Source organism: Xanthomonas sp. F4 (assembly GCF_011761895.1).
Genome location: NZ_JAASQX010000002.1, coordinates 969,894 through 1,011,237 on the forward strand (window position 1 = coordinate 969,894; position 41,344 = coordinate 1,011,237).

The 41,344-nt window shown below is 69.1% G+C and carries 35 protein-coding genes and 1 other RNA gene (1 of these 36 running past the window's edge); 22 read left to right on the forward strand and 14 right to left on the reverse strand.

Annotated elements, in window-relative coordinates; all coding sequences use genetic code 11:
- The 13 genes from lptB to FHR66_RS12215 all read left to right on the forward strand — a co-directional run.
- A protein-coding gene (gene lptB / locus FHR66_RS12155) for an LPS export ABC transporter ATP-binding protein (RefSeq protein ID WP_160970880.1) crosses the window boundary here: on the forward strand, positions 1-555 show its 3' portion. It extends 165 nt beyond the left edge of the window; the window shows 555 of its 720 coding nt (coding positions 166-720); its start codon lies beyond the left edge, outside the window; the stop codon is at positions 553-555.
- Positions 556-640: 85 nt separating this feature from the next.
- Entirely contained in the window at positions 641-2,044 is a 1,404-nt protein-coding gene (locus FHR66_RS12160) for an RNA polymerase factor sigma-54 (RefSeq protein WP_456361757.1), read from the forward strand.
- 48 nt (positions 2,045-2,092) lie between these two features.
- Positions 2,093-2,410, forward strand: coding sequence for a ribosome hibernation-promoting factor, HPF/YfiA family (hpf, locus tag FHR66_RS12165; protein ID WP_010344105.1), 318 nt, complete (start codon positions 2,093-2,095; stop codon positions 2,408-2,410).
- Between the two features lie 21 nt (positions 2,411-2,431).
- A complete protein-coding gene (locus tag FHR66_RS12170) occupies positions 2,432-2,884 on the forward strand; it encodes a PTS sugar transporter subunit IIA (protein WP_160970884.1) in 453 nt (150 codons plus the stop codon).
- On the forward strand, positions 2,881-3,831 hold the full coding sequence (gene hprK / locus FHR66_RS12175) for an HPr(Ser) kinase/phosphatase (RefSeq protein WP_160970886.1): 951 nt from the start codon (positions 2,881-2,883) through the stop codon (positions 3,829-3,831). Before FHR66_RS12170 ends, hprK begins: the two co-directional genes overlap by 4 nt.
- Positions 3,828-4,706, forward strand: a complete 879-nt coding sequence (gene rapZ, locus FHR66_RS12180) for an RNase adapter RapZ (RefSeq protein WP_160970888.1) — start codon at positions 3,828-3,830, stop codon at positions 4,704-4,706. Before hprK ends, rapZ begins: the two co-directional genes overlap by 4 nt.
- 147 nt (positions 4,707-4,853) lie before the next feature.
- Positions 4,854-5,246 carry a PTS sugar transporter subunit IIA gene (locus tag FHR66_RS12185; RefSeq protein WP_160970890.1) on the forward strand — a complete coding sequence of 131 codons (393 nt, stop codon included), beginning with the start codon at positions 4,854-4,856 and terminating at the stop codon, positions 5,244-5,246.
- Positions 5,239-5,508: an HPr family phosphocarrier protein gene (locus tag FHR66_RS12190; RefSeq protein WP_010344110.1), complete on the forward strand. Its 270-nt coding sequence runs from the start codon at positions 5,239-5,241 to the stop codon at positions 5,506-5,508. The genes FHR66_RS12185 and FHR66_RS12190 overlap by 8 nt, the downstream gene beginning before the upstream one ends.
- Before the next feature lie 58 nt (positions 5,509-5,566).
- Positions 5,567-7,273, forward strand: coding sequence for a phosphoenolpyruvate--protein phosphotransferase (gene ptsP / locus FHR66_RS12195; RefSeq protein WP_160970892.1), 1,707 nt, complete (start codon positions 5,567-5,569; stop codon positions 7,271-7,273).
- Positions 7,274-7,648: 375 nt separating this feature from the next.
- The gene (mgtE, locus tag FHR66_RS12200; protein ID WP_160970894.1) at positions 7,649-9,007 is read left to right on the forward strand and encodes a magnesium transporter; all 1,359 of its coding nucleotides are present in this window, start codon (positions 7,649-7,651) and stop codon (positions 9,005-9,007) included.
- 223 nt (positions 9,008-9,230) lie between these two features.
- Positions 9,231-10,049 carry a carboxylesterase family protein gene (locus tag FHR66_RS12205; protein WP_160970896.1) on the forward strand — a complete coding sequence of 273 codons (819 nt, stop codon included), beginning with the start codon at positions 9,231-9,233 and terminating at the stop codon, positions 10,047-10,049.
- A 216-nt stretch (positions 10,050-10,265) separates the two neighbouring features.
- Entirely contained in the window at positions 10,266-10,715 is a 450-nt protein-coding gene (locus tag FHR66_RS12210) for a hypothetical protein (RefSeq protein WP_160970898.1), read from the forward strand.
- Positions 10,716-11,154: 439 nt separating this feature from the next.
- Positions 11,155-12,423 carry an arsenic transporter gene (locus FHR66_RS12215; protein ID WP_160970774.1) on the forward strand — a complete coding sequence of 423 codons (1,269 nt, stop codon included), beginning with the start codon at positions 11,155-11,157 and terminating at the stop codon, positions 12,421-12,423.
- A gap of 370 nt (positions 12,424-12,793) precedes the next feature.
- Here FHR66_RS12215 and FHR66_RS12220 read toward each other — a convergent pair whose 3' ends face one another.
- Complete coding sequence (locus tag FHR66_RS12220) at positions 12,794-14,170, reverse strand: amino acid permease (protein ID WP_160970776.1); 1,377 nt, start codon at positions 14,168-14,170, stop codon at positions 12,794-12,796.
- Positions 14,171-14,689: 519 nt separating this feature from the next.
- Between FHR66_RS12220 and FHR66_RS12225 the strand changes: the two genes are divergently transcribed.
- Positions 14,690-15,172 carry a hypothetical protein gene (locus FHR66_RS12225; protein ID WP_160970778.1) on the forward strand — a complete coding sequence of 161 codons (483 nt, stop codon included), beginning with the start codon at positions 14,690-14,692 and terminating at the stop codon, positions 15,170-15,172.
- A gap of 192 nt (positions 15,173-15,364) precedes the next feature.
- Here the strand turns inward: FHR66_RS12225 and FHR66_RS12230 are convergent, their stop codons facing one another.
- The 7 genes from FHR66_RS12230 to FHR66_RS12260 form a co-directional block, all read right to left on the reverse strand.
- Entirely contained in the window at positions 15,365-17,623 is a 2,259-nt protein-coding gene (locus FHR66_RS12230) for a methyl-accepting chemotaxis protein (RefSeq protein WP_160970780.1), read from the reverse strand.
- An 801-nt stretch (positions 17,624-18,424) separates the two neighbouring features.
- On the reverse strand, positions 18,425-20,689 hold the full coding sequence (locus FHR66_RS12235) for a methyl-accepting chemotaxis protein (RefSeq protein WP_160970782.1): 2,265 nt from the start codon (positions 20,687-20,689) through the stop codon (positions 18,425-18,427).
- 455 nt (positions 20,690-21,144) lie between these two features.
- Positions 21,145-22,209 (reverse strand): pectate lyase family protein, encoded by a 1,065-nt coding sequence (locus FHR66_RS12240; RefSeq protein WP_160970784.1) that lies wholly within the window; start codon positions 22,207-22,209, stop codon positions 21,145-21,147.
- Positions 22,210-22,629: 420 nt separating this feature from the next.
- Positions 22,630-24,630: a M1 family metallopeptidase gene (locus tag FHR66_RS12245; protein ID WP_160970786.1), complete on the reverse strand. Its 2,001-nt coding sequence runs from the start codon at positions 24,628-24,630 to the stop codon at positions 22,630-22,632.
- Between the two features lie 196 nt (positions 24,631-24,826).
- Entirely contained in the window at positions 24,827-25,774 is a 948-nt protein-coding gene (locus FHR66_RS12250) for an aspartate carbamoyltransferase catalytic subunit (RefSeq protein WP_160970788.1), read from the reverse strand.
- Between the two features lie 19 nt (positions 25,775-25,793).
- On the reverse strand, positions 25,794-26,291 hold the full coding sequence (gene ruvX / locus FHR66_RS12255) for a Holliday junction resolvase RuvX (RefSeq protein ID WP_160970798.1): 498 nt from the start codon (positions 26,289-26,291) through the stop codon (positions 25,794-25,796).
- A gap of 7 nt (positions 26,292-26,298) precedes the next feature.
- Positions 26,299-26,865, reverse strand: a complete 567-nt coding sequence (locus FHR66_RS12260) for a YqgE/AlgH family protein (protein WP_160970790.1) — start codon at positions 26,863-26,865, stop codon at positions 26,299-26,301.
- A gap of 106 nt (positions 26,866-26,971) precedes the next feature.
- On the opposite strand from FHR66_RS12260, the gene FHR66_RS12265 reads away from it, so the two are divergent.
- From FHR66_RS12265 to FHR66_RS12275, 3 genes are all read left to right on the forward strand, one after another.
- Positions 26,972-28,765: a DUF4153 domain-containing protein gene (locus FHR66_RS12265; protein ID WP_160970792.1), complete on the forward strand. Its 1,794-nt coding sequence runs from the start codon at positions 26,972-26,974 to the stop codon at positions 28,763-28,765.
- Between the two features lie 14 nt (positions 28,766-28,779).
- Positions 28,780-29,319, forward strand: coding sequence for a DNA-3-methyladenine glycosylase I (locus FHR66_RS12270; protein WP_160970794.1), 540 nt, complete (start codon positions 28,780-28,782; stop codon positions 29,317-29,319).
- An 85-nt stretch (positions 29,320-29,404) separates the two neighbouring features.
- Positions 29,405-30,307, forward strand: a complete 903-nt coding sequence (locus tag FHR66_RS12275) for a DUF72 domain-containing protein (RefSeq protein WP_160970796.1) — start codon at positions 29,405-29,407, stop codon at positions 30,305-30,307.
- An 82-nt stretch (positions 30,308-30,389) separates the two neighbouring features.
- On the opposite strand, the gene FHR66_RS12280 is transcribed toward FHR66_RS12275, so the two are convergent.
- The 6 genes from FHR66_RS12280 to FHR66_RS12305 form a co-directional block, all read right to left on the reverse strand.
- Positions 30,390-31,067 carry a YitT family protein gene (locus FHR66_RS12280; RefSeq protein ID WP_160970800.1) on the reverse strand — a complete coding sequence of 226 codons (678 nt, stop codon included), beginning with the start codon at positions 31,065-31,067 and terminating at the stop codon, positions 30,390-30,392.
- 175 nt (positions 31,068-31,242) lie between these two features.
- Positions 31,243-31,782 carry an MFS transporter permease gene (locus FHR66_RS12285; RefSeq protein WP_237475476.1) on the reverse strand — a complete coding sequence of 180 codons (540 nt, stop codon included), beginning with the start codon at positions 31,780-31,782 and terminating at the stop codon, positions 31,243-31,245.
- A 365-nt stretch (positions 31,783-32,147) separates the two neighbouring features.
- Positions 32,148-33,647, reverse strand: coding sequence for a GGDEF domain-containing protein (locus FHR66_RS12290; RefSeq protein WP_160971013.1), 1,500 nt, complete (start codon positions 33,645-33,647; stop codon positions 32,148-32,150).
- Positions 33,644-34,927, reverse strand: a complete 1,284-nt coding sequence (locus FHR66_RS12295) for a WD40 repeat domain-containing protein (RefSeq protein ID WP_160971015.1) — start codon at positions 34,925-34,927, stop codon at positions 33,644-33,646. The genes FHR66_RS12290 and FHR66_RS12295 overlap by 4 nt, the downstream gene beginning before the upstream one ends.
- Before the next feature lie 157 nt (positions 34,928-35,084).
- The gene (locus FHR66_RS12300; RefSeq protein WP_160971017.1) at positions 35,085-36,215 is read right to left on the reverse strand and encodes a PilT/PilU family type 4a pilus ATPase; all 1,131 of its coding nucleotides are present in this window, start codon (positions 36,213-36,215) and stop codon (positions 35,085-35,087) included.
- Between the two features lie 118 nt (positions 36,216-36,333).
- Positions 36,334-37,371, reverse strand: a complete 1,038-nt coding sequence (locus tag FHR66_RS12305; RefSeq protein ID WP_160971019.1) for a type IV pilus twitching motility protein PilT — start codon at positions 37,369-37,371, stop codon at positions 36,334-36,336.
- A gap of 121 nt (positions 37,372-37,492) precedes the next feature.
- Here FHR66_RS12305 and FHR66_RS12310 point away from each other — a divergent pair, with 121 nt between their 5' ends.
- From FHR66_RS12310 to FHR66_RS12330, 5 genes are all read left to right on the forward strand, one after another.
- Positions 37,493-38,143, forward strand: coding sequence for a YggS family pyridoxal phosphate-dependent enzyme (locus FHR66_RS12310; RefSeq protein WP_160971025.1), 651 nt, complete (start codon positions 37,493-37,495; stop codon positions 38,141-38,143).
- A 316-nt stretch (positions 38,144-38,459) separates the two neighbouring features.
- The gene (locus FHR66_RS12315; RefSeq protein WP_160971027.1) at positions 38,460-39,488 is read left to right on the forward strand and encodes a hypothetical protein; all 1,029 of its coding nucleotides are present in this window, start codon (positions 38,460-38,462) and stop codon (positions 39,486-39,488) included.
- Between the two features lie 131 nt (positions 39,489-39,619).
- The gene (proC, locus tag FHR66_RS12320) at positions 39,620-40,465 is read left to right on the forward strand and encodes a pyrroline-5-carboxylate reductase (RefSeq protein ID WP_160971021.1); all 846 of its coding nucleotides are present in this window, start codon (positions 39,620-39,622) and stop codon (positions 40,463-40,465) included.
- Between the two features lie 43 nt (positions 40,466-40,508).
- A non-coding RNA gene (locus FHR66_RS12325) (sX9 sRNA) lies at positions 40,509-40,584 on the forward strand.
- A 21-nt stretch (positions 40,585-40,605) separates the two neighbouring features.
- On the forward strand, positions 40,606-41,058 hold the full coding sequence (locus tag FHR66_RS12330; protein WP_160971023.1) for a DUF4426 domain-containing protein: 453 nt from the start codon (positions 40,606-40,608) through the stop codon (positions 41,056-41,058).
- The last annotated feature ends 286 nt before the right edge of the window (positions 41,059-41,344 follow it).

The following is a 41,344-nucleotide window of genomic DNA, read 5'->3' on the forward strand; positions in this document are numbered from 1 at the left end:
GGGCGCATCGTGCTTGACGGCAACGACATCACCGCGCTGCCGATGTACAAGCGCGCCAAGCTCGGCGTTGGCTACCTGCCGCAGGAACCGTCGGTGTTCCGCAAGCTCAGCGTCGCCGACAACATCCGCCTGGTGCTTGAACTGCGCGAGGATCTGGACAACGCCGGACAGGAACGCGAACTGGCGGCGCTGCTGGACGAACTGCAGATCAGCCATGTCGCCGACCAGCTCGGCGCCAGCCTCTCCGGCGGCGAGCGCCGCCGCTGCGAGATCGCCCGCGCGCTGGCGGCCAAGCCGCGACTGATGCTGCTCGACGAACCCTTTGCCGGCGTCGACCCGATCTCGGTCGGCGAAATCCAGCGCATCGTCACCCACCTCAAGCAGCGCGGCATCGGCGTGTTGATCACCGATCACAACGTGCGCGAAACCTTGGGAATCTGCGACCGGGCGTATATCCTCAACGAGGGCAGCGTGTTGGCGCAGGGGGCGCCGGAAGCGCTGCTGGCCAACAGCGACGTGCGCCGCGTCTACCTCGGGGAAACCTTCAGGCTCTGACCGCGCACGCGCCGGCTACGCTCCTTCCGCGCTCGGTACAGGCATGAAAGCACGGCTGCAGACATCGCTGGGACAGCACCTGGTCATGACGCCGCAGTTGCGGCAGGCGATCAAGCTGTTGCAGATGTCCAGCGCCGAGCTGGAGGTGGAGATCGCCGAGGCGGTGGAAAGCAATCCGCTGCTGGAATGGTCCGAGGACGCCGCGCCCACCCTGGATGTGACCAGCCACGGCAGCGCCGAGGGCGAGGTCGAGGTCACGCCGCCGGCCGGCGACACCCTGGACGACGTTCCGCAGCACAACGGCGACGAATGGTCCACTGCCGAATCGGCCTGGAGCGGCGGCAGCGGCGGGTCGTTCGATGACGACGACCTGGGCAGCGCGGCCGAACGCGTGGCCGAACCGGACACCTTGATCGATCACCTGCTGTGGCAGTTGCACCTGTCGCCGCTGTCCGCGCGCGACCGCAGCATCGGCGCGGCGCTGATCGACGCGCTCGACGACGATGGTTACCTGCGCGAGCCGCTGACCGCGATCGCCGAGACCCTGCGCCCGGATATCGCCGCCGAGGAGGACGAGATCCTGACCGTGCTGCACCAGATCCAGCGCTTCGACCCGGCCGGCATCGCCGCGCGCAGCCTGGGCGAGTGCCTGACCCTGCAGCTGGACACCCTGCCCCAAGACACGCCGGGGCTGGCCCTGGCACGCACCATCGCCAACGGACCGCTGGAACGGCTGCCGCGCAGCGGCGTGGCCGGCCTGGCGCACGAACTCAAGCGCCCGACGGCGGAGGTCGACACCGCGGTCGCGCTGCTGCGCTCACTGGACCCGCGTCCGGGCAAGCAGATCGGCGAGTTGGGCAGCGATACCTACGTGGTGCCGGACTGCGTGGTCTGGCGCCAGCGCGGGGTGTGGCATGCGGCGCTGTCCGCGCACGCCCAGCCCAAGGTCACCATCCACCGCGGCTACGAGCGGCTGATCCGCCAGTGCGGCGAAAGCGACGCCGGCTATTTGCGCGGGCAACTGCAGGAAGCGCGCTGGCTGCTGAAGAGCCTGGAGGCGCGCGGCGAGACCCTGCTCAAGGTGACCCGCTGCCTGCTGAAGCAGCAGGCCGGTTTCCTGGAGTTCGGCGAACAGGCGCTGCGGCCGCTGACCCTGCGCGAGATCGCCGGCGAACTGGGCCTGCACGAGAGCACCATCTCCCGCGCCATCGCCCGCAAATACGTGCGCACCCCGCGCGGCACCATCCCGCTGCGCGCCTTCTTCGCCTCCGGCATCGACACCGACAGCGGCGGCGAAGCCTCCAGCACCGCGATCCAGGCGATGATCCGCCGGCTGATCGACGCGGAGAATCCGCGCAAGCCGCTTTCTGACGCCAAGCTGGCCGACCTGCTGAAAAGTGCCGGCGTCCCTGTAGCGCGCCGCACCGTGGCGAAGTATCGTGAGGCCATGAACATTTCCGCCTCCCACGAACGCGTCCGGATCGGCTAGCGGCGGCGGCAATGGTTCATAGGTGAAACCCGAACCAAGGAGTATCCGATGCGTATCGAGACCTACGGCCAGCAGATCGAAGTCACCCCCGCCCTGCGCGAGTATGTGGAGACCAAGCTGCAACGGCTGAAGCGGCACTACGAGGAAACCATCGAGGTCCGCGCCCAACTGGCGCTGCGCAAGCCCGACCATCACGTCGAGGCCACGGTCAACGTCCCCGGCCGCACCCTGCACGCCGACGCCAGCGCACAGACCATGTACGCGGCGATCGACCTGCTCGCCGACAAGCTGGACCGGCTGATCATCAAGCACAAGGAAAAGAAGCACGACCACCATGCGGCCGAGGTGCGCGACAATCTCGCGTGATCCTCCCCACGTTGCGCCACCATGCCCTTGACCGATCTGATGGCGGCCGTCAGCACCCAGGTGCTCCCGGCCGCCGATCGCGACACCCTGCTGCACACCGCCGCCGGTCTGCTGGCCTGCCAGCAGGCCGGCGCCGATGAACTCTTCGCCAGCCTGCGCGAGCGCGAACAGCTCGGCAGCACCGCCATCGGCCACGGCATCGCCATCCCGCACGGCCGCGCGCCGGACCTGGACGCCCCACGCGGCGCGCTCCTGCGCCTGCACCAGCCGATCGATTTCGACGGCCAGGGCACCCAGGTCGACCTGATCTTCGCCATGGCCGTCCCGGCGCACTACACCCACCAACACCTGATGCTGCTGTCCGAACTGGCCGAGCAGTTCTCCATCGAGGAATTCCGCGACGCCCTGCGCAACGCGCCGGACGCCGCCGCGCTGTATGCGCTGCTCGGCGGCGCGCCACGGGCCGCCGCATGAACACCAGCATCGACGCACGCGAACTGTTCGACCAGCAACGCGACCGCCTGAGCCTGCGCTGGATTGCCGGGCACAAGGGCGAACACCGGGTGCTGGAGGCCGGCAATGCGGTCTCGCGGCGCCCGTCGCTGGCCGGGTATCTCAACACCATCTACCCCAACAAGGTGCAGATCCTCGGCACCGAGGAACTGGCCTGGCTGGACTCGCTGGACGCGCGCCAGCGCTGGGAGACCATCGAGAAGATCGTGCAGGTGCGGCCGCTGGCGCTGGTGGTCACCAAGAACCAGTCGTGCCCGGAAGACCTGCGCGCGGCCGCCGACGAATCCGACACGCCGCTGTGGATCTCGCCCAAGCGCGGCCACGAACTGCTCAATCACCTGTCCTACCACCTGGCACGCACGCTGGCGCCGCGGGTGATCCTGCATGGCGTGTTCATGGAGATCTACTCGATCGGCGTGCTGATCACCGGCGAGGCCGGCTCGGGCAAGAGCGAGCTGGCGCTGGAACTGCTCAGCCGCGGCCACCGCCTGGTCGCCGACGACGCCCCCGAATTCACCCAGATCGCCCCCGACGTGCTCGACGGCACCTGCCCGGAACTGCTGCAGGACCTGCTGGAAGTGCGCGGGCTGGGCGTGCTCAACGTGCGCGAGATGTTCGGCGACACGGCTGTAAAGAAGAACAAGTACCTTCGGCTCATCGTGCACCTGACCCGGCCCATGACCGAGCCCACGCCCCACGGCTACGAACGCCTCACCGGCGATTCCGGTACCCGCCACGTGCTGGACCTGGACGTGCCGCTGATCACCCTGCCGGTGATGCCGGGCCGCAACCTGGCGGTGCTGACCGAGGCCGCCACGCGCCTGCACATCCTGCGCACCAAGGGCATCGACCCGGCGGCGATGTTCATCGCCCGCCACAGCAACCTGCTGGAGCGGCGCAGCCCATGACCACCGGCGCCAACACCTCCACGCTGGTCATCGTCAGTGGCCTGTCCGGCTCCGGCAAGTCGGTGGCGCTGAAGACCTTCGAGGACCTGGACTACTACTGCGTCGACAACCTGCCGGTGGAACTGCTGCCGGCCTTCGTCAAGAGCCTGGTGCACGAGGATGCCGGCCCCAGCAAGCTGGCGGTGGGCATCGACGTGCGCAGCCGCCACAGCGACCTGACCCAACTCTCGCGCTGGCGCGAGGCGGTGGCGCAGTTCGGCCTGGACGCACGGCTATTGTTCTTCGACGCCAACGACGAGGCGCTGATCAAGCGCTACGCCGACACCCGCCGGCGCCATCCGCTGTCGCGCCAGGGCCTGTCGCTGCCCGAGGCGATCGAGCGCGAGCGCGCCCTGACCGAACCGCTGCGCGAAGCGGCCGATGCGGTGATCGACACCAGCGCGCTCAACGTGCACCAGCTGCGCCGGCGGGTCACCACCGAGTTCGCGCTGTCCGCCGAGAACACGCTGTCGCTGCTGTTCGAGTCCTTCGCCTACAAGCGCGGCGTCCCGGCCGAAGCGGATTTCGTGTTCGACGCGCGGGTGCTGCCGAATCCGCACTGGGACCCGGAGCTGCGCCCGATGACCGGCCGCGACAGCGGCGTGCGCGAGTATCTGGACGCGCAACCGGACGTGCAGCGCTACACCGCGCAACTGATCGATTTTCTCGACACCTGGCTGCCGCGGCTGCGCAACGACACCCGCAGCTACGTGACCATCGCCTTCGGCTGCACCGGCGGCAAGCACCGCTCGGTGTACCTGGCCGAACGCCTGGCCCGCCACGCCCGCGAACAGGGCTGGCCGGAAGTGGCGACCTTCCATCGCGAGCAGGATTGATCGAAACGCCGGGATTCGGGATTGGGGATTCGGGATTGGCAAACGCGGGGCATTGCTCTGGCTCTTGCGAATCCCCAATCCCAAATTCCCAATCCCCGCTCCCCACAGCCATTCCCTGCGCCCTGCCTGACCTGTTAACGTTCTCCCATGGCCTGTGGCATTCTCCTCATCACTCATCCCGGGATCGGCGCGGCGCTGCTGAGCGTGGCGACCCGGATGTTGCGGCAATTGCCGCTGAAGACCGAAGCGTTCGAAGTGCCGTTCGATGCTGATCTGGAGGCGCTGCTGCCGCAGGCGTCGGCGGCATTGCGGCGGGTGGACGACGGCGATGGCGTGCTGGTGGTGACGGATCTGTACGGAGCCAGCCCGAGCAACCTCGCCGCACGGCTGGCACGCCTGGGCACGCCGGTGCGGCGCGTTTCGGCGTTGAGTCTGCCGATGCTGCTGCGGATCATGAATTATCCCGAACAAGGACTGGAGCAGTTGCCCGCGACCGCGGCAGCCGGCTCGCGCAACGGCGTGGTGATCGACGATGCTTGAACGCGAACTGCTGGTCTCCAATCGCCTCGGCCTGCACGCCCGCGCCACTGCCAAGCTGGTGCAGACGCTGTCCTCGTTCCGCTGCAACGCCACGTTGGCGGCCAAGGGCCGCGAGGTCAACGCCAAGAGCATCATGGGCGTGATGCTGCTGGCCGCCGCACAGGGCACGCCGGTGACGGTGCGGGTGGACGGCGCCGACGAAGCCGAGGCACTCAAGGCCGTGGTCGACCTGTTCGAGCGGCGCTTCGACGAGGACAGCTGAGCATGCGTCGCCGGCGGCCGCAGGCAGGGACGCGGTGCCGCCGCACGGGGCACGCGCGGTGAGCGTGCGCATCGCCGGCCATGGCGCCTCGCGCGGCAATGCCCTGGGCCGCGCGCGGGTGCGCCTGCCGCATGCGCTGGAGGTGGCCGAGCAACGCATCGCCGCCGCGCAGATTCCCGAAGAACTCGATCGCCTGCACCGTGCGGTGGGCGCCGCGCGCGAGGAGATGCACGGCCTGCGCCAGCGCCTGCACGGCGCCCTGGCCAAGGAGGTCGGCGAATTCCTCGACCTGCACGCGCTGCTGCTCGACGACCCGGAACTGCTGCATGGCCTGGACGAACTGATCCGCACCGGCCGCTACAGCGCCGACTACGCGCTGCGCCTGCAGCGCGACCGCCTGGCGACCGTGTTCGACGACATGGAAGACGCCTACCTGAAGAGCCGCATGGACGATCTGGACCATGTGATCGGGCGGATCCATGCGTTCCTGCAGAAGCGTCAGCCGGACAGCGAAGGCCTGGCCGGCGAGATCCTGGTGTGCGAGAACGTGGCGCCGTCGGAACTGGCGCAACTGCAGGCGCAGGGCGTGGTCGGCATCGTCACCAGCGCCGGCAGCACGCTGTCGCACAGCGCGATCCTGGCGCGCAGCCTGCACCTGCCGCTGGTGGTCGGTGTCGCCGACGCATTGCAGAAGATCAACGACGGCGACGTGCTGATCATCGACGGCACCCAGGGCGCGGTGCTGGTCGATCCGACCCCGGACGACCTGCGCGACTATCGCAGCCGCGTGCGCGAGCAGGCCAAGCTGCAGCGCAGCCTGGGGAAGCTGCGCTCCAAGCCCAGCCGGACCCGCGACGGCGTGGACATCACCCTGCTGGCCAACGCCGAGTCGCGCGACGACGTCACCCGCGCGCACGCGCTCGGCGCCGACGGCCTGGGCCTGTACCGCACCGAATTCCTGTTCCTGCAGCGCGACGCCCTGCCCGACGAGGAAGAACAGTTCCACACCTACCGCGACGCGGTGCTGGGCATGAGCGGCCGACCGGTGACCATCCGCACGCTGGACCTGGGCGCGGACAAGGCCGATCGCACCGGCCTGACCATGAGCAACGAAGAAAACCCGGCGCTGGGACTGCGTGGCGTGCGCCTGTCGCTGGCCCGGCCCAAGGTCTCCGATACGCAGTTGCGTGCGCTGCTGCGCGCCTCCGCCTACGGCCCGGTGCGGGTGCTGGTGCCGATGGTCAGCGCGCGCGAGGAACTGCTGGCGATGCGCCGCCACCTCAAGCGCATCGGCGCGCAGTTGCGCCGCGACGGCCATGCCATCGCCGAGCAGGTGCCACTGGGCGCGATGATCGAGGTGCCGGCGGCGGCGCTCGCCCTGGACACCTTCATCGACGTCATCGACTTCCTGTCGATCGGCACCAACGACCTGGTGCAGTACCTGCTCGCCGCCGACCGCAACAACGAGGCGGTGGCCGAGTTGTATTCGCCGCTGCATCCGGCGGTGCTGCGGCTGATCGCGCAAGTGATCGCCACCGGCCAGGCCCACGGCAAGCCGGTGGCGGTGTGCGGCGAGATCGCCGGCGACCCGGCGCTGACCCGCATGCTGCTGGCGCTGGGACTGCGCGAGTTCAGCCTGCATCCGGCGACGATGCTGGAAGTGCGCCAGGTGATCCGCGACAGCGACCTGCAGTCCCTGCGCCAACGCGGCGCCAAACTGCTGCAGGCGCGCGACCGCAAGGGCATCGAGCGCTGGTTGGCGTGAGAGCCGGGATCGGGGAGTCGGGATTGGGGATTGGGATGAAGCCGTTCGGCTGCGGAACGCGGGGATTCGATTGAAGGATGCCGGTTGCGGCATCCTGCGCCGCGCGCTTCGATGAAAAAATCGCCAACCCTCTGGGCAGCAACCGCACGGTTCCGACAGCGCCTGCCCCGCCGCTTTTTTGTGGCAGGGGCTTCAGCCCCGCCCACAGAGGAGCGCAGCGCCTCACGCTCGCGCAGAAGCATCGACTCCCCAATCCCGCCTCCCCAATCCCGGCCTTCCACTGTGCTTCCCGCAACATGCAGGCGATAATGTTGGGATGAACATCTGACCGACCGCGTTTCTCCGGAGCGCGGCCTCTACCGAAGGGAGCAGCGCATGGCCGACGCCGTCCGCCACGACAAGACCGCGCGGCAGCTGCGCATGCTGTCCGATGCGCTGGACAGCGGGCGCCTGGGTCCGGTGCGGCGACTGGTCAATACGCTGGCGCCGGCCGAGATCGGCAACCTGCTGGAGTCGCTGCCGCCGGGCAAGCGCGAGGTGGTGTGGGGCCTGGTCGATCCGGAAGACGACGGCGAGGTGTTGGTCCACGTCGGCGAGGAAGTGCGCGAGAGCCTGCTCGCGGACATGGACCCGGACGAAATCGTCGCCGCGGTCGAAGACCTGGACATCGACGACCTCGCCAACCTGGTCGAGGACCTGCCGGACACGGTCATCGACGAAGTGCTCAAGTCGATGGACCGCGAGAACCGCGAGCGGCTGGAGCAGGTGCTGTCGTATCCCGAGGACAGCGCCGGCCGTCTGATGAACCCGGACGTGGTCACCGTGCGCGCCGACGTCAACGTCGACGTGGTGCTGCGCTACCTGCGCCTGCGCGGCGAACTGCCGGACCATACCGACCACCTGTTCGTGGTCAGCCGCCGCCACCAGTACCTGGGACGGGTGTCGCTGGCGGCGCTGGTCACCCACGAGGACTCCACCCCGATCAACCGGCTGATCGACGACGAGCAGCCGGCCATCGACGTCGGCGAAGGCGCCGACGAGGTCGCGCGGCAGTTCTCCGACCACGACTGGATCTCCGCGCCGGTGGTGGACGACAACAACATCCTGCTCGGCCGCATCACCATCGACGACGTGGTCGACATCATCCGCGATCAGGCCGAGCACCAGGCGATGAGCGCCGCCGGCCTGGACGAGGACGAAGACCTGTTCAGCCCGGTGCGGCGCGCGTTCCGGCGCCGCCTGATCTGGCTGACGATCAACCTGGGCACCGCCTTCATCGCCTCCAGCGTGGTCAGCCAGTTCGAGGGCACCATCGCCAAACTGGTGGCGCTGGCCGCGTTGATGCCGATCGTGGCCGGCATGGGCGGCAACGCCGGCACCCAGGTGCTGGCGCTGATGGTGCGCGGCCTGGCGCTGGGCCAGATCGGCGCGTCCAACGTCGGCGTGCTGCTGCGCAAGGAGCTGACGGTGGCGCTGATCAACGGCCTGTCTCTGGGCATCGGCCTGGGCCTGATCGTGCTGCTGTGGTTCAAGCAGCCGCTGCTGTCGCTGGTGATCGGTTCGGCGCTGACCATCAACCTGCTCACCGCCGCCCTCGGCGGCGTGCTGGTGCCGTTGACGCTCAAGCGCCTGGGCTTCGATCCGGCGCTGGCCGGCGGAGTGATCCTGACCACGCTGACCGACGTGATGGGCTTCCTCAGCTTCCTCGGCCTGGCCACCCTGGTCCTGCTGTAGGGCGTGTCCGTGCGGCGGGGGCGGTTCCGCCGGCCCGCCGTGCGACACAGCAACGGTGATCCGCGCGGCGCAGATCCCGCCATCCGCCCGGTACGCGGCAGGCCCGCCGCACCAGCACGCGCCGCGGCCGGCGGCTGACTGGCGCATGTCCGCTCCCCCTGCCCGGGTTGTGGTGGAGACGCCCAGCCCACGATACTGCGGCCTTCCCATCCGAGGGCCGGCCATGTCGATGCGTTCGTTGCTGCTTCTGCTGTGCCTGTCGATGGTCGGATGCAGCAGCTTGCCCAGCGACCCGGCCACCGGCCACTTCGTCAGCCGCCAGCTCACCCTCGACGGGCGCGTCTACCGCTACCAGGTGTTCGTGCCGGCGCCGGCGCATCGCCAGGGCCCAGTGCCGGTGGTGCTGTTCCTGCACGGGTCGGGCGAGCGCGGCGACGATGGCCGCGACCAGACCACGGCCGGACTGGGTCCGTACCTGCGCCGCCACCTGGCCGATTTCCCGGCCCTGGTGGTGATGCCGCAGGCGCCCGACGGCGAGGAATGGAACGGCGCCAACGCGACCATGGCACTGCAGGCACTGGACGACAGCAGCGCCGAGTTCAACGGCGACCCGCAGCGCACCTACCTCACCGGCATGTCCATGGGAGGCTACGGCACCTGGGAAATCGCCTTGAAGCAGCCACAACGCTTCGCCGCGCTGGTGCCGATCTGCGGTGCGATCCTGTCCCCGCACGAGGACCGTGAATACCTGGTGGTGACCCCGGTGGCGTATCTGGCCGATCCCTACAGCGCGCTGGCGCAGCGCTTGCGGCACGTGCCGGTCTGGATCTTCCATGGCGCCCAGGACGACGTGGTGCTGCCGCACGACGACCGCAAGATCGTCCGTGCCTTCAAGAACCTCGACGCCGACGTGCGCTACACCGAGTACCCGCAGGGCAACCACAACGCCTGGGACGCCACCTATCGCGATCCGAAGATGTGGCAGTGGCTGTTCGCGCAGAAGCGCAGCGACACCGGCAACGAGACCACCGCCGACAAGTAAGCCGTTTCCAGGAAAGGCTGCGCGATCGGATAGTCAGCGCGCGCTTACGGCGTTCTGCCCTCAGTCCTACGCCGCATCCTTGTGGGAGTCCCTCCCACAAGAAGCCCACCGCGCTCGGCGTGCGACGCGGCGCACGGCCAACGCCAGGCTGTGCAAGCCGGGCCGCAGCACTCCACCAAACCGCGTACAGTCCGCGCTTTCGTGCACAGGTTAGGCATGGCCACCGCCCTTTCCTCATCGCAGTCTGTTTTCCACGCCCGCCTGCGCGGGCTGGACCCGAGCGCCGCGACGATCGCCGCCGCAGCGATTCCACCGCTGCTGGTGCCGGCACGCGACGACCCCGCGGCACTGCAGCTCAGCGACAGCGGACGCTGGCTGTTGCAGGTGCTGGATGCGCTGGATGCCGTGGACCACGCCACCCAGGCCACCGGCCTGTCCGCCGACGCGCTGCGCCGCGACCAGAAGTTCGCGCCGCCCGGGCGGCCCTCGCTGCACCTGGTGCAGTTGCGACAGCAGCAGGCGGCCGCGCAGCAGGCCCTGCGCCGTGCCAATCAGGCGCTGGCCCAAGCCGCCACCGGCTTCGTGCGCAGCGCCGGGCTGACGCCGCCGCCACGGACCGGGCCGGTGGCGTTCGTGCAAGGATGGATTGCGCGCCATCTGGGATAGCCGCACCGCAGTGCGACGCGTGTCGGGCGTTCCTTGGGCGGCGCACCGAGGATGAAGCGGGCGAACGTCAAGGAGATCTTGCATCGCGCCATTCGGAATCAGCCACGATCGCGGCTGGCAAAGGACGATGCCAGCCACTCGCCTACCGGCATGCGCGGCGCGCCGACCGCACTGCGTCGCGTCGCGTCGCGTCGCGTCACATAGCGTCGCGAAGCCGATGTGCAAACACGCCACACCGCGCGTCTACGCAAGCTAAACCGCGAGCGCCAGACCGCTCACACGGGCCAGGGTTGCGCCTGTCCCGCTGCTATCCTGCACGCCCCTCGGACTCCGCTGCCCGACGCCCCATGCCCGCGCCCTCCCTCACTGCCCTCCCCTGCCCCACTCCCGCGGCACCTTCGCGCATGTGCCTTCGCGCCCGCGCCAAGGCAGCGGCGGCATGAGCATGCCCGGCGCGAACACGGCCAATCTCGCCACCTGGGGCATCTGCGCGCTGGCCACCGCCGGGGTGATCACGCGGCCGTTCAAGCTGCCGGAGGCGTGCTGGGCGGTCGGCGGGGCGCTGCTGCTGATGGCGCTGGGGCTGATGCCCGGCGGCGAAGCCTGGCAAGCGGTACTGAAGGGCCTGGACGTCTATCTGTTCCTGATCGGCATGATGCTGCTGTCGGAAACCGCACGCGCCGAAGGCCTGTTCGACTGGGTGGCGATGCATGCGGTGAACCTGGCCAAGGGTTCGACCCAGCGCCTGTTCGCGCTGGTGTTCGGCGTCGGCATCGTGGTCACCGCGTTCCTGTCCAACGACGCCACCGCGGTGGTGCTGACCCCGGCGGTGTACGCGGCCGCACGCAAGGCCGGGGCCAAGCCGCTGCCGCTGCTGTTCGCCTGCGCGCTGATCGCCAACGCCGCCAGCTTCGTGCTGCCGATCTCCAACCCCGCCAACCTGGTGCTGTACGGCGGGAAGATGCCAACGCTCGGCGCGTGGATGGCCGCGTTCGCGCTGCCGTCGCTGCTGGCGATCGGCGTGACCTTCGTGATGCTGCGCTGGGCCGAACGCAAGGACCTGACCGGCCGCTGTGCCGCGCGCGTGGACACGGTGCCGCTGACCCGCGGCGGCACCTTCGCCCTGGTCGGCATCCTCGCCACGGCGGTGCTGCTGGTCGGCGTCTCCGCGCTCGGCCTGGACCTGGGCCTGCCGACCTGCCTGGCCGGCCTGGCCACCCTCGGCGTGGTCTGCCTGGGCGGCCGGCAGTCGCCGCTGCCGATGGCCAAGGCGGTGTCGTGGTCGGTGCTGCCGCTGGTGGCCGGGCTGTTCGTGCTGGTGGAAGCACTGTCGCGCACCGGCGTGATCGGCCTGCTCGCGCGCACCCTGGCCGACGCCGCCGCGCACTCGCCGCAGGCCACCGCCGGCATCGCCGGCACGCTGCTGGCGTTCGGCTCCAACCTGATGAACAACCTGCCGGCCGGCCTGATCGCCAGCACCACCGTCGCCCAGGCGCAGCCGCCGCAGCTGGTGGTGGACGCGCTGCTGATCGGCGTGGACCTGGGCCCGAACCTGTCGATCACCGGCTCGCTGGCGACCATCCTGTGGCTGACCGCGATCCGCCGCGAAGGCGAGGACGTGGGCTTCTGGCGCTTCCTCAAGGTCGGCGCGCTGGTGATGCCGCCGGCGCTGCTGTGCGCGCTGGGCGCGCGGCTGCTGCTGGGCTGAGTGGCGCGCGCCCAGTGCCCCATGGCGGCCAGCCCCCCCGGGACGGGCGCCCAGGCCTGGCCTGCCGCGACCGCGGGTCGGCCGCGGCGACTTCTACCGCAACGCGTCGCGGCTGAAGCCGCTCCTACAAGGGCATGCCTGCGAGCTGTCGGTGCCGTTGTAGGAGCGGCTTCAGCCGCGACAGGCCTTACCGTGGACACCTGCCGCGGTTGATCCATGAAAGGCAACAAGCGCCACTGCTACGGCAGCACACGTGACGCTCGCGAAGCCCCCTCTTGTGGGAGCGACTTCAGTCGCGACGCGCGAGGCCATCGGCCATCGGCATCACGCCGGGACTGAAAGGCACGACGCTCCCGATCGAGCGCGCGCCCTACCCCGCGCGCAACCGCCGCGCCACGCCGCTGACCAGGGCGATGACCGCAGTCAGCGCCGCCATCGACAGGAACTGCGTGCGGGTGTCCGGCGAGGCCACCAGCAGGCCGAAGATCAATGCCAGGATCGCCAGCGCCAGCACGGTGAGCACCGGATAGCCGCGCATGCGGAACGGCAGGCGGGTGCCGGCGCGGTCGGCGCGCGCGCGCAGGATCAACTGCGACAGCAGCGAGATCGTCCACACCAGCAGGCAGGTGGCGCCGACGATGTTCAGCAGCACCGGCAGCACCCGGTTGGGATACAGCAACTCCAGCACCGCGGCGACGAAGCCGAACAGCACGCTGGCCAGCACCGCCAGCCACGGCACCTGTTGGCGACTGGACGCGGCCAGTGCGCGCGGCGCTTCGCCGCGCTGGGCCAGCGAGAAGATCATCCGCGAGGCGCCGTACAGATTGGCGTTGAGCGCCGACAGCAACGCGATCACCGCGATCAGGGTGATGCCGGTGGCGGCGCCGGGGATGTTGGCCACCTGCAGCACCGCGGCGAACGGCGAACTCAGCGCCTTGCTCTGCCATGGCACCACCGCGATGATCACGCTCAGCGAGCCGATGTAGAACACCAGGATGCGCCAGGCGACGGTGCGGATGGCGCGGGCGATGCTGCGCTCCGGGTCGGCGGTCTCGGCCGCGGCCACCGCCACGATCTCGGTGCCGCCGAACGCGAACACCACCACCAGCAGCGCGGCGCCGATGCCGGCCATGCCCTTCGGCGCGAAGCCGCCGTTGCCGGTGACGTTGGACAGGCCCGGCGAGGCCACCCCGGGCAACCAGCCGGCCAGCAAGGCCACGCCGACCAGGATGAAGCCGACGATCGCCGCCACCTTGAGGATGGCGAACCAGAATTCGAACTCGCCGAAGTTGCGCACGCCCAGCAGGTTGATCGCAGTGAACGCGGCCATGAACGCGATCGCGGCCAGCGGCACCGGCAAGCCCGGCCACACCGTCGCCAGCAGGCCGGCGGCACCCACCGCCTCGGCGGCGATCACGATCACCAGCTGCAGCCACCACAGCCAGCCCACGGTGGCGCCGGCGGTCGGCCCCATCGCGTCGGCGGCGTACACCGAGAACGCGCCGCTGGCCGGCTTGGCCGCCGCCATCTCGCCCAGCGCGTTCATCACGATGATCACCAGCGCGCCGGCGACCAGGTAGGAAATCAGCACCGCCGGCCCCGCGGCGTGCACGCCGACGCCGGAACCCAGGAACAGGCCGGCGCCGATCGCGCTGCCCAATCCCATCATGATCAGTTGCCGCGGTTTCAGCGCATGGCGCAAGGCGGGTGCGGCGGCGGGCGGGACAGGCGCGGACGGATGCGGCATCGGCTCGGTCGGGTGCGGAAAACGCGACACGATACAGGCTGACCGGCGGCGGCGTGCGGCTGCGCCCGTGTTTGGCCGCCCGTGGCCGCGGATCGACCCGCCGCCGCGGGATGGCTGCTGCAACGCAGCGCGGATCCGCGCACGCGGCCGCGATGGGAGACCGCCCGCTGCGTGCCAGCGAACACGGTCCCGGCATTACGGCTTGCCCGGCAACACGCCAGCGCCAACCAGGCTGCGGAAAGTATTGAATCCCCTTACATCCGAAGCAACGGCGAATTTCTCGCATCTCTCTGATTTTGCGTATTGACAGCGATACTAACGTCAGAAATACTGAACTAGACGCCAGCAAAGTCTCCTATCTCCGCACCTGCCGATGAGGGCGCACACGCGGAGCCAGGAGGACGGCAGGCGACGACGGACCGGGAGACGGCCCGTTGCGGGCGCTCCGGCCGGAAAGGACCACGGCTGCCGCTCGTCCCATGGCGTACAGGTCCGTACATCCAGACAAGGAGAGACACCATGATCAAACCGCTACTGACGCTGACGATGCTGGCGGCCGCGCTGGCCGTGCCCTGCCTGCAGGCCGCCGAGCGCGCACCGCTGAACGCCGCCGATGCCATCCAGGGCATGGGCGAACGCCTGCCCATCGGCAAGCAGAACGTCAGCCTGTCGCCGCTGTTCAAGGTCTACACGTTCGAGAAGGCCGGCCTGCGTTTCGTGCAGATCAACTCGTTGAAGGACGAGGTCATCACCGTGCTCACCGCCACGCCGGGCACCGAGGCACGGCTGCCGATCGGCACAGCCGCCGAGGAGCAGATGATTGCGGTCAACGATGCGAAGAACCAGCCGCTGGGCATGGTCACCGCCGCGGCGAGCTGCCCGTGCAACGCCACGGTGGTCTACCGCGACGCCAACACCACCATCGTGGTGGTTTACGGCTCCAACGGCGAGTACATCACCTCGTACGTGATCAAGAGCCCGCAGACCAAGCCGCCGCAGTAAGCGCCAGCTGTGCGTCGCGGCCGCAGCCTGCGGCCGCGACGTGGCCAATGGCCGTCGACCGGCGGCCGCTGGCCGCTGGTACCCGAATCGGGCCACGTCGCCGATCGCCCGATCGCCAAACGTAGGCGGCCGCCTTCCAAAGAAGGCGGCCGCGCAAGCGCAACAGCAGTCCGGGTCCCGGACCGTTGCGACTTAGAACTCCTGCCAATCCTTGTCCAGCGCCACCGCCGCCGCGAACGACGGCGCGCGTCGTGCCGGGGCAGCCGCTGCCGCAGCCAGCGGGCGCGGGCTGCGCGTGGCCACAGGCGTCACGCTCCTGCCGCGTGGCGACTGCGCTGGCGACGACGTTGCCACGGGCGCGCCCTCCAGTTTGAACAGCGCCACCGCCTGGGCCAGCTCCACCGATTGCTGCTCCATCGAACGTGCGGCCGCCGTGGCTTCTTCCACCAGCGCCGCGTTCTGCTGCGTGCTCTCGTCCATCTGCGTCACGGTCTGGTTGACCTGTTCGATGCCGGCGGACTGTTCCTGCGACGCGGCCGAGATCTCGCCCATGATGTCGGTGACGCGCTGCACCGATGCGACGATCTCCTGCATGGTGCTGCCGGCCTGGTCGACCAGCGCCGAGCCTTCGGCGACGCGGCTCACCGAGTCGTCGATCAGGCCCTTGATCTCCTTGGCGGCATTGGCCGAGCGCTGCGCAAGGGTGCGCACTTCGCTTGCGACCACGGCAAAGCCGCGGCCCTGCTCGCCCGCACGTGCCGCTTCCACTGCGGCGTTGAGCGCCAGGATGTTCGTCTGGAAGGCGATGCCGTCGATGACCCCGATGATGTCGGCGATCTTCTTCGACGACGCTTCGATGCCGCTCATGGTGGCGACCACCTGACCCACCACCGCCCCGCCCTGCGAGGCGACCGACGCCGCGCCGCTGGCGAGCTGGTTGGCCTGGCGCGCATGCTCGGCGTTCTGCCTGACGGTGGAGGTCAACTCTTCCATCGACGCCGCGGTTTCCTCGAGACTGGCGGCCTGCTGCTCGGTGCGGCGCGACAGGTCGTCGTTGCCGGTGGCGATCTCGCTGGCGGCGGCATTGATGCTGACCGCCGCGCTCTGGATGCGGCCGACGATGCCGGTCAACTGGTCGGCGGTGGCGTTGGCGTCGTCGCGCATGGTCGCAAACACGCCATGGAACTCGCCGTCCATGCGCGCAGTCAGGTCGCCCGCGGCAATGGCCTGCAGCAACGCCGACAGCTTGCCCAGGTTGCGGTCACTGACCTCCATCATCGCGTTGAGGTCCTGCACCATCAGCCGGAAGTCGTACTGGAAGTGGGCGGCATCGCCACGGGCGCTGAAGTCGCCGGCGGCGGCCGCGGCGGCCAGGCGCTTGATCTCGGTGTTGATCGCCAGCAGGCTGGCCTTGGCCGCGTCCATCGATTCGTGCAGCACCGCACGGCTGCCGGGCAGGCGCCGGGCGTCGCGGCGCAGGTCGCCGTTGGCGTATTGGTTGAGGATCTCGACCGCCTCGACGATGGCGTCCAGGTGCTCGAACATCATGGTGTTGATGCCCTTGCTCAGCTCGCCATAGACGCCGGGGAAGTCCTGCGGCATGCGGTGACTGATGTCCTTGTCGGCGTGCAACTCGATCATCAGCGTGGTTTCGCTGGAGAAGCGTTGCAACTGGTGCTGCATGCGTCCCATCGCCAGCAACAGGCGACCGGGCTCGTCGCGTGCCTCGGTGATCACGTCGTTGTCCAGGCGGCCGTCGGCGATGGCTTCGGCGGCGCGGGTGGCGCGGGCCAACGGCAGCGTGAGGCTGCGAGTGATCAGCCACGCCAGCACGCTGCTGACCAGCACCACCGCCAGGCCGCCGGCGATGAGCATGGCGCGCCCACGCGTCATCGCGGCCGTCGCGTCCGCGTAGGCTTCGCTGCTGCGGGTGGCCTGTAGATCGGCATAGCGGGCGATGGCGTCCTGCCATTTCTGCGTCAGCGGCGCGGACTGTTCCATCAGCAGGGCCAGTGCCTCATCCGGCTTGTCGTGCATGCCCAGATCGATGACGCGATTATTGACGTCGACGGTCTTCTCCCGAGTGCGGTCGACCTCCTCCAGCACGGCCTGGCTCTGCGCGCCGCTCGGAATGGCGCCCGCCCGCTTGCGCGCTTCCTGGTAGCGCGCACGCTGCTCGGCGATGACCTTGGCGAAGCGGATGTTGTCTTCCTGCGAGGTCGGCAACACGATGTTGCGGACATTCATGGCCACGACCGAACTGGCGTTGAGCATGTCGCTGGACGCGCGGATGGCGGCGATGTTGCGGTTGACGATGCCGTCCAGCCGTTCGCGTGCCTGGAACAGGGTCAGCAGCCCGGCAACGACCAGGGCCGAGGACAGCAGGATGAGGATGCCGAATGCGGTGGCGAGCCGGGCGCCAACGTTGTAGCGCTGAAGGAATGCAATCATGGAAGAGGCCTATTTGGGGGAATGGCTGGGGCAATGGAGCGGCCGGGACCACGCGCGCCGACCAGCCGCCGGTGCGTGCGTCCGAATGGAACCGGGATGAAGAGAGCGTGAAAAAGCGTTCTGAATCAAACGCTTGATGACGCTTCCCGCTCAATGTGCGGGCGGTGTAACGGCTTCCCGCGGAGAGACTTGAGAGGCGATTGCGGAAAATTTATTGAACAGCCTCAGGCAGATGACGGATGTGTCGAAGGCGCATTCGCGCAGCGGCCGGATCGGCCGTTTTGCGTGAAAGATGCGTGCATGCAGGGTTACAAATGCCGGCATGGCACTTGCTTTCGATGAAAGGGCGCGAGGTGGAAAAATTTTCCGTTGGCCGCGGTGCAGGCATGCCAAACGCGCGCGACGCCGACAAGAAGTGCGATCACAGTCGCGTCGCAGCATCGACAGGAAGAGATGGGGCATGCGATGACGCGCGGATACGGTCGTGCAAGCGGCACATGCCCCTTTGCACGAAAGCGCACGCACGCGGCAGCGGCGAACATGACGCAGGTCAGCAACGCGCTATGCGGCGATACGTCCGCGTGAGCGTGGCGGTGTTGAGGGCGGCACACGGTGCCGCGCGCACGTGGGGTGCGGCTTTGTCAGGAGCGCAGGCGCCGCGCCCCTGCAGGCACGGCATCATCGACTGCAACAGCAAACGCCTGGATCAGCGCGCCGTGGCGCCGGCAGCAGCATGGCTGCCGGCCGTGTGGAGCGGGCGGCGCGTTGCGCCACGCCGCCCGATGCAGCACAACCTCTGGATCAGAACTCCTGCCAATCCTTGTCCGAAGCCAACGCCAGCGCCGCGGCGGGCTGCGCCGCACGCCGCGCCGGTGCGGCATTCGCCACCACCGGACGGACACTGCGCTTGCCTGCGGGTGCCGCGTTGGCGTGATGACGCGGTGCGTGCACCAACGGCGCGGCCGCCGAGGCGTCCAGCTTGAACAGCGCCACCGCCTGGCTCAGTTCCACCGCCTGCTGCTCCATCGAGCGCGCCGCCGCACTGGCCTCTTCCACCAACGCCGCGTTCTGCTGTGTGCTCTCGTCCATCTGCGTCACGGTCTGGTTGACCTGTTCGATGCCGGCCGACTGCTCCTGCGACGCAGCCGAGATCTCGCCCATGATGTCGGTGACGCGCTGCACCGAGGTCACGATCTCGGTCATGGTCTTGCCGGCCTGATCGACCAGGGCCGAGCCTTCGGCCACACGACTCACCGAGTCGTCGATCAGGCTCTTGATCTCCTTGGCGGCGGCAGCAGAGCGCTGCGCCAAGGTGCGCACCTCGCTGGCGACCACGGCGAAACCGCGACCCTGGTCGCCGGCACGCGCCGCTTCCACCGCCGCGTTGAGCGCGAGGATGTTGGTCTGGAAGGCGATGCCGTCGATCACCGAGATGATGTCGCCGATCTTCTTCGAGGAGGCTTCGATGCCGCTCATGGTGGTCACCACCTGGCCGACCACGCTGCCGCCCTGCGCGGCGACCGAGGCCGCGCCGGCCGCCAGCTGATTGGCCTGGCGCGCGTGCTCGGCATTCTGGCGGACGGTGGAGGTCAGCTCCTCCATCGAGGCGGCGGTCTCTTCCAGGCTGGCGGCCTGCTGCTCGGTACGGCGCGACAAGTCGTCGTTGCCGGCGGCGATCTCGGTGGCCGCGGCATTGATCGACACCGCCGAGTGCTTGATGCGGCCGACGATACCGGCCAACTGTTCGGCGGTGGCATTGGCATCGTCGCGCATCTGTGCGAACACGCCACGGAAGTCGCCGTGCATGCGCGCGGTCAGGTCGCCGGCGGCGATCGCCTGCAGCAGCGTCGACAGCGCCTGCAGGTTGCCGTCGGCGGTGGCCATCAGCTGGTTCAGGCTCTCCACCATCACCCGGAAATCATGCTGGAAGCGCTCGGCATCGCCGCGCGCGCTGAAATCGCCGTCGGCGGCGGAGGTCGCCAGGTGCTTGATCTGCCCGTTCATCGCCGACAGGTTGGCCTTGACCTCGTCCATGGTCTGGCTCAGCACCGCTTCCTCGCCGGGCAGGCGGTCCATGTCCTGCGACAGGTCGCCGATCGCGTAGCGGCCCATGATCTGCGCCAGACGCGTCTTCACCGCCAGGTGCGAGGCCACCAGCGCATTGGTCTCGGCGGCCATGCGCCCATAGTCGCCCGGGAAGGCCTGCGCCTCGATGCGGTGGCTGACTTCGCCCGCATCGTGGCGCTGGGCCATCTCCAACTGCGCGTCGATCAGGTTGCGCACCTGCTGCTGCATGCCCTGCATCGCGAGCAGCAGGCGGCCGGTCTCGTCGTGGGCGTCGGTATGCACGTCGTTGTCGAGCTTGCCGCTGGCGATGGCCTCGGCGGCACGGGTGGCGCGGGTCAGCGGCACGGTCAGGCTGCGGGTGATCAGCCAGGCCAGCAGGCCGCTGACCAGCACCACGATGGCGCCACCGGCGAGCAACAGCGCACGGCCGCGATCCATGGCGACCTGGGCGGTCGCATAGGCCTTGGCCCCCTGCTCGCGCTGCCGGTTCGCATAGGTGTTGAGCGCCTCCTGCCACTGCTGGGTAGCTGGCGCGGCCTGGGTCACCAGCACCTTCAGCGCCTCGGCGTCCTTGTCCTGCATGCCCAGATCCAGCACCTCCTGGTTGGCGACACGGGTACGCGCGTAGGCATCGTCGATCGCCTTGCGCATCTGCACGCCGACCGGACTGGTATTGGGAATCGCGTAAAGCTTGTCGTGGATCTCGCCGTAGTAGCGTCGCTGCGCGTCGACGACCTTGGCGAAGCCCTCGTTCTCCTCGCGCGTGGTCGGCAGCACGATGTTGCGCAGGTTGATCGCGATCAGCGAGCTGGCGTAGCGCATTCCGCCGGTGTAATCGAGGATCTGCATGCGCCGGTTGACGATGGTATCCATCATCTCGCGTGACTGTTTCAACGTCAGCAGGCCGGCGCCGACAAGGGCGCAGGACAGCAGGATGAGGACACCGAAGGCGCAGGCAAGCCGCGTCCCGACGTTGTAGCGTTGCAGGAAACCGATCATGGGGGGGTACCAAGTGAGGAAGGGGGAGCCCCGCGCCACGACCTGGGATCGCGCACGACACTGCCAGGCGGAAGGCCTGGACGCGATGCGACGGAGAAGAAGACGAAGACACTTCCAGCACCGACCGCATCGGAGATGTCACGTGCGGGGACTCGCTTTAGGTAGCGGCGGCCGCACGTGATTCTTGATGCGTAAGTGCGCACACTTTTTGAATTTCCTCAGCATCGTGACCACGGCGTGCACGACGCTGCGTTCAAGTCACGAAAACCGCAAAATCGCGTCAAATTCGCGTGAAAAAACAGGCCGTATTGTATTTCCTGGGTGCGAAAACGGCCAAAAACGCACCAATCTGGGGCTTTTGACCCGGGACAAGAAATGCTGCAAACGGCACACTTAACATGTCAGATATATGACAGCGGCGGCCTCCGCGCCGCGAGGCGTGGAGGCCGCACCTGTCACTCGGCCAGGTTGGTGCCGGCGCCGGCGGTGGCGATGACCTTGGCCTTGACCTGCGCGGCGGGGATCGCCGTGTACAGATAGCCCAGCGGCTCCGGATAGGTCTTGGACGAGATCCAGGTGGTGGCGTTGGCGTAGGGCTTGCTGGTGCTCTCCGGTGCGGTCCAGCTGATGCCGCTGCCGACGTAGTTGTTGATCAGGTCCCAGTAGCCGATCTCGCTGCTGTCGCGCGAGGTGACCGGGTTCTTGATGTTCTCGAAGTAGTTGGCTTCGATCAGCGCCACCCCGCCCATGCGCACGTTGATACCGGAGGTGAAGACGTTGTTGAAGTAGTTGTTGTAGATGTGGCTCAGCCCGCGCCGCTGCAGCGGCAGGCGCGATTCCACGTTCTCGAAGCGGTTGTGGTGGTAGGTGGTGCGCGCGGCGGCGTTCTGGGTGTCGCTGTCGCTGTAGCCGTTGAGCGCGACCTTCTGGTAGTCGTGGATGTAGTTGTACGACACGGTGACGTGGTTGACGCCCTTCTTCATGTCGATGCCGCCGTCGAAGGACGCGTCGCCGGCGCCGGGGCACTTGGTCAGCGAAGCGAAGATGGTGTTGTGGTCCACCCAGATGTTGGACGGCTGGCCGCTGGAATTGCCCTCCAGCGAAATCGAATCGGCATCCTCGCCACCCGGCAGCAGGCCGATGGTCATGTTGCGGATGATGACGTTGTGCGCGTTGCCGACCACGCGCACGCCGAAGTTGGCCGAGGAGCCGTTGGCGCCCTTGATGGTGATGTCGCGCTTGTTCTTGATCTGCACGGTCTTGGCCGGCAGCTTCCATTGCGTGCACACGTCGGTGATGCCGGCATAGTTGAAGGTGCCGGTGTAGTTGAGCACCAGGCCGCCGGAACCGGCGTAGTTGTCGATCGCCGCCTGCATCGCCTCCATCGTGGCGACGTTCACCGGAATGGCAGTGCCGCCGCCGGTGGTGTTGGCGCCGTAGCCGACCGGGCCGGCGAAGGCCGGGGTGGCGGCGACGGCCAGCGCGAGCGCCAGTGCGCCCATGCGGAATTGCTGCTGCATGATGTTTCTCCCATCTGTCGCGATGAGTGCAGGACGCATGGCAGTGCGCGCATGCGCCGGCACGGGGCGTGGGGGCCGGCGGCATTCTTGGAATGCGCGCTGTGGCCCACGCAATCGCCGCGATGCCGAACTGGAACCCTCCGCCCCGTTCGCCGCGTGGGACAGGACAAGCGGACACCCACGGTCCGCAGGAGACAGACAGCGACAGCCAGGGACAGGCTGTCTACACGCGCGCCGCGTTGGGCACAGGGCGTCGGCAATGACGGCGAACGCACGCGCATCGCACGCATCGGCATCGCCGCCGGGGCACTGCATCGGGGACAAGCCCACGCCGGCGGCACGCAGCGGCGAATGTTGCGGCCGCAGCACGTTTGCGCGGGCCATCCGACGCCGACGACGGCGCGGATGGCCGCGGCGCGATCAGCTCACCGTATCGAGGCGGTTGTCGCTGCGGTCGGCGTCGGGCAGCACGTGGTCCGGATCCAGGGTCACGTGCAGCACCTTCTGCGTGCTCGGCACGCGGATCTGCGGCTGGGTCTGCTGCATCCAGGTCTCCACCGGCACGCGCTGGTCCAGATGACTGCCGTCGGCGAAGTCGATGCGCAAGGTCGCCGGCATCACCAGCTTCTGGCGGCTGCGCAAGGTCACCAGCAGGCCCTTTGCCGGGTCGTGGTCGACGTAGGCGGCCGCGCGCACGCCCATGTCCAACTGCCAGTTGTTGAAGTACCAGCCGCGCCACCACCAGCTCAGGTCCTCGCCGGACTCGCTCTCCATCAGCCGGAAGAAATCCGACGGCGTGGGATGCTTGTACGCCCACATGGCGATGTACTTGCGGAACGCCGGATCGAAGCGCGCCGGCCCGAGGATCTGTTCGCGCAACAGCACCAGGCCCAGCGCGCCCTTGAAGTAGGTCAGCGGATGCCGGTAGGTCTCGCTGGTGGCATCGGCGCGGTCGAGCAGGGTCGGCGCTTTCGCGTCGGCCAGCAGCGGCAGGATCTCGTCCACCGGGTTGCCGCCGCCGGGCGCGTACTCGCCATCGCGCTTGGGCGCGAATTCGCCATGGTTGATCGCGTCGGAGGCATAGACGTCGATGAAGGTGTTGAAGCCCTCGTCCATGAACGCGTGGCGGCGCTCGTTGGAGCCGACGATCATCGGGAACCAGCCGTGGCCCAGTTCGTGCGCGGTGATCCAGAACAGTGGCTTGCCGCCGTCCTCCATGTCGTCGAAGACGATGCCCGGATACTCCATGCCGGCGCCGTGGCCGCCCAGGTTCACCGCCGCCGGCCACGGGTACGGATACCACTGCGAGAAGTGCTCGATCGAAGCCTTCACGAACTCGGTGGAGCGGCCCCACTTGTCGCTGCCGACCGCACTGCGCGGATACACCGACATCGCCAGCGCGTGCTTGCCCGCGGGCAGGTTGATCCGCGCCGCGTCCCAGACGAAGGCCGGCGAAGCAGCGAAGGCCACATCGCGGGTGTGGTCCATGTGGAAGCGCCAGGTCTGGGTGCCGCTGGCGCTGGGCCGGCTGGCCGGGTTGCCCACTTCATCGGCACCGCGAATGGTCACCGTCGTGTCGCTGGCGGCCGCTTGCGCCAGGCGCTGGCGCTGGGTGGCGGTGAGTACCTGCGCCGGATTCACCAGTTCCCCGGAACCGGCCACCAGATAGTTCCACGGCACCGTCACCGCGTAGTCGAAATCGCCGTACTCCAGGTAGAACTCCGCGCCCAGGTAGGGCTGGGTGTCCCAGCCGCGCAGGTCGTCGTACACCGCCATGCGCGGATACCACTGCGCGATCTCGTAGATGTCGCCATCAGGGGTGGGCGTGACCGCGGTACGGCCGCCCCAGGTGCCGGGCACGGTGTAGGCGTAGTCGATGTGCAGCTTGAGCGCCTTGCCGCTGGCCAGCGGCTGCGGCAGGTCCACGCGCATGCGCGTGTCGTCGATCAGGAAGGTCGCCGGCACGCGCTTGCCGCCCTGTTCCAGTTCCACCTTGGCGATACGGACGCCATCGGTGCTCTGCGGCGCGGGTCGGTCGGCACGCGCGGCGCGCAGCGTACGGCCGCGGGCATCGGCGCGGTACAGGTTCTGATCCAACTGCAGCCACAGCACGTCCAGCGTGTCCGGGCTGCGGTTGCTGTAGGTGATGGTCTCCTGGCCGCGCAGCGTATGCGTGGCCGGCTCCAGGGTGGCGTGCAGGTCGTAGTCGGCGCGGTTTTGCCAGTATTGCGGGCCGGGCACGCCGCCGCCGCTGCGATAGGCGTTGGCCGGCTGCGGCAACTGCAACGGCGCGAACAGCGCCTGCGGATCGTAGGTGCCGGCGCCATCCGCGGCAGCAGCAGTGGCTGCATTGGCCTGAGCGGCGGCGACAAGGGAAAGACAGGCCGCGGCGAACGCAGCGCGGCGCAGGACAAGGATCATGATGACGTCCGTGGGGAGGATCGCCACCGATGGTAGGCCGATTCGGGGTGGCGCGGATGTGCCGATCGCCACCTTCGGCCACGGATGCCACGCCGGCGCGGCGTGCGGGCATCGCGCATCCTGCTGGAGCGGCCGCAGTCGCGACAGGCCATCTCGGGAAGGCCCGTCGCGGCTGACGCCGCTCCCACAGCCGGGCTCAGCCCAGCAAGGTCTCCAGCACCGCCATGCGCACCGCCACGCCGTTGGCGACCTGGCGCAGGATGCACGACTGCGCGCCGTCGGCGACCTCGTCGGTGATCTCCACGCCGCGGTTGATCGGGCCCGGGTGCAGCACCACCGCGTCCTTTGACGCGCGGCGCAGGCGCTCGGCGGTCAGACCGTACCGCCCGTGGTAATCCTCCAGCGAGGTCACCAAGCCTTCCTCCATGCGTTCGCGCTGCAGGCGCAGCATCATCACCGCGTCCACGCCGTCGAGCATGGCGTCGAAGTCCTCGCCGACCACGCAGCCGTCCAGGGTGGCGTCGTCGGGCAGCAGCGCGCGCGGGCCGCAGACCCGCACTTCGCCGGCACCGAGGGTGCGCAGCGCATGCAGGTCCGAGCGCGCCACCCGCGAATGCTTGACGTCGCCGACGATGACCAGCTTGAGCTTGGAGAAGTCGCCGCCCTTGGCGTGGCGCAGGGTCAGCATGTCGAGCAGGCCCTGGGTGGGATGCGCGCTGCGCCCGTCGCCGGCGTTGATCAGCGCGGTGCCCTCGCCCGCCGCCTCGGCCAGGCGTTCCACCGCACCGTCCTCGGGGTGACGCACGACGAAGCCGCGCACGCCCATCGCTTCCAGGTTCTTCAGCGTGTCGCGCGCGGTCTCGCCCTTGCGCGTGGACGAGGTGGAGGCGTCGAAGTTCAGCACGTCGGCACCGAGCCGCTGCGCGGCCAGCTGGAACGAGCTGCGGGTGCGCGTGGACGGTTCGAAGAACAGCGTGCACACCGCGGTGCCGGCCAGCACGCTGCGCTTGCCGACCCGGCCCACCGCCGCGTCGCGGATCTGTCCGGCGCGGTCCAGCAGTTGCAGCAGCGTGGCGCGCGGCAGCCCTTCCAGGGTCAGCAGGTGGCGTAGGCGCCCGTTCGAATCGAGTTGCGGATCAGTCATGGCAGGTCCGGGCAGTGGATCAGGGAGGGGGAAGGGCGTCGTCGGGCGCGGCCAGCCAGCGCTCCACGATCACCGCGGCGGCCACCGCGTCCAGCGCGGCGGCGTCGCGGCGGCGCTTGCGGCCGGCGGCACGGTCCACCGCGAAGCGTTGCGCGGCCTCGACCGAACTGGAGCGTTCGTCGACCAGCACCACCGGCAGGCGGTAGCGCGCGCCGAGTTCGCGGGCGAAGGCATGCGCGCGCTTGCGGTTGGGCTGGTCGGCACCGTCGAGGGTGAGCGGATCGCCGACCACCAGGCCGTGCGGCCGCCATTCGGCATGCAGGCGATCCAGCGCCGGCCAATCCGGCCCCTGCGCGTGCACGTCGATCACCGCCAGCGCACGCGCGCCGTTGCCGAAACGACTGCCGACGGCCACGCCGATGCGGCGGTGGCCGACGTCGAAACCGAGCACGGTGCCGTCGCGGCGGATCGTCGCGGGCGCGGGGCTGGCGGGCGCCGGCGCGCCAGGCTCGGGCAGGCCGGACTCAGGCATGCCCGCTGTAGTCGGTGAGGCGGAACAGGTCCACGCCGATGCGCCCGGCCGCGGTCTGCCAGCGCCGCTCCAGCGGCAGTTCGAACAGCAGTTCGGCGTCGGCCGGCGCGGTCAGCCAGCTGTTCTCGCCCAGTTCGTATTCCAGCTGGCCGGCGCCCCAGCCGGCGCAGCCCAGCGCGACCACCGCGTTGCGCGGGCCCTCGCCGCGCGCCATCGCCTCGAGCACGTCGCGCGAGGTGGTCAGGAACAGGCCGTCGGCGAACGCCAGGCTGGAATCCCAGCCGTGCGCGCCGTCGTGGATGACGAAGCCGCGCTCCGGATGCACCGGCCCGCCGCTGAGTACCACCTGCTCGCGCAGCGCGGCGTCGATGGTTTCGATGCCCATCTGTTCCAGCACTTCGCCCAGCGTGTATTCGGAGGCGCGGTTGACCACCACGCCCATCGCGCCGTTCTCGTCGTGCTGGCAGATCAGCGCCACGCTGCGGGCGAAGTTGGGATCGGACAGCGCCGGCAGCGCGATCAGCAGTTGGTTGGCCAGAGGCGTGGGCAAAGCGGACATGGCCCCATTCTATCGTCCCTCCCGCATGCGCGCTGCGCCTGGCTGCGGCGGGCTGCCATAATCCGCCCGATCGCGGCCCCGACCGGTCGCCCAGGAGCAAGCACGCATGGACACGCCCCCCGACCTGCCACGCCAGACCCGCGCCTTCATCGTGCTGGTGGCCTTGCTGCAAGGCGCGCTGCTGTACCTGGCGCAGCGCGGCGCCGAGAGCGGCCTGTGGCCGTTCGGCTCCCTGGGCGGACAGGTGTGCTGGTACACCCTGGTGCTGACCGTGCCGACCATGACCCTGCTGTCGGTGCGGCACCTGGGCGCGCCGCGCCTGTGGCAGCACACCATCGCGCTGGCGGTGCTGGTGACGGCCCTGTCCGCCTGGGCGGTCTGGAACGCCACCGGCGCGCCCGGCCTGCGCCCCGGCCAGGTGCTGGGCCCGTTCGGTGCCACCGTGGCGCTGGCGATGTTCGTGCTGCTGCCGTGGCTGCAGTGCCGGCTGCAGCACGGGCGCTGGCAGGCGCCGTACCGCGACCTGTTCGAACACGCCTGGCAGAACGCGCTGACCCTGGCGCTGGCGCTGCTGTTCGTGGGGATCTGCTGGCTGGTGCTATGGCTGTGGGGCGCCTTGTTCGCGCTGGTCAAGCTGACCCTGTTCTACGACCTGTTCCGGCAGACGGCCTTCATCTACCTGGCCACCGGCACCATGTTCGGCCTGGGCATCCTGATCGGCCGCACCCAACAGCGTGCGGTGCAGGTGATGCGGCAGATCCTGTTCGCGATCTGCACCGGGCTGCTGCCGCTGCTGGCATTCGTGGCGGTGCTGTTCGCGTTGAGCCTGCCGTTCACCGGCCTGCAGCCGCTGTGGGAGACCCGCGCCGCAGCCAGCATCCTGATCGCGGTGGTGGCCACGCTGGTGGTCTTCGTCAATGCGGTGTACCAGGACGGCACGGCCGACGTGCCCTACCCGGCCTGGCTGCAACGGGTGATCGACGCCGGGCTGCTGAGCCTGCCGCTGTATTCAGGGCTGGCGCTGTACGCGTTGTGGCTGCGCATCGGGCAGTACGGCTGGAGTACCGAGCGCTTTGCCGGGGTGCTGGTCGCGGTGATCGCCTGCGGCTACGCATGCGGTTATGCCTGGGCGGTGCTGCGACCGGGCGCGCGCTGGCTGCAGCCGCTGGCGCCGGTGAACCGGGCGCTGTCATGGGTGGTGATCGGCCTGGCACTGGCGGCCTGCTCGCCGCTGCTGGACCCCTACCGCATCGTCGTCGGCAACCAGTTGCAGCGCCTGGCCGACGGCCACACCAGCGCGGCGCAACTGGATCTGGCCTACCTGCGCTTCGACAGCGGCCGCCGCGGCTACCGGGCCGTGCAATCGCTGCGCGAAGTGCCTGCGTTCGCCGACGACCCGGTGCAGCGCGAGCGCCTGCAGCGCATGCTGCAGCGCCAGCAGCGCTGGGGCGGCGACAACGACGATGCACCGCGCAGCGCCGATCCGCTGCAGGTGCGCCAGCGCATCGCGCTGGCCGCGGGCAGCGCCGACCCCGGCGCCGCGTGGTGGCAGGCACTGCTGGCCGGAAAGATCGAGGACGGCAACTGCCGACGCGAGGGCGCGCAGTGCGTGGCGCTGCGCCGCGACCTGGACGGCGATGGCCACGACGACGTGCTGCTGTGCGACGCCAGCGTCGGCTACGGCGTCGAATGCCGCATCCACACCGACGTGGGCAACGGCTGGAGCGACGTGGCGCGAACCCACTTCTTCCCGCGCCGCGGCGACAACGCCGATGCGCTCTACCAGGCGTTGCGCGACGGCAAGCTGCAGTTGCTGCCGCGGCGCTGGCCCGACCTGCAACTGCCCGGGACCCGGCGTACCGAGGTGTACCCTGCCGACCCCAACGACCAGACCGATTGACGGATGTCCGCCGCATGAGCAGCTATTGCGATATCGCCCCCGGGCACCCGGTGCACGGCCACTACCACGACCACGAGTACGGCGTGCCGCAACGTGCCGAAGCCGACCTGTTCGAGCGGCTGGTGCTGGAGATCAACCAGGCCGGATTGAGCTGGGAGCTGATGCTGAAGAAGCGCGCCGGCTTCCGCGCCGCCTACGCCGGGTTCGACGTGGACACGGTGGCGGCCTTCGGCGAGGCAGACGTGCTGCGCCTGCTCGGCGACGCCGGCATCATCCGTAACCGGCTCAAGGTGCAGGCCGCGATCCACAACGCGCAGGTGATCCAGGGCCTGCGGGCCAGCCACGGCAGCTTCGCCGCGTGGCTGGACGCGCAGCATCCGCGCAGCAAGGCAGAGTGGATCAAGCTGTTCAAGCGCACCTTCCGCTTCACCGGCGGCGAGATCACCGGCGAGTTCCTGATGAGCCTGGGCTACCTGCCCGGCGCGCACCGCGAGGACTGCCCGGCGTTCGCGCGCATCGCGCAGCTGGATCCGCCGTGGATGCGCACCGGCTGAGGCCACCGCGACGCGCGGACCGGCACGACGCCTTCTTGCCGCGGCCTGCACGGGCGCTGCACGAGGCCGCCGGCAAGGTCGGCGCATGGCCTTGCGCATCGGCATTTCCGGCTGGCGCTATCCGCGCTGGCGTGGCGTCTTCTACCCGTCCGACCTGATTCAGCGGCGGGAGTTGGAATACGCCGCGCAGTGCTTCCGCTCGGTGGAACTCAACGGCTCGTTCTATTCGCTGCAGACCCCGAAAAGCTATGCCGCCTGGCACGACGCCACGCCGCGCGACTTCGTGTTCGCGGTCAAGGGCCCGCGCTTCGTCACCCACCTGAAGCGGCTGCGCGACTGCGAGCAGCCGCTGGCCAATTTCTTCGCCTCCGGCCTGCTCGCGCTCGGGCCGAAGCTGGGGCCGCTGCTATGGCAGTTGCCGCCGTCGCTGGCCTTCGACCACGACCTGCTGGACACCTTCCTGGCGCTGCTGCCGCGCACCAGCGAGGCCGCCCTGGCGCTGGCGCGCAAGCGCGACGCTGCACGCATGCGCAACCGCAGCCTGCTGCAGATCGACCGCAATCGGCGCCTGCGTCATGCGCTGGAAGTGCGCCATCCCAGCTTCGCCACGCCGGAGGCGGTGGCCTTGCTGCGCAAGCACCGCGTGGCGCTGGTGCAGGCCGATACCGCCGGCAAGTGGCCGTACCTGGAAGACGTGACCGCCGACTTCCTGTACCTGCGCCTGCACGGCGATGCGCAGCTCTATGCCAGCGGCTACGACGACAAGGCCCTCGACACCTGGGCCCGGCGCATCGAGGCCTGGCACCGCGGCAGCGAGCCCGCCGACGCGCAGCGGGTCGGCCCACGCGCCGCGGCGCGGGTACGCCGCGACGTGTACTGCTATTTCGACAACGACATGAAGGTGCATGCGCCATTCGACGCACGGCGCCTGGCGCAACGGCTGGGCGTGCCGACGCCGTGCCCGGCGCGCGGCGACGGCGACGGTTGAGGGACATTTCGCATCATGCGGGTTTGCGGCGATGCGGCCGGACACACCAGCGCCCTTACGCGACGACGATCTGCTGCAGCTCTCACACGCCCATGTAGCGGCCAGAGCGGTGGTTGAACATCAGCACGAGGCTCAGCACCACCGCACCGATCGCCGAGTACAGCACCTGCTGCGGCGCCAGCAACCAGAACGCCACCGCCATCAGCGCCGCGTCGAAGCTCATCTGCACCTTGCCCCCCGCGCTCCAGCCGCGGCTGCGCTGCAGGTAGACCGCGAGGATGCCGACGCCGCCGAGGCTGGCGCGGTGACGGATGAAGAACAGGATGCCGAGCCCGACCAACGCGCCGCCGACCAGCGCCGAGAACAGCGGCGTCATCGTCGCCCACTGCGCCCAGCGTGGCAGCAGGTCGGTCAACAGGCCGCAGGCGGCCACCGCGGCGAAGGTCTTGAGGGTGAACTCCCAGCCCATGCGCCGCACCGACAGCCAGTAGAACGGCAGGTTGACCAGCACAAACATCAGCCCGAAGTTCCAGCCCAGCGCGTAGTGCAGCAGGAAGGCCACGCCGGCTATGCCGCCGATCATCAAGCCGCCATGGGCGAACACCGCCAGGCCCAGCGAGGCCACCAGGGTCGCCAGCAGCATGCCCTGCACGTCCTCGGCCACGCTATGGCGCAGGGCGCGCGCATCCTGCACGGTGCCGGCCGAATCCGGCGGCGGGGTCAGCGGCCCGGCGGTGACGACGGTGCCGTCGTCGGGCAACGGGTCCAGGTCCGGACGCAGATCGGAATCGGGAAGGCTCACGGGAGGGGGCACGGCGTGGGGGGCGGTATTAGACACCAGCCGGGAGGTGGTTGCACATGAAACTTTGATGGCTGTGTGCATGGCGACGGTTGCATGGGCGAACGCTCAGCGTGCTCCGCCAGCCAACGCCAGCCTATCGGGTCGGCAAGTCGACCTTGATGTGGTGCTGCACCCCGGCGATCGCCACCACCATCCCCACCATCACCAGCAGCGCTACTGGCCCGGCGATCGCCAGCCACGTCCAGGTCCAGGCGTTGAACCGTTCGGCCGGGTTGCGCGGCAGGCCGTGCGATTGCTTGAAGCGGACCAGACGCTGGTTGACCAGCAGCACCGGCGTCCAGCTCAACAGCGTCAGCAGCGACAGCGCCGAGGGCCACGCGCCCAGCAGGCTCAGGCAGACATAGGCCAGCGCCGGCCCCAGCCAGCCGACCAGCGCGCCACGCTGCGCGCCGATGGTGCGTTCCAGCCCGCGGAAGCAGGCGAACACCCAGAGCAGCGAGAACACCGACCGCCACACCGGCGAGACCCACCGGCGCCCGGACAGCAGGCGCAACGCGCGCCAGTTGCGGTAGAACCAGTACAACGCATACCAGCCGAAGCTCGTCGCGCACAGCAAGGCCGACTTGGTGGCCGATGGCGCGAACAGCGTGGACAGGGGATCGATGGGGGACACAGCGGGCGCGGCGGCAGGCAGCGCGGCGGCAGGGGCGGCCTACGGGTTATCTACTGGCATGTGTGGCATTCCTGGCTGACCGCACCCTCATCCGCCCCTGCGGGGCACCTTCTCCCAACGGGAGAAGGGAGCCAAAGCCCCTCTCCCTCCGGGGCGACGGGGTGCCGCTTGCGCGCCGCGGGCGCGCGCACCCTGGCGCGCCCGCGCCGCAAGCGCGGGCCGGGGCGCGGAGCGGGGGTTGGGGTGAGGCTCCGGCGCGAAGCGTGTCGCTGAAACAAGACCATGAGGCTTCGTCCTCCCCTCATCCGCCTTTTGGGCCCCTTCGCCCGAGAAGGGGGCCATGGTCCGCGGGAGAAGGGGAACAATCAGCGAACGGCCACGGTGCGGTGCTGCCGTTTGTCCGCGTACATCGCCGCGTCGGCGCGTTCGAGCAGTTCCTCCAGCGCCTCCGCGTCCAGATCCCGGCGGTGGCACAGGGCCAGGCCGAAGCTGGCCGACAGCCCGGTCGCAAACCCGTCGTCCTCGCCAGGCTTGGCAAGCGCCGCGCGCAGCGTGTCGATCAACGCGTCCGCCCGCTCCGGCGTGGTCAGCGGCAGGTACAGCGCGAACTCGTCGCCGCCGCGGCGCCCGAGCAACTGCCCCGGCCGCAGACAGTGGCGGCAGCGCTTGACGAAGGCGCGCAAGGCCGCATCGCCGGCGGCGTGTCCGAACTGGTCGTTGATCGCCTTGAGGTTGTCCATGTCGGCGACGATCACCGCCAGTGGACGCGGATCCTGCGCAGCCAGTTGCAGATCGTTGAGCACCTGCTCCAGGAATCCGGTCCGCGACAGCGCCCCGGTCACCGGATCGCGCACCAGCGCATGGCGCAGCCGCGTGTTGTCGGCGTACAACCCGGGAACGGCCAGGCCGAAGTAGCTGTTCGCCGCCAGGCTGATCATGGCGAACTGCAGCGCGAGCGCCTGCGCCTCGAGCCGTAGCAACGGCGTGGCGACGGCGATCAGCAGGCTGAAGGCGGCGATTGCCGTCAGCGCCTGCAGCATCCCGTGGGTATGCACGATCCACAACTGGATCACCACCACCACGAACAGCGCGAAGACCACCGCCGGCTGCCGCGGCAACACCGCCGCGAGCGCCATCACCACCAGGGTGACGCCGAGCAGCAGCGCGAGCTTGACCAGGTAGGCAGAGACGCTTCCGGCCGGTTCGATCATCCCCGACAGGCGCGGAATACCTGGCTGCGGCACGATCTGCAGCCGCTCGGCCAGACGCAGCACCGCGACGATCGCCAGCGGGCCGAGCGCCAGCAGGCCGGCGTAGTCGCCGATCGCCCACGGGATCAACTGCGCCAGCATGCTCGGCAGGTCGATGGCGCCGGTGACCACCAGCCCCGCACCGCCCAGGCAGGCGGACAGCAGCGAGGCTACCCCGCCCCCGAGGATGAAGCAGGTGACCGCGCGCGGCAGGCTGCTCGAGGACACGACCCGGCCGACGCGACGCAGCAGCCAGGCCAGCCCGCCCCAGACGCAGAACTGTTGCGCGGTGAACAGCAGTGCATACGACAGGACCGCTCGGCCGGGGACGGCGGGATGAGCGCTCGTGCGATAGAAGCTGAGCAGCGTGGCCAGCACGCAGGCGATGGCGATCGCCGGTGCGCCGCGCCAGCCCAGCACCATGAACGTCGCCAACGTCACCGCCACCGGCGGAAACCACAGGCTCGCATGCGGCTGATAGTCCAGCACCCGCGCCAACTCGAAGACCGCCAGCCACGCCACCACCAGCACGGCCGACAGCACCAGCAGCGCGGCGGGACGGCGCGGCGCCGCGGCGCGCGTGCGAAACGGCGCCTCGGCGTCCCAGCCGGTCATCCATCGGCCTCCTGCCGGCCACGGCCGATGGCCGAACCGGGACCGGCGAACGCCCTGACCGTGCTGTCGTCGCTGCCGCCCACCACCACCGTCGCACCGCTGCACAGACGGATCGGCCAGCTCATGTTGTCCGTGCCATAGGACCATTGCAGGGTGCCGTCGATCGCGTTCCAGAGCGTGAACGCGCCAGGCGTGGCGTCGGGATGGCCATCGGCCAGCCCCAGCCACTGTCCGTCCGGGTCGAACGCCAGACAGTTGGGCGAATGCGTGCTGTGCGCGGTCCACTGCAGCGTCGCCGCGGTGCCGGCATCGGCGTACACGGCAACGACGCCGCCGCCCTTGAGGTTGCCGGCGATCGCGACCTTGTCGCCGGCACGGTCGCAGGCCAACCCGTAGATGGTCGTCGCGCCCTCGGGCACCGTCGCGGTCCAGGCCGGCGCGGGCGCGGACGCATGCTGGAACGTCGCCACGTCGAACGCGTACAGCGTACCGTCGCTGGCACCGACATAGGCCCGGCGCCCATTGCCGGACAGCACCGCGGCATGGACGCTGACGTGCGTGGGCAACTGCCAGCGCGCCAGCGCCGTCGGTTGTCCGGAGGCGATCGAGAACAGGATGATTTCGCCCTGCGCGCTGGCCACCAGTCCGGTCGCGCCGTCGGCGGCGATGCCGGTGGCGATGACGCTGTCGCCGTTGCTGTCGCCGCCAGCGGTCAGCGCAATGCACGCGGGCGTGGCGGCGAAGGCCCCGGCGCCGTCGCGGCAGAACAGATAGCCCTGCTCGGCGCCGGCCAGCAACGTCCGCCCGCACGCGTCCAGCGACACCATGTTGCCGCGACCGGGGAGCGCGAAGGACAGCAGTTCCTCGCCGCCGGGGACCGCCCAGGCGCTGATGAAGCCCGCATACGGCGCCTTGCTCTTCCAGCCGCAGCTCGCCACGGTGCTCCCGTCCCCCGCCACGTCGACCCAGTACACGCCCTGCCAGCCGTCGAACTCCTGCGTCAGCAGCGGCTTGCCGGTCCGATCCCAGGCGTAGGTGCCGAAGTGCCCGTCCTGGTCGTCGCGCACATCGGTCCGCGTGGCCGCCGGTGCGGTGCGTTCGAAGATCTTGCGTTGCGCCACCGGCACCGCGTCCATCCCGGGAATCTGGGATGCGGGGCCGTAACGGTGGAAAAAGGTGCCGGCGACGATGACGTTGCCATCGTCGGACACCGCCACCGAGTTGATGTAGTAGCCGGCATGCGGCTGTGTCGACCAGAGCAGTTCAGGCGCGTCGTTCATGCGGCTTCTCTCCCTTCGGCTGAAACGTCCGCGATGGACTTCCGGCGGACGGCTGACTGAAACACGACACCTGTGAACGCACCGGAGTCAGCCGCTGCGGTGTGGGCGCCGGCCATCGCAGCGAGCCCCCGGCCTTGCGCTCGCGTGCAGGACCGGCTCAGCGCACCTCGGCGATCTCGACCCCGTCCAGGCCCTGCGCCAGGGTGCGCGCGTCGCCGCCCTGGGCCAGCTTGATGCGCAGGCGCACCTCGTTCTGCGAATCGGCGTGGCGCAGCGCATCCTCGTAGCTGATCTCGCCGGCCTGGTACAACTCGAACAGGCTCTGGTCGAAGGTCTTCATGCCCAGGTTGGTGGACTCCTTCATCACGTCCTTGAGCTTGTGGATCTCGCCTTCGCGGATGTAGTCCTGCACCAGCGGCGTGCCGAGCATGATCTCCATGGCCACGCGGCGGCCCTTGCCGTCCGGGGTCGGGATCAGCTGCTGCGCGACCACGCCGCGCAGGTTCAGCGACAGGTCCATCAGCAGCTGGCTGCGGCGGTCCTCAGGGAAGAAGTTGATCACGCGGTCCATCGCCTGGTTGGCGTTGTTGGCGTGCAGCGTGCACAGCACCAGGTGGCCGGTCTCGGCGAAGGAGATGGCGTGGTCCATGCCCTCGCGGGTGCGCACCTCGCCGATCATGATCACGTCCGGCGCCTGGCGCAGCGTGTTCTTCAGCGCGTTCTCCCAGCTGTCGGTGTCGATGCCGACCTCGCGCTGGGTGATGATGCAGCCCTCGTGCTTGTGCACGAACTCGATCGGGTCCTCGATGGTGATGATGTGCCCGGTGGAGTTCTGGTTGCGGTAGCCGATCATCGCCGCCAGCGAGGTCGACTTGCCGGTGCCGGTGGCGCCGACGAAGATGATGATGCCGCGCTTGGTCATCGCCAGGGTCTTGATCACCGGCGGCAGATTCAGCTCGTCCACGCTGGGAATGCGCGTCTCGATCCGCCGCAGCACCATGCCCACCTGGTTGCGCTGGTAGAAGCAACTGACGCGGAAGCGGCCGACGCCCGACACGCCGATGGCGAAATTGCACTCGTGGGTCTTCTCGAACTCCTCGCGCTGCGACGGCGTCATCACGTTCAGCACCAGGTCGCGGCTCTGCTGCGGGGTCAGCGGCGTCTGCGTGATCGGGGTGATCTTGCCGTGCACCTTCATCGCCGGCGGCATGCCCGAGGTGATGAACAGGTCCGACGCCTTCTGGTGCGCCATCAGTTTCAGGAAGGAGGTGAAGTCGATGGTGCTCATGGCGTGCTCCTTCGGAACCGGGATTGGGGATTCGGGATTGGGGATTGGTAACAGCGGGCATCCTGGGATCGGAGAGACCCGCTTTTGCGAATCCCCAATCCCGAATCCCCAATCCCGGCTACTCGAACAACCGCTTGTCCTTGGCGTACTCGCGGGCCTGGTTGCGGGTGATCAGGCTGCGCTTGACCAGGTCCTGCAGGTGCTGGTCCAGGGTCTGCATGCCGTTCTGCTGGCCGGTCTGGATCGACGAGTACATCTGCGCGACCTTGTCCTCGCGGATCAGATTACGGATGGCGGGGGTGCCGACCATGATCTCCCAGGCTGCGGTGCGGCCGCCGCCGACCTTCTTCAGCAGCGCCTGCGAGATCACCGCGCGCAGCGATTCGGACAGCATCGAACGCACCATCGGCTTCTCGCCGGCGGGGAACACGTCGATGATGCGGTCGATGGTCTTGGCCGCCGAACTGGTGTGCAGGGTGCCGAACACCAGGTGGCCGGTCTCGGCCGCGGTCAGCGCCAGGCGGATGGTTTCCAGGTCGCGCAGCTCGCCGACCAGGATGATGTCCGGGTCTTCGCGCAGCGCCGAGCGCAGCGCCTCGTTGAAGCCGTGGGTGTCGCGATGCACCTCGCGCTGGTTGATCAGGCACTTCTGCGAGGTGTGCACGAATTCGATCGGATCCTCGACGGTGAGGATGTGGCCGTATTCGTTCTTGTTGATGTAGTCGATCATGCCGGCGAGCGTGGTCGACTTGCCCGAACCGGTCGGCCCGGTGACCAGGATCAGGCCCTGCGGCTGGTCGATCAACTGGCGGAAGATCGGCGGGCACCCCAGGTCTTCCAGGGTCAGCACTTCCGAGGGAATGGTGCGGAACACCGCGCCGGCGCCGCGGTTCTGGTTGAACGCGTTGACGCGGAAGCGCGCCAGGCTGGGAATCTCGAACGAGAAGTCGACCTCGAGGAATTCCTCGTAGTCGCGGCGCTGCTTGTCCGACATGATGTCGTAGACCAGCGCGTGCACCTGCTTGTGGTCCAGCGCCGGGATGTTGATGCGGCGGACGTCGCCATCGACCCGGATCATCGGCGGCAGGCCCGCGGACAGGTGCAGGTCGGACGCTTTGTTCTTGACCGAGAACGCCAATAGTTCAGCGATATCCATACGCTGCTTTTCCCCTTGGGCTGCGACTGGAAGGATGATTCCCCGGCCGGCAGTATAGCGCCCTTCCCTTTGCCGGAACGCCGCCGTGCCCCTCTCTCCGCTGCACCAGATCCGCCTGGACATGAACCGCGCCGCCGACGCCGCAGGGCGGCCGCACGCGCAGTTGCTGGCGGTGTCCAAGACCCAGCCGGCCGAGGCCGTGGCGGCGCTGGCCGCACAGGGCCAGCGCGCCTTCGGCGAGAACTACGTGCAGGAAGCGGCGACCAAGATCGCCGCGTTGGCCGATGCCGGTCTGGAATGGCATCTGATCGGCCACCTGCAGTCGAACAAGGCCGAACAGGCGGCGACGCTGTTCGACTGGGTGCAGACCGTGGACCGGCCCAAACTGGTCGCCGCCCTGGCCAAGGGCCGCGCCGCCGCATCCGCGCCGCTGAACGTGCTGATCCAGGTCAACATCGACGACGAGGCCAGCAAGCATGGCTGCCAGCCCGAGGCCGTGGACGCGCTGGCCGCAGCCATCGCCGCGCAGCCGAGGTTGGCGCTGCGCGGGTTGATGGCCATTCCCGCACCGTGGCCGGAGGCCGAACGCCGCATCGATGCGTTCGCGCGCATGCACGCCCTCTTCGAGCGGCTGCGTGCCGCCCATCCGCAGGTCGACACCTTGTCGATGGGCATGAGCGGCGACTTCGCCGACGCCATCGCCGCCGGCGCCACCATGGTGCGGGTCGGCACCGCCTTGTTCGGTGCGCGCGGTCCGCGTGCTGCGGGCTGAACCGGCTGCTGCCGCGCCGCATCAGCGCATCACTTGTGACACTGTGATGATTTGTCTACAGCCGCTTCAAAAACGATTCACCAACATCGGAATTCTGTCGTAGCCCATCTCGTTGAAAAAAATAGTGTTTCGGGATGAATGAAAGGTTCGCTCCGACAGTGCTTGCTGAACCGTGCGACACGGTTGCGAACCGTTAATTCAGTCACGTTTCAGATGCGCGCGCTTCGGCTTCCATGGCGGCGACCGCGGGTCATCCGCAGTCCATCGCCGAATGCGCTCGGCTCCAACGAGGTCACAGATGCAAGCATCCACCCGATTGCTGTTCGCCTCCTGCTTCATGGGTCTGCTGCACGTCCCCGCGGCACTGGCCGCGCCGACGGCGACGCCGGCCTGGACCAATGAAGAAGCGATGATGTCGCCCGCCGAAGTCCAGGCGCGCACCGCCTGGCGCGAAACCATGGCGCATCAACCGACACCGGCGGAAGGCTGCTTCCATGCCAACTTCCCCGATACGCAGTGGCAAACGGACGTCTGCAAGACCCTGACCCGCCGTGTGCATCCGATCCCGCACAAGATCCTGTTCGGCGCCACCGAAACCACCGGCAACGGCTACGACTACGCGCTGCGCTCCAGCAGCCTCATCAGCAAGGCCGTGGGCAGCTTCCCGCAGGTCACCGGCGTGACCTCGGAACAGGGCGTCGGCGTGGCCTCCTTCGGCGGCGGCGGCATCCTCGGTCCGAACGAGTACTCGCTGCAGATCAACTCCAACTACAACGCCACCACCAGCGTCTGCGGCGGCCGCTCCGGCTGCACCGTGTGGCAGCAGTTCGTCTACGCCACCGACTACGAGACCCAGGGCCAGGCCGCGGTGTTCATGCAGTACTGGCTGATCGGCTACGGCAGCAGTTGCCCGAGCGGCTGGATGAGCGGCGGCGGCTCGGACTGCTACCGCAACAGCAATGCGGTCAGCGCGCCGGACGTGCCGGCCACGCAACTGGCCAACGTCAAGCTGACCGGTTCGGCCACCGCCAACGGCAACGACACCATCACCTTCACCAACAACGGCACCGCCTACAGCGTCAGCGCCAAGGACAGCGTGGTCAAGCTGGCCACGGTGTGGAAGGACGCCGAGTTCAACGTGGTGGGCAACGCCGGCGGTTCCAGCGCCAACTTCAACTCCGGCTCGTCGATCACGGTGAAGGTGGCCGCCACCAACGGCTCCACCGCCGCCCCGACCTGCGCGGCCAATGCCGGCAGCACCGGCGAGACCAACAACCTCAACCTGGGCAGCTGCTCGACGGCCGGCGGCAGCACGCCGTCGATCACCTTCACCGAGTCCAACTGAGGCCGCCGCGCCGGTCCGCGCATAGCGGCTGGCGCGTTCTCGCCTCGCACGATCCGGTTGCGCCGCACCGCAGCACTGCAGCGCGGCGCAACCGCTACCATGACGCTCCCTCTTCGCGACGGTGTTGCGCCATGGCTTCCGCTCCTCCCGATTCCCACGCCGCCGACATCGCCTTCATCGGCGGCGGCAACATGGCGCGCAGCCTGATCGCCGGCCTGGTCCGGCAGGGTGCCGACCCGCGCCGCGTCCGTGTGGCCGAGCCGGTGGCGGCGCTGCGCGAGGCCCTGGTCGCCGACTACGCCGTCCACGCCGTCGCCAGCGCGGCCGAGGCCGCCGACGGCGCGGCGCTGTGGATGTTCGCGGTCAAGCCGCAGGTGCTGCGCGGGGTCTGCACCGAACTGGCCGCGCTGGCGCAGGCGCAGCGGCCGCTGCTGGTGTCCATCGCCGCCGGCATCACCACCGCGCAACTGGACCGCTGGCTCGGCGGCGGCCACGCCCTGGTGCGGGCGATGCCCAACACCCCTGCATTGCTCGGTGCCGGCGTCACCGGCCTGTTCGCCAGCGCCGGTGTCGACGCCGCGCAGCGGGCCCACGCCGAGCGCGTGCTGGCCGCCGCCGGGGTCACCGTGTGGGTCGCGGACGAAGCGCTGATCGATGCGGTCACCGCCGTGTCCGGCAGCGGCCCCGCCTACGTCTTCCTGCTCGCCGAGGCGATGGAAGCGGCTGGCATCGCGCAGGGCCTGCCCGCCGACACCGCGCGCACCCTGACCCTGCAGACCGTGCTCGGCGCGGCGCGCATGCTCACCGAGTCCGGCGAGGCGCCGAGCGAACTGCGCCGCCGGGTGACCTCGCCCAACGGCACCACCCAGGCCGCGATCGAGACCTTCCAGCACGGCGGCTTCGAGGCGCTGACCGCGGCCGCGATCGCCGCGGCGGCGGAACGCGGCCGTGCCCTGTCCGCCGCCAACGACGACTGAGCGCAGCGAACACCAGGCGGCGCGGTCGGCGCCCGGAATCCTCATCCACCACGCGTACACTGCAGTTCCTCCGCGCCGCCCGCCCCCACCTGGCGACTGCGCGCGACGATGTGTTAGCCACTCCAACCCGGAGAACGCCGATGCGTGTCCTGCCCGCTGCGCTGCTGTGCCTGGCCCTGGCCGCCTGCTCGGACCAGGACGCTCCACGTCCGGCGACACTGCTCGCCGCCACGCCGGCGCAGGCCGATTTCGGCGCGCTGCGCGTGCACTACAACGCCTTGCCCACGCTGGCGATGAGCGAGGACGTGGCGCATCGCTACGGCATCGCCCGCGAGGCCGACACTGCGCTGGTGATGATCGCGCTGCGCACTCTGCACGGCGGTGAGGAAACGCCGGCGGTCGGCACGGTAGACGTGGTGGCGACCGACCTCAGCGGACAACGCCAGCCGGTGGCGCTGCGCGCGGTCCGCACCGATGCCTACACCGACTACGTCGGTACGGTGCGCAGCAGCGCCCACGATCAGCTGCGCTTCGTGGTGAAGGTCCGCAGCGCCGACGGCGCCGGCACGGTGCGCTTCACCCGTAATTTCTAGCGCGCGTAGCGTCCCGCGCGCGCCTTCCCATCTGTAGGAGCGGCTTCAGCCGCGACCGGGCGTTACCGGGAAAGCCCGGTCGCGGCTAAAAGCCGCTCCTTGTATCTGGACCTGGCGCCCTTAAACAGGCGTCATGTCTTCCGACTGATCATCGGAGGAGGTGTGGGAAGTCCAGTCGCTCCTGAAGCTTAGAGCTTGCATCGTAGATCGGCTCCCCTCTCCACATGCTGGCCCTTGGGTGTCCGAACGGTATCCAGAGTCCGCCCCCGGCGTGAACTCGCATCGA

Bases quoted from the DNA above. Each gene is read 5' to 3' on its own strand.
- FHR66_RS12160 (WP_456361757.1), top strand. From the start codon at position 641: ATGACGCCGCAGTTGCGGCAGGCGATCAAGCTGTTGCAGATGTCCAGC.
- hpf (WP_010344105.1), top strand. From the start codon at position 2,093: ATGCGTATCGAGACCTACGGCCAGCAGATCGAAGTCACCCCCGCCCTG.
- FHR66_RS12170 (WP_160970884.1), top strand. From the start codon at position 2,432: ATGCCCTTGACCGATCTGATGGCGGCCGTCAGCACCCAGGTGCTCCCG.
- hprK (WP_160970886.1), top strand. From the start codon at position 2,881: ATGAACACCAGCATCGACGCACGCGAACTGTTCGACCAGCAACGCGAC.
- rapZ (WP_160970888.1), top strand. From the start codon at position 3,828: ATGACCACCGGCGCCAACACCTCCACGCTGGTCATCGTCAGTGGCCTG.
- FHR66_RS12185 (WP_160970890.1), top strand. From the start codon at position 4,854: ATGGCCTGTGGCATTCTCCTCATCACTCATCCCGGGATCGGCGCGGCG.
- FHR66_RS12190 (WP_010344110.1), top strand. From the start codon at position 5,239: ATGCTTGAACGCGAACTGCTGGTCTCCAATCGCCTCGGCCTGCACGCC.
- mgtE (WP_160970894.1), top strand. From the start codon at position 7,649: ATGGCCGACGCCGTCCGCCACGACAAGACCGCGCGGCAGCTGCGCATG.
- FHR66_RS12205 (WP_160970896.1), top strand. From the start codon at position 9,231: ATGTCGATGCGTTCGTTGCTGCTTCTGCTGTGCCTGTCGATGGTCGGA.
- FHR66_RS12210 (WP_160970898.1), top strand. From the start codon at position 10,266: ATGGCCACCGCCCTTTCCTCATCGCAGTCTGTTTTCCACGCCCGCCTG.
- FHR66_RS12215 (WP_160970774.1), top strand. From the start codon at position 11,155: ATGAGCATGCCCGGCGCGAACACGGCCAATCTCGCCACCTGGGGCATC.
- FHR66_RS12220 (WP_160970776.1), bottom strand. From the start codon at position 14,170: ATGCCGCATCCGTCCGCGCCTGTCCCGCCCGCCGCCGCACCCGCCTTG.
- FHR66_RS12225 (WP_160970778.1), top strand. From the start codon at position 14,690: ATGATCAAACCGCTACTGACGCTGACGATGCTGGCGGCCGCGCTGGCC.
- FHR66_RS12230 (WP_160970780.1), bottom strand. From the start codon at position 17,623: ATGATTGCATTCCTTCAGCGCTACAACGTTGGCGCCCGGCTCGCCACC.
- FHR66_RS12235 (WP_160970782.1), bottom strand. From the start codon at position 20,689: ATGATCGGTTTCCTGCAACGCTACAACGTCGGGACGCGGCTTGCCTGC.
- FHR66_RS12240 (WP_160970784.1), bottom strand. From the start codon at position 22,209: ATGCAGCAGCAATTCCGCATGGGCGCACTGGCGCTCGCGCTGGCCGTC.
- FHR66_RS12245 (WP_160970786.1), bottom strand. From the start codon at position 24,630: ATGATCCTTGTCCTGCGCCGCGCTGCGTTCGCCGCGGCCTGTCTTTCC.
- FHR66_RS12250 (WP_160970788.1), bottom strand. From the start codon at position 25,774: ATGACTGATCCGCAACTCGATTCGAACGGGCGCCTACGCCACCTGCTG.
- FHR66_RS12260 (WP_160970790.1), bottom strand. From the start codon at position 26,865: ATGTCCGCTTTGCCCACGCCTCTGGCCAACCAACTGCTGATCGCGCTG.
- FHR66_RS12265 (WP_160970792.1), top strand. From the start codon at position 26,972: ATGGACACGCCCCCCGACCTGCCACGCCAGACCCGCGCCTTCATCGTG.
- FHR66_RS12270 (WP_160970794.1), top strand. From the start codon at position 28,780: ATGAGCAGCTATTGCGATATCGCCCCCGGGCACCCGGTGCACGGCCAC.
- FHR66_RS12275 (WP_160970796.1), top strand. From the start codon at position 29,405: ATGGCCTTGCGCATCGGCATTTCCGGCTGGCGCTATCCGCGCTGGCGT.
- FHR66_RS12290 (WP_160971013.1), bottom strand. From the start codon at position 33,647: ATGACCGGCTGGGACGCCGAGGCGCCGTTTCGCACGCGCGCCGCGGCG.
- FHR66_RS12295 (WP_160971015.1), bottom strand. From the start codon at position 34,927: ATGAACGACGCGCCTGAACTGCTCTGGTCGACACAGCCGCATGCCGGC.
- FHR66_RS12300 (WP_160971017.1), bottom strand. From the start codon at position 36,215: ATGAGCACCATCGACTTCACCTCCTTCCTGAAACTGATGGCGCACCAG.
- FHR66_RS12305 (WP_160971019.1), bottom strand. From the start codon at position 37,371: ATGGATATCGCTGAACTATTGGCGTTCTCGGTCAAGAACAAAGCGTCC.
- FHR66_RS12310 (WP_160971025.1), top strand. From the start codon at position 37,493: ATGAACCGCGCCGCCGACGCCGCAGGGCGGCCGCACGCGCAGTTGCTG.
- proC (WP_160971021.1), top strand. From the start codon at position 39,620: ATGGCTTCCGCTCCTCCCGATTCCCACGCCGCCGACATCGCCTTCATC.
- FHR66_RS12330 (WP_160971023.1), top strand. From the start codon at position 40,606: ATGCGTGTCCTGCCCGCTGCGCTGCTGTGCCTGGCCCTGGCCGCCTGC.